At 70.0% G+C, this 57102-nt stretch carries 53 protein-coding genes and 2 pseudogenes (1 of these 55 only partly in view); 25 read left to right on the forward strand and 30 right to left on the reverse strand.

Features of this window, described 5'->3' with window-relative positions; all coding sequences use genetic code 11:
- Positions 1–64 precede the first annotated feature (64 nt).
- Positions 65–505 (reverse strand): hypothetical protein, encoded by a 441-nt coding sequence (locus E6G06_03965; protein TML92914.1) that lies wholly within the window; start codon positions 503–505, stop codon positions 65–67.
- Between the two features lie 12 nt (positions 506–517).
- Entirely contained in the window at positions 518–1435 is a 918-nt protein-coding gene (locus E6G06_03970) for a hypothetical protein (GenBank protein TML92915.1), read from the reverse strand.
- On the opposite strand from E6G06_03970, the gene E6G06_03975 reads away from it, so the two are divergent.
- The 7 genes from E6G06_03975 to egtD all read left to right on the forward strand — a co-directional run bounded on the left by E6G06_03975 (position 1224) and on the right by egtD (position 10282).
- On the forward strand, positions 1224–2186 hold the full coding sequence (locus E6G06_03975) for an ABC transporter permease (protein ID TML92916.1): 963 nt from the start codon (positions 1224–1226) through the stop codon (positions 2184–2186). The two genes, E6G06_03970 and E6G06_03975, sit on opposite strands and share 212 nt — an antisense overlap.
- A complete protein-coding gene (locus E6G06_03980) occupies positions 2183–3169 on the forward strand; it encodes an ATP-binding cassette domain-containing protein (GenBank protein ID TML92917.1) in 987 nt (328 codons plus the stop codon). The genes E6G06_03975 and E6G06_03980 overlap by 4 nt, the downstream gene beginning before the upstream one ends.
- Positions 3170–3187: 18 nt before the next feature.
- Positions 3188–5662, forward strand: coding sequence for an ABC transporter permease (locus tag E6G06_03985; GenBank protein ID TML92918.1), 2475 nt, complete (start codon positions 3188–3190; stop codon positions 5660–5662).
- A 339-nt stretch (positions 5663–6001) separates the two neighbouring features.
- Positions 6002–7228 (forward strand): ergothioneine biosynthesis glutamate--cysteine ligase EgtA, encoded by a 1227-nt coding sequence (egtA, locus tag E6G06_03990; protein ID TML93039.1) that lies wholly within the window; start codon positions 6002–6004, stop codon positions 7226–7228.
- A gap of 1 nt (position 7229) precedes the next feature.
- A complete protein-coding gene (locus E6G06_03995; GenBank protein TML92919.1) occupies positions 7230–8546 on the forward strand; it encodes an ergothioneine biosynthesis protein EgtB in 1317 nt (438 codons plus the stop codon).
- A 3-nt stretch (positions 8547–8549) separates the two neighbouring features.
- Complete coding sequence (gene egtC / locus E6G06_04000) at positions 8550–9299, forward strand: ergothioneine biosynthesis protein EgtC (protein ID TML92920.1); 750 nt, start codon at positions 8550–8552, stop codon at positions 9297–9299.
- Positions 9296–10282: an L-histidine N(alpha)-methyltransferase gene (gene egtD / locus E6G06_04005; GenBank protein TML92921.1), complete on the forward strand. Its 987-nt coding sequence runs from the start codon at positions 9296–9298 to the stop codon at positions 10280–10282. The genes egtC and egtD overlap by 4 nt, the downstream gene beginning before the upstream one ends.
- Before the next feature lie 37 nt (positions 10283–10319).
- On the opposite strand, the gene E6G06_04010 is transcribed toward egtD, so the two are convergent.
- The 4 genes and pseudogenes from E6G06_04010 to gnd all read right to left on the reverse strand — a co-directional run bounded on the left by E6G06_04010 (position 10320) and on the right by gnd (position 14384).
- Positions 10320–10733: a nuclear transport factor 2 family protein gene (locus E6G06_04010; protein TML92922.1), complete on the reverse strand. Its 414-nt coding sequence runs from the start codon at positions 10731–10733 to the stop codon at positions 10320–10322.
- Positions 10734–10764: 31 nt separating this feature from the next.
- The gene (locus E6G06_04015) at positions 10765–12408 is read right to left on the reverse strand and encodes a glucose-6-phosphate isomerase (GenBank protein ID TML92923.1); all 1644 of its coding nucleotides are present in this window, start codon (positions 12406–12408) and stop codon (positions 10765–10767) included.
- 43 nt (positions 12409–12451) lie between these two features.
- Positions 12452–13327, reverse strand: a pseudogene (locus E6G06_04020) (aldose 1-epimerase).
- Between the two features lie 10 nt (positions 13328–13337).
- Entirely contained in the window at positions 13338–14384 is a 1047-nt protein-coding gene (gene gnd / locus E6G06_04025) for a decarboxylating 6-phosphogluconate dehydrogenase (GenBank protein TML92924.1), read from the reverse strand.
- 59 nt (positions 14385–14443) lie between these two features.
- Here gnd and E6G06_04030 point away from each other — a divergent pair, with 59 nt between their 5' ends.
- Positions 14444–15637, forward strand: coding sequence for an MFS transporter (locus E6G06_04030; protein TML92925.1), 1194 nt, complete (start codon positions 14444–14446; stop codon positions 15635–15637).
- Positions 15638–15686: 49 nt separating this feature from the next.
- Here E6G06_04030 and E6G06_04035 read toward each other — a convergent pair whose 3' ends face one another.
- Complete coding sequence (locus E6G06_04035) at positions 15687–16265, reverse strand: histidine phosphatase family protein (GenBank protein ID TML92926.1); 579 nt, start codon at positions 16263–16265, stop codon at positions 15687–15689.
- A 74-nt stretch (positions 16266–16339) separates the two neighbouring features.
- Between E6G06_04035 and E6G06_04040 the strand changes: the two genes are divergently transcribed.
- Both E6G06_04040 and E6G06_04045 read left to right on the forward strand, forming a co-directional pair.
- A complete protein-coding gene (locus tag E6G06_04040; GenBank protein TML92927.1) occupies positions 16340–17320 on the forward strand; it encodes a Rieske 2Fe-2S domain-containing protein in 981 nt (326 codons plus the stop codon).
- A gap of 12 nt (positions 17321–17332) precedes the next feature.
- The gene (locus tag E6G06_04045; protein ID TML92928.1) at positions 17333–17581 is read left to right on the forward strand and encodes a hypothetical protein; all 249 of its coding nucleotides are present in this window, start codon (positions 17333–17335) and stop codon (positions 17579–17581) included.
- Between the two features lie 67 nt (positions 17582–17648).
- Here E6G06_04045 and E6G06_04050 read toward each other — a convergent pair whose 3' ends face one another.
- The 4 genes from E6G06_04050 to E6G06_04065 all read right to left on the reverse strand — a co-directional run bounded on the left by E6G06_04050 (position 17649) and on the right by E6G06_04065 (position 21405).
- Positions 17649–19013 carry a glutamine synthetase gene (locus E6G06_04050; GenBank protein ID TML92929.1) on the reverse strand — a complete coding sequence of 455 codons (1365 nt, stop codon included), beginning with the start codon at positions 19011–19013 and terminating at the stop codon, positions 17649–17651.
- Positions 19014–19025: 12 nt separating this feature from the next.
- Positions 19026–19820, reverse strand: coding sequence for a glucose 1-dehydrogenase (locus E6G06_04055; GenBank protein TML92930.1), 795 nt, complete (start codon positions 19818–19820; stop codon positions 19026–19028).
- Between the two features lie 67 nt (positions 19821–19887).
- Positions 19888–20412, reverse strand: a complete 525-nt coding sequence (locus E6G06_04060) for an adenylate/guanylate cyclase domain-containing protein (protein TML92931.1) — start codon at positions 20410–20412, stop codon at positions 19888–19890.
- A gap of 321 nt (positions 20413–20733) precedes the next feature.
- Positions 20734–21405, reverse strand: coding sequence for a DUF4097 domain-containing protein (locus E6G06_04065; protein ID TML92932.1), 672 nt, complete (start codon positions 21403–21405; stop codon positions 20734–20736).
- A 133-nt stretch (positions 21406–21538) separates the two neighbouring features.
- Between E6G06_04065 and E6G06_04070 the strand changes: the two genes are divergently transcribed.
- Entirely contained in the window at positions 21539–23872 is a 2334-nt protein-coding gene (locus tag E6G06_04070) for an FtsX-like permease family protein (GenBank protein TML92933.1), read from the forward strand.
- Here the strand turns inward: E6G06_04070 and E6G06_04075 are convergent.
- Positions 23859–24293, reverse strand: a complete 435-nt coding sequence (locus E6G06_04075) for a MarR family transcriptional regulator (GenBank protein ID TML92934.1) — start codon at positions 24291–24293, stop codon at positions 23859–23861. The two genes, E6G06_04070 and E6G06_04075, sit on opposite strands and share 14 nt — an antisense overlap.
- Positions 24294–24371: 78 nt before the next feature.
- Here E6G06_04075 and E6G06_04080 point away from each other — a divergent pair, with 78 nt between their 5' ends.
- Positions 24372–25103, forward strand: coding sequence for a class I SAM-dependent methyltransferase (locus tag E6G06_04080; protein TML92935.1), 732 nt, complete (start codon positions 24372–24374; stop codon positions 25101–25103).
- A 23-nt stretch (positions 25104–25126) separates the two neighbouring features.
- Positions 25127–26686, forward strand: a complete 1560-nt coding sequence (locus E6G06_04085) for a hypothetical protein (protein TML92936.1) — start codon at positions 25127–25129, stop codon at positions 26684–26686.
- A gap of 15 nt (positions 26687–26701) precedes the next feature.
- On the opposite strand, the gene E6G06_04090 is transcribed toward E6G06_04085, so the two are convergent.
- From E6G06_04090 to valS, 6 genes are all read right to left on the reverse strand, one after another.
- Entirely contained in the window at positions 26702–27475 is a 774-nt protein-coding gene (locus tag E6G06_04090) for an ABC transporter ATP-binding protein (GenBank protein TML92937.1), read from the reverse strand.
- Between the two features lie 11 nt (positions 27476–27486).
- Entirely contained in the window at positions 27487–30027 is a 2541-nt protein-coding gene (locus tag E6G06_04095; GenBank protein ID TML92938.1) for an ABC transporter permease, read from the reverse strand.
- Positions 30028–30032: 5 nt separating this feature from the next.
- Complete coding sequence (locus tag E6G06_04100; protein ID TML93040.1) at positions 30033–30809, reverse strand: ABC transporter ATP-binding protein; 777 nt, start codon at positions 30807–30809, stop codon at positions 30033–30035.
- A 92-nt stretch (positions 30810–30901) separates the two neighbouring features.
- The gene (locus E6G06_04105; protein TML93041.1) at positions 30902–31513 is read right to left on the reverse strand and encodes a response regulator transcription factor; all 612 of its coding nucleotides are present in this window, start codon (positions 31511–31513) and stop codon (positions 30902–30904) included.
- 50 nt (positions 31514–31563) lie between these two features.
- Entirely contained in the window at positions 31564–32760 is a 1197-nt protein-coding gene (locus E6G06_04110) for a sensor histidine kinase (GenBank protein ID TML92939.1), read from the reverse strand.
- A 57-nt stretch (positions 32761–32817) separates the two neighbouring features.
- Entirely contained in the window at positions 32818–35343 is a 2526-nt protein-coding gene (gene valS, locus E6G06_04115) for a valine--tRNA ligase (GenBank protein ID TML92940.1), read from the reverse strand.
- On the opposite strand from valS, the gene E6G06_04120 reads away from it, so the two are divergent.
- The 3 genes from E6G06_04120 to E6G06_04130 all read left to right on the forward strand — a co-directional run bounded on the left by E6G06_04120 (position 35280) and on the right by E6G06_04130 (position 38469).
- On the forward strand, positions 35280–36701 hold the full coding sequence (locus E6G06_04120; GenBank protein TML92941.1) for a cysteine--tRNA ligase: 1422 nt from the start codon (positions 35280–35282) through the stop codon (positions 36699–36701). The two genes, valS and E6G06_04120, sit on opposite strands and share 64 nt — an antisense overlap.
- A gap of 100 nt (positions 36702–36801) precedes the next feature.
- Positions 36802–37050: a cold-shock protein gene (locus E6G06_04125; GenBank protein TML92942.1), complete on the forward strand. Its 249-nt coding sequence runs from the start codon at positions 36802–36804 to the stop codon at positions 37048–37050.
- A gap of 18 nt (positions 37051–37068) precedes the next feature.
- Positions 37069–38469 carry an MFS transporter gene (locus E6G06_04130; protein ID TML92943.1) on the forward strand — a complete coding sequence of 467 codons (1401 nt, stop codon included), beginning with the start codon at positions 37069–37071 and terminating at the stop codon, positions 38467–38469.
- A 27-nt stretch (positions 38470–38496) separates the two neighbouring features.
- Here E6G06_04130 and E6G06_04135 read toward each other — a convergent pair whose 3' ends face one another.
- Entirely contained in the window at positions 38497–39507 is a 1011-nt protein-coding gene (locus tag E6G06_04135; GenBank protein TML92944.1) for a zinc-binding dehydrogenase, read from the reverse strand.
- 112 nt (positions 39508–39619) lie between these two features.
- On the opposite strand from E6G06_04135, the gene E6G06_04140 reads away from it, so the two are divergent.
- The 4 genes from E6G06_04140 to E6G06_04155 all read left to right on the forward strand — a co-directional run bounded on the left by E6G06_04140 (position 39620) and on the right by E6G06_04155 (position 43980).
- Positions 39620–40834 carry an acyl-CoA dehydrogenase gene (locus E6G06_04140; protein TML92945.1) on the forward strand — a complete coding sequence of 405 codons (1215 nt, stop codon included), beginning with the start codon at positions 39620–39622 and terminating at the stop codon, positions 40832–40834.
- A gap of 300 nt (positions 40835–41134) precedes the next feature.
- The gene (locus E6G06_04145; GenBank protein ID TML92946.1) at positions 41135–41482 is read left to right on the forward strand and encodes a cupin domain-containing protein; all 348 of its coding nucleotides are present in this window, start codon (positions 41135–41137) and stop codon (positions 41480–41482) included.
- 31 nt (positions 41483–41513) lie between these two features.
- The gene (locus E6G06_04150; protein ID TML92947.1) at positions 41514–42308 is read left to right on the forward strand and encodes a hypothetical protein; all 795 of its coding nucleotides are present in this window, start codon (positions 41514–41516) and stop codon (positions 42306–42308) included.
- Positions 42309–42573: 265 nt separating this feature from the next.
- Positions 42574–43980, forward strand: a complete 1407-nt coding sequence (locus tag E6G06_04155) for a hypothetical protein (protein TML92948.1) — start codon at positions 42574–42576, stop codon at positions 43978–43980.
- An 88-nt stretch (positions 43981–44068) separates the two neighbouring features.
- Here the strand turns inward: E6G06_04155 and E6G06_04160 are convergent, their stop codons facing one another.
- Positions 44069–44707 (reverse strand): GyrI-like domain-containing protein, encoded by a 639-nt coding sequence (locus tag E6G06_04160; protein TML92949.1) that lies wholly within the window; start codon positions 44705–44707, stop codon positions 44069–44071.
- Between E6G06_04160 and E6G06_04165 the strand changes: the two genes are divergently transcribed.
- Positions 44623–45240 (forward strand): HAD family phosphatase, encoded by a 618-nt coding sequence (locus E6G06_04165; GenBank protein TML92950.1) that lies wholly within the window; start codon positions 44623–44625, stop codon positions 45238–45240. The genes E6G06_04160 and E6G06_04165 overlap by 85 nt on opposite strands.
- 75 nt (positions 45241–45315) lie before the next feature.
- On the opposite strand, the gene E6G06_04170 is transcribed toward E6G06_04165, so the two are convergent.
- The 5 genes and pseudogenes from E6G06_04170 to E6G06_04190 all read right to left on the reverse strand — a co-directional run bounded on the left by E6G06_04170 (position 45316) and on the right by E6G06_04190 (position 48858).
- Positions 45316–45780, reverse strand: coding sequence for a cupin domain-containing protein (locus tag E6G06_04170; GenBank protein ID TML92951.1), 465 nt, complete (start codon positions 45778–45780; stop codon positions 45316–45318).
- Between the two features lie 40 nt (positions 45781–45820).
- Positions 45821–46102, reverse strand: coding sequence for a hypothetical protein (locus tag E6G06_04175; GenBank protein ID TML92952.1), 282 nt, complete (start codon positions 46100–46102; stop codon positions 45821–45823).
- 86 nt (positions 46103–46188) lie between these two features.
- Positions 46189–46833 (reverse strand): TIGR03085 family protein, encoded by a 645-nt coding sequence (locus E6G06_04180; protein ID TML92953.1) that lies wholly within the window; start codon positions 46831–46833, stop codon positions 46189–46191.
- A 31-nt stretch (positions 46834–46864) separates the two neighbouring features.
- Positions 46865–47134: pseudogene (locus E6G06_04185) on the reverse strand (class I SAM-dependent methyltransferase).
- Positions 47135–47166: 32 nt separating this feature from the next.
- Complete coding sequence (locus E6G06_04190; GenBank protein TML93042.1) at positions 47167–48858, reverse strand: ATP-binding cassette domain-containing protein; 1692 nt, start codon at positions 48856–48858, stop codon at positions 47167–47169.
- Positions 48859–49022: 164 nt separating this feature from the next.
- Between E6G06_04190 and E6G06_04195 the strand changes: the two genes are divergently transcribed.
- Positions 49023–49658, forward strand: coding sequence for a TetR/AcrR family transcriptional regulator (locus E6G06_04195; GenBank protein TML92954.1), 636 nt, complete (start codon positions 49023–49025; stop codon positions 49656–49658).
- 93 nt (positions 49659–49751) lie between these two features.
- Positions 49752–50411 carry a class I SAM-dependent methyltransferase gene (locus tag E6G06_04200; GenBank protein TML92955.1) on the forward strand — a complete coding sequence of 220 codons (660 nt, stop codon included), beginning with the start codon at positions 49752–49754 and terminating at the stop codon, positions 50409–50411.
- A gap of 5 nt (positions 50412–50416) precedes the next feature.
- Here E6G06_04200 and E6G06_04205 read toward each other — a convergent pair whose 3' ends face one another.
- The 4 genes from E6G06_04205 to E6G06_04220 form a co-directional block, all read right to left on the reverse strand.
- Positions 50417–51685, reverse strand: a complete 1269-nt coding sequence (locus tag E6G06_04205; protein TML92956.1) for a nucleotide sugar dehydrogenase — start codon at positions 51683–51685, stop codon at positions 50417–50419.
- Positions 51686–51760: 75 nt separating this feature from the next.
- Positions 51761–52612, reverse strand: a complete 852-nt coding sequence (locus tag E6G06_04210) for an alpha/beta hydrolase (protein TML92957.1) — start codon at positions 52610–52612, stop codon at positions 51761–51763.
- A gap of 7 nt (positions 52613–52619) precedes the next feature.
- A complete protein-coding gene (locus E6G06_04215; GenBank protein ID TML93043.1) occupies positions 52620–53042 on the reverse strand; it encodes a Zn-ribbon domain-containing OB-fold protein in 423 nt (140 codons plus the stop codon).
- A gap of 29 nt (positions 53043–53071) precedes the next feature.
- Positions 53072–54277 (reverse strand): thiolase, encoded by a 1206-nt coding sequence (locus tag E6G06_04220; GenBank protein TML92958.1) that lies wholly within the window; start codon positions 54275–54277, stop codon positions 53072–53074.
- Between the two features lie 100 nt (positions 54278–54377).
- Between E6G06_04220 and E6G06_04225 the strand changes: the two genes are divergently transcribed.
- Positions 54378–55868: an acyl--CoA ligase gene (locus E6G06_04225; GenBank protein TML92959.1), complete on the forward strand. Its 1491-nt coding sequence runs from the start codon at positions 54378–54380 to the stop codon at positions 55866–55868.
- Positions 55869–55932: 64 nt separating this feature from the next.
- The gene (locus E6G06_04230; protein TML93044.1) at positions 55933–56403 is read left to right on the forward strand and encodes a flavin reductase; all 471 of its coding nucleotides are present in this window, start codon (positions 55933–55935) and stop codon (positions 56401–56403) included.
- A gap of 19 nt (positions 56404–56422) precedes the next feature.
- Here E6G06_04230 and E6G06_04235 read toward each other — a convergent pair whose 3' ends face one another.
- A protein-coding gene (locus tag E6G06_04235; protein TML92960.1) for a cardiolipin synthase B crosses the window boundary here: on the reverse strand, positions 56423–57102 show its 3' portion. It continues 484 nt past the right edge of the window; the window shows 680 of its 1164 coding nt (coding positions 485–1164); the start codon falls outside the window, past its right edge; the stop codon is at positions 56423–56425.

Below are 57102 nucleotides of genomic sequence, written 5' to 3' on the forward strand. Positions count from 1 at the left end.
TGGGACCCGCGCCCAGACCCACGGCGAGACCGATCAGCGAGAGCTTCTTGACGACGCGCATTCGCTACCTCGCAGAGACGTAGTCGGCAACGGACGTCGCCCAGATGGCGGCGAACGTGAGGAACAGGGCACTGCCGATCCAGGGGAGGAGGTCGCCTCCGGATCTGAGCAGCTTCAGCACCGCGAACTTCGCGGTCAGGATCACGAAGACGAGGGTGCCGAAGATCGAGTGGAGCAGCACCCGGGTGGGCGACGTGGGCCCGGCCGGACCGGCCAGGCACGAGAACGCGACGACGGCACCGAGCGTCACCGCCAGGCGTCCGCTGATGCGGTGAACCCGCGCCGCGGCGGCGGGTGACATCGGAGGGAAGGTCGAGACGTTCCACAACCGGGCAGCGAAGAACACCTGCATGCCCGCCAGCGCGAACACCACCGTTGTGAGGATCACCTTCCACAGCAGCAGGTTGTTGCCGGTGATGTCGTTGAGGAACTCGATGACGTCCACGTACACGCCTCCCTAGCCCGAGAGAACGACCTTGGCCTTCATGCTCGGGTGAATCGTGCAGGTGTACTCGAACGCGTCATTCACCTCGAGCGTGAACGTCTTGCCCGGGTTGAGCACCCCGGAGTCGATGCCACCACCCTTCTGCGTGACCGTGTGCGGTGCGCTGTCCTTGTTCACGAACGACACCTTGGTGCCGCGCGCCACCACGAGCGTCGTGGGCTTGAACGCGATCTGCGCCATGGTGACCGTGTCGCCTCCCACCTTGGCGGCGCCTCCGTCGTTGTCGCGCGAGTGGCGGTAGATGATCACCGCCGGCGCCGCGATCGCGAAGGCGGCCCAGATCGCGGTCACGACGATGCCGAGGCCGGGGCGCCGGGGTGCGGGTCGCGGAGGTGCGGGTCGCGGTGTCGCAGGCGGTGCCGCCTGGCCCCCCGCGACAGTCGTGCTCATGGTGCTGACACCCCCGAGTGAACGGCGCACCGCCGTCCGTGAGTCTGCCCCCCGGGGTCGCCTGCGTCCAGAGGCAGTCCGTCCGCCGCGCCGGCCCCTACGTTGCGTGGCCGACGTGCCGGTCGGCCAGGGGCGAGAGCTCCCCGCGATCCCACGTGGGTGAAGGTGTAGAAACTCATCCGACGTGTGGCGTGTGAGCGTTCGTGACCTCCAGTGGCGACGGCGCCGTTTCACGATCGCGGTCGCTGCCACCGCGCTCGTGTTCGCGATGACGCTGCTGCTGTCGGGCGCCAGCTCCAGCCTGAGCAACGCGAACCACCGCATCGTGCGGCTGTTCGGCACCGACGCATGGGTCGTGGCCGCCGGCAGCACGGGCCCGTTCACCACGGCGTCGGTGATTCCCGCCGGCCTCGCGAACGAGGTCGCGGTCGAGCCCGGCGTCGCCCGCGCCGAGCCGGTCGTGCTGTTCCGCTCGACCATCCACGAGAAATCCGTGCGCGACGTCAACGTAGTCGGCTATCGCCCGGGCGGGATCATGGCACCACGCGTCGTTCGTGGCCGGGCGCTACGCGGGCGAGGAGAGACCCTCGCGGATTCAGCGCTGGGCCTGCGCGTCGGCGAACGCGTGGTCGCCAACGGCCACCGGCTCCGTGTGGTGGGCCTGGTATCGCGCGTGAGGTTCAACTTCGGCGTCCCCACGCTGCTCATGCCGGTAGAGGACGCACAGGCGCTCGCGTTCGCGGGGCAGCCGCTCGCGACGGCCTTCATCACCGAGGGTGTGCCCCGGACGGTGCCCGACGGCCTTCATCTGGTCACGGACCAGCAGGCCATATCGGATCTCGCACGGGTCGCGAAGAGCGGGAACCAGTCGATCGCCTTCATCAACGCTCTCCTCTGGATCGTCGCCGCGGGCATCATCGGGTCGATGGTGTACCTGTCCGCGCTCGAGCGGGTGCGCGACTTCGCGGTGTTGAAGGCCACCGGCGCGTCGAGTCGTGCCCTGCTCGTCGGCCTCGCGCTCCAGGCCGTCGTGCTGTCGTTCGCGGGCGCCATCGCGGCCGCGGTGCTGGCCCAGCCCCTCGCCGCGTCGTTCCCGTTCCCCGTCGAGATCCCCTCGGGCGCGTACCTACGCCTGCTCGTCATCGCCGTCGTCGTGGGCACGCTCGCCAGCGTGGCCGGGCTACGCCGAGCCGTCGGCGTCGACCCGGCGCTGGCGTTCAGCGGCGCATGAGCACTGCGGGCGGCCTTCGCATCCGTGACCTCAGGATCGAGTACTCGAGCGGCGGCTACGTGGTCCGCCCCATCGACGCGCTCGACCTCGACGTGGAGTCGGGCCAGCTCGTGCTGCTCCTCGGCGCGAGCGGCTGCGGCAAGACCACGCTGCTCTCGGCGTTGGCCGCCATCCTGAAGCCGGCGGGCGGGTCGATCCGGTTCGATGACGTCGAGGTCTCCCAGCTCAGCGGTGACGCGCTCACGCAGTACCGGCGTCATCGCGTCGGCATCGTGTTCCAGGCGTTCAACCTGGTTCCGAGCCTCACCGCGCTCGAGAACGTCGCAGCACCCATGTGGGCGGGCGGCACGAGTGGTCGCGAGGCGCGGCGCCGTTCTGCCGAGCTGCTCGAGCGGGTCGGCCTCAGCGATCGCGTGAAGCACCGGCCGGGTGACCTCTCGGGCGGCCAGCAGCAGCGCGTGGCCATCGCCCGCGCCCTGGCGTACGAGCCGCCGTTGCTCCTCGCCGACGAGCCGACCGCCCATCTCGACTACGTGCAGGTCGACGGGGTGCTGCGCCTCCTCCGCGAGGTGGCCAGCCCGGGTCGAGTCGTCGTCGTGGCGACCCACGACGAGCGGATGATCCCGCTCGCCGACCGGGTGGTGGAGCTCAGTCCCCGAGTCGACCGCGAGTCGCGTCCGCCCGAGCGTCGCGAGCTCGATCCCGGCGATGTGCTCTTCGCCCAGGGTGAGCCGGGCGATCTCGTCTACACGGTGGACGACGGTGAGATCGAGCTCGTCCGCCAGCTCTCGGATGGCGGCGAGGAGTTCGTCGCGGGGGTCAAGGCCGGCGGCTACTTCGGCGAGCTGGCGCCTCTCTTCGGCCTCCGCCGTTCGGCGACGGCGCGAGCGCGGGTCCACACCGTCGTCACCGGGTACACGCCCCACGACTTCCGCCAGCTGGTCGGTGTCGACCGCTTGGCCGCGCTCATCAGCGGCAGTTGACCGTGCTGTGCAGCTGAAGTGCTGAGCCCGGTCTGGATCCGCGCGCGCCACGAGCTGCGAGCCCGATGGCGCTCGTGGTTGGGGCTCGCGCTCGTCGTCGGCATCGGCGGCGGCGTGGTACTGGCGGCGTTGGCGGGGGCGCGTCGCACCGAGGACGCGTACCCGCGCCTGGCGGCCGCGTCGAATGCGGCCGACGTGCTCGTCGTGGGTCAGAGCCAGTTCCTGTTCGTCGGAAACGTGGACCTGAACGCGGTCGATCACCTACCCGAGGTTGCGAGCACCTCGCGCATCGCGGTGTACCTGCTGTTCGCGGGGCGCACCGAGAGCGGGCGACTGCTCGGCCCGACCGACATGTTTCCGATCGCGCACGGCGACGCGGGCCTCGGCAACACCATTGAGCGGTGGAAGATGCTCGCGGGCCGGCCCGCGAACCCCGAACGGGTCGACGAGGCGACTGCGAGCTTCCTGCTCGCCGAGCGCCTGCACCTGAGGGTGGGCGCGACCCTGCGCCTCCGGTTCACGCGTGGCAGGAGCTTCGACCGGGTGGCCGCCGAGCTGCTGGGGGGCTTCACGCGGCGATTGCAGGTCGCGGAAGGCGCCGCACCGGTCATCGAACAGGTGGCCGACGGCCCGCTCGTGACCGTGAAGATCGTGGGCATCGAGGCCTCGCCCGCCGAGTTCCCGCCCCTCGGGCCCGACCTGGCGCCGCCGCTGCACCTCACCCCCGCGTTCTTCCGTCTCTACCAGGGCCGGCTGGTGGACAGCCCGCTCTCGTACGTGCGGCTGAAGCGGGGTGCGGCCGACCTCCCGGCGTTCCAGGACGGCGTCGACCGCCTGGCGAAGGGACAGACGTCGTTCGTCTTCACCCGACCCAACCAGACCGCCGCGGTGCAACGCGCGGTCAAGGTCGAGGGGCTCGCGTCGCGGTTGCTCGCGGCGCTGACGGCCCTTGCGCTGCTGGTGATCGTGGGCCAGGCGCTCACGCGCCAGACGGTCGGCGAAGCGGGCGATCACTCGGTGCTGCGGGCCATGGGCATGACGTCCGGTCAGCTGACGCTCGTGGCGTTGGTGCGTGGGTTGGTGGTGGCCGGGCTGGGCAGCGCGCTTGCGTTGGGGATCGCATTCGCGCTCTCGCCGCTGAGCCCCGTCGGGCTGGCACGCACCGCGGAGATCACACCGGGTGTCGCGTTCGACGGCCTCGTGCTCGGCGTCGGCGGACTCGTCCTGATCGTGATCGTCGGCGCGCTGACGCTCGTCGCGGCATGGCGCGCGTCGCGGCTCACCAACACTGCTTCTACGCGAACCGCGCCGGCCGACGAACGCCCCTCGCGGGTCGCCGAGTCGCTGACCCGCACGGAGGTCCCGCCCACCGCGGTGGTCGGGGTGCGTTTCGCGCTCGAGCCTGGTCGGGGCGCGACCGCGGTGCCGGTGCGCACGACCATGCTGGGTGTCGCGGTCGTGGTCGCATTGCTCACCGCAACGTGGAGCTTCGCCGCCAGCCTCCACCGCTTGCTCGACACACCGGTGCTGTACGGATGGAACTGGGACATCAAGAGCGGCGCGCCGGGCCTGCCCGGCGCCGTCGACCTCACGCTTCGGGGCGCGCTGTCGAACGATCACGCGGTGGGCGCACTCGCAGTCGGCACCGTCAGCCAGCTGGAGCTCGACCGGCACCGCGTCGACGTCCTGGCGTTGGAGCAGGTGCGGGGCGAGGTGGTGCCCACGGTGGTGAGCGGCCGTCCCCCCGGCCGGCCCGGCGAGGTGCTGCTCGGGGCGCGGACCCTCCACAAGCTGCACAAGCGCGTCGGCGACAGCGTCACGGCCCGGCTCGGCCGTCGCACCGCGCGCCTGCGCGTCGTCGGCCGTGGGGTGTTCCCCGACTTCGGCGACGCGGGTCAGCTGGGCGACGGCGCCCTGACGACCTTCGCCGGCCTCGCCGACCTGTTGCCGAGCGCGCAACACAACGTGTACCTCGCGCGCTTCCGGCCCGGGGTCGACGCCCCCGCGACCTACAGGCGCGTGCGTGCCGCGCTTGCCCCTGTGCCGACGCAAGCCGCGCGCCGCCCGAGCGACCTGACCAGCATCGCTCGCGTCGACAGCCTGCCGGGCGTGCTCGCCGGAGTGCTCGCGCTCCTCGCCGCCGTCACGCTCGCCCACACGCTCGTCAGCTCCGTGCGGCGCCGGCGCCGCGACCTCGCGGTGCTCAAGACGTTGGGGTTCGTGCGCCGGCAGGTGTCGTTCGCGGTGGTCTGGCAGGCCACGACGTTGAGCTCGATCGCGCTGTTGATCGGGGTGCCGCTCGGCACCGCAGGAGGCCGCTGGGCGTGGACGCTGTTCACCACCCAGCTCGGCGTCAGTGCCGACGCGGTCACACCCCCCCTTCCGATCCTGCTCACGATCCCCGCCACCCTCGTCGCGGCCAACGCGATCGCGGCCCTGCCCGCGTGGGCGGCGGGCCGCAGCCCCTCGGCGCTGATCCTGCGGACGGAGTGACGCTGATCCGCTCGAAGCCCGACTACCGCGCTTAGTCGGGGAACTTCTTGTTCAGCCAGGAGAGGATCTGCTTGGCCGCCGCCTCGCCCTGGGCCGAGAGCCCGGAGGCGCTGCCGGGGTTGTCGGCCCCTCGTGGCCTCCGGGGCCGGCCGGGCGGCGCGATGTGCCCAACCCGCGAGACGGCCGTAGTGTCGTCGCGTCCCCCACACGAAAACACCAGGAGGAACGATGAAGGACAGGTCCATCGGCCTGCAACTCTGGACGGCGCCGGTGCGCAATCTCGATTGGGTCACCGCGCACTTCGGCCACCGGTAAGGGGTGCCTTCCCGCCAACCGAGCCTGCGCACGGACGACGTCCACCGGCACGTCCGTGAGCATGCCGTCGCGACCGCGGGACGCGGTCGCCTCGGCGTCGAGCTGGAGTGGCTCACCTGGCCGCTCGACGACCCTGCCCGGCCCATCTGCTTCGACCAGCTGCGGACCGAGGTCGCGGGCCCACTGCCGAGAGGTGGGCGACTGACCTTCGAGCCCGGGGGGCAGGTCGAGCTGAGCTCGTTGCCCCAGGCGGGGATCGGCGCCGCACATGCCGCCGTGGCCGCCGACCTCGCCGTCCTGCGCGGCCGAATCGGCGACGCCGGCGTCGACCTGGTCGGCCTCGGCCTCGACCCGTTCCGACCCTGCCGGCGGGTGGTGGGCGGGCCGCGCTACGACGCGATGGAGGCATACTTCGACGGCGCCGGGAGCGCGGGTCGGCGCATGATGTGCGGCACCGCGTCCATCCAGCTCAACCTGGACATGACGGGCGAGGGGACGCCGGGTGCGCGCTGGGAGCTCGCGCACGCCATCGGTCCCGTCCTCGCCGCTGCCTGCGCCAACTCACCGATCGTGGGCGGACGGCCGTCGCGTTGGCGCTCGGCGCGACTCGCCGTCTGGGCCGCGATCGACCGGACTCGTACCGCACCCGCGTGTACCTCGGGCCTCGCCATCGGTGACGATGCCGCCGAGAGCACTGCGTCTCCGTCGGACCAGTGGGCGCAGTACGCGCTCGGCGCACGGGTGATGCTCGTCCGAGCCGGGCCCGAGCGCTTCGTGCCCGTGTTCGAGCACCTCACGTTCGAGGAGTGGATGTCGAGGGGTCACGAGCTCGGCTACCCGACCGCCGACGACCTCGCCTACCACCTGACGACGCTGTTCCCGCCTGTCCGCCTGCGCGGCTGGATGGAGCTGCGCATGGTCGACGCCCTGCCCGAGCCGTGGTGGCGCGTGCCGGGGGCCGTCGCGACCGCGCTGCTCGACGACCCCGAGGCCGCAGCCGTAGCCCGCGAGGCAACCGCGCCCACGGCCCACCTCTGGCACCAGGCCGCCCGCCTCGGGCTCTCACACCCGGCGCTGGCTGCATCGGCGCGCCGATGTTTCGTCGCCGCGATCGCGGCTCTCCCGCGGCTCGGCGCCGATCCCGAGACGCAGGCCGCATGTGCCGCGTTCTTCGACCGGTTCGTGGCCCGCGGCCGCTGTCCGGCCGATGAGGTGCTCGACCGGTGGGCCGCCGATCGCCAGGTGGCCTGAGATGCACGACACGCAGTTGAAGGACGCGCAATTGAAAGACGCGGTGGCGGCGGAGCTGGACGCGACGCGGCGCCGCACGCTCGCGCTGCTCGAGCCGCTGGGCGACGACGACCTGCGGCGGCAGCACTCGGCGCTCATGTCACCGCTGGTGTGGGACCTGGCGCACGTCGGCAACTACGAGGACATCTGGTTGCTGCGGGGGCTCGGGCACGAGGGTGTCGGTGCGCGGTACGACCACATGTACGACGCCTTCCGGCATCCCCGGCCCGACCGGCCCCGGTTGCCGCTCTTGGGCCCGGATGACGCCCGGGCCTACATCGCTTCTGTGCGCGGCCGCGCCCTCGATGTCCTCGACCGGGTGGATCTCGATCCCGGAGTGCCGTTGCTGAGCCGTGGCTTCGTGTACGGGATGGTCGTCCAGCACGAGCACCAACACGTCGAGACGATGCTCGCGACGCTGCAGCTCAAGGCCGGGCCCGTCGACGTGGGGCCGGTCGAAGCGCCGCCGGCTGGGGCAGTGGTCGCGCCCGCGGAGGTGCTCGTCGGCGGCGGGCCCTTCGTGATGGGCACCGACACCGAGCCGTGGGCTTACGACAACGAGCGGCCCGCACACGAGGTGCACGTCGACCCCTTCCTCATCGACACCGCACCGGTCACGAACCACGCGTTTCTCGAGTTCATCGACGCCGGCGGCTATCACGACGCCCGCTGGTGGAGCGACGACGGCTGGAGATGGTGCCGAGAAGCGCGCCTCGAGCATCCCGAGTTCTGGCGACGCGAGAGTGCGTCGTCGTGGTCGGTTCTCCGGTTCGGCCGGCGGGCGGCGGTCGACCTCGACGAGCCCGTCCAGCACGTCTGTTGGTACGAGGCGGACGCGTACGCGCGATGGCGCGGCCGTCGCCTACCCTCCGAAGCCGAGTGGGAGAAGGCCGCGTCGTGGGACCCCGAGCGCGATCGCAAGCGGCGATACCCGTGGGGAGACGACGCGCCCGAACCGTCGCGTGCCAACCTCGGCCGGCGTCAGTTCGGCCCTGCCCCCGTGGGCGCGTACCCGGGTGGCGCCAGCGCCTACGGCTGCGTGCAGCTCGTCGGCGACGTGTGGGAGTGGACCGCGTCGGACTTCACCGCCTATCCCGGATTCGAGTCGTTCCCGTACCGCGAGTACTCCGAGGTGTTCCTCGGCCCCGACTACAAAGTGCTCAGGGGCGGCTCGTGGGCGACCGACCCGATCGCCACGCGCAACACCTTCCGCAACTGGGACTACCCGATCCGCCGCCAGATCTTCGCCGGGTTTCGCACCGCGCGCGACGCGGTCTGAGCCGTGTGCCGTTTCGTCGCGTACCTCGGTCCGCCGGTCACCCTCGAAGCGCTGCTGCTCGCGCCCGAGCACTCGTTGCTTCGCCAGTCGTGGGCCCCGCGCCATCAGCGTCACGGCACCGTGAATGCCGACGGGTTCGGGGTCGGCTGGTACGACTGTGGCCGCCGGCCCGAGCCGGCGCGCTATCGCACCGCCCGGCCGATGTGGACCGATCGCTCGTTCACCAGTCTGGCGGGCGTGGTCGCCTCGGGCGCGGTGCTGGCCGCCGTCCGCAGCGCCACACCACCCGCACCCGTCGAGGAGAGCGGCGCCCCGCCGTTCACGTCTCGACGGTGGCTCTTCGCCCACAACGGCGCCGTCGATGGGTTCCGCGAGGAGCCCGGGATCGAGTTGCGCAGACGGGTGAGCGAGCGCGCTCGAGCCGGCATCGAGGGCGCATCCGACGCCGAGGTGCTGTTCGCACTCGTCCTCGATCGCCTCGACGCGGGCGACGCGATGGGTGAGGCCCTGGCCGGCGTGATCGCGACGGTCGAGGCGGTCACGACGGCACGGCTCAACCTCGTCCTCACCGATGGCGGGAGCGTGGCCGCGACCGCGTCCGGCGATTCTCTGTTCGTACGGCGCGGTGACGGGATCGTCGTCGCGTCGGAGCCGTTCGACGACGACAGCTGCTGGCAGGCGGTTCCCGACCGGTCGCTGGTCGACGCGCGCGCCGACAACATCGTCATCACCTCTCTGGGAGAAATGCCATGAGCACGCCCGTGCCGGCCACCCTCACCGTCGAGTTCCACCTCGATGCAGCCGATATGGCCGCCGCGCTGCGCGATGACGCGCGCAGGGGCATGGCCGCGCAACCCAAGGAGCTCCCGCCCAAGTGGTTCTACGACGATCGGGGGTCTGAGCTCTTCGACGAGATCACCCGGCTGCCGGAGTACTACCCGACGCGACGCGAGCGCGAGATCCTCGAGCAGCGGGCGGACGAGATCGCCGCCCTCTCCGGGGCCGACACCCTCGTCGAGCTCGGATCCGGGACGTCGGCCAAGACCGGCCTGCTGCTCGACGCCTTCGCGCGCGCCGGGTCGTTGAAGTCGTTCGTGCCGTTCGACGTGAGTGAGGCGACGCTGCTTGCCGCCAGCGCCACCATCGCCAAGGCCTATCCGGGAGTCGCGGTGCACGGTGTGGTGGGCGACTTCGAGCGTCACCTCGGGATGGTGCCGAATGCGGGCCGCCGGCTCGTCGCGTTCCTCGGGGGCACCATCGGCAACCTCGCTCCTGGGCCGCGCGCCGCGTTTCTCGCGCAGGTGGCGGCGAGTCTCGGCCCCGGCGACGGCCTTCTCCTCGGCGTCGACCTGGTGAAGGACGTCGGGCGGCTCGAAGCTGCCTACGACGACCCCGGTGGGATCACGGCCGAGTTCAACCGCAACGTCCTGCACGTGCTCAATCGCGAGCTGGACGCCGACTTCGCCCCGGCGTGCTACGCCCACGTCGCCCGCTGGGACCCCGACAACGAGTGGGTGGAGATGCGTTTGCGCGCCCAGGTCGACCAGACGGTGACGCTTCCCGCCCTCGACATGACGGTCGGGTTCGACGCGGGCGAGCAGATGCGCACGGAGATCAGCAGCAAGTTCCGCCGGGCCGGCGTCGAGGCCGAGCTCGCCGCCGCGGGCTTCGAGCCCGCCCGCTTCTGGACCGACGCGGCCGGCGACTTCGGCCTCTCCTTGTCACTCGTGGGTTGACGGTCTCACCCCGGACGGGACGGTCGGGGGCACATCGTCACTCGGTCGCCGGCGGACGGTAGGTGTCACGCACCATCTGGTCGATGTCCGCGCCGTCCTGTTCGATCACCTCCATGTAGAGGCGGGCCCATGCGATTCGCTCGCCCTCGATCCCCATGACGGCGACCCCCTGCATGGCGAACGGTGAACCATCGGTGTGAGCCCCCCGCCAGCGCCATTCCCCGACCTCGACACCATCATCCGTGGTGGCAGACAGCAGGAGGTCCGCCTCGAAGTCGGGCACGCCGGCGAAGACGCTTGCCCAGTTCTCCCGCACCTGGTCGCTGCCCTGGAACGCCCGGTCGGGATGCGCGGGCTGCTCACTTCGGTAGTCGGGCGCAAAACAAGCGACGAACGCATCGAGGTCGTGTGCGTTCATCGCACCGAGCAACCGGTTCATCATCTCGCCCATCAACCACTCTCCTCCTCGTGGGTAACCCTCTTCAGTCGGCGCGGTAGCGGCGGATGAGCGCGTTGGTGGAGCTGTCGTGGTCGAGGTCGACGTCGGGGGCGGCTTGCGGCCCGAGCTCGGGGACGATCCGGTTGGCAAGCGCCTTGCCCAGCTCCACGCCCCACTGGTCGAACGAGTTGATGTTCCAGATCGCCCCCTGGGTGAAGACCTTGTGCTCGTACACCGCGATCAGCTGCCCGAGAACGTGAGGTGTGAGCGCGTCCGACAGGATCGTGTTCGTCGGGTGGTTGCCCGCGAACGTGCGGTGCGGCACCTGATGGGCAGGGACACCCTCGGCCGCGACCTCGTCGGGCGTCCGGCCGAAGGCCAGCGCCTCGGTCTGCGCGAAGCAGTTGGCCATCAGCAGGTCGTGGTGCGCGCCGAGGTCGCCGCCGTCAACGTGGTGGCTCGGGCGGGAGAAGCCGATGAAGTCGCACGGGACGAGCCGGGTGCCCTGGTGGATGAGCTGGTAGAACGCGTGCTGCCCGTTGGTGCCGGGCTGCCCCCACACGATGGGCCCCGTCTGCATGTCGACGGGGTTGCCCTCGAGGTCGACCGACTTGCCGTTGCTCTCCATGTCGAGCTGTTGCAGGTAGGCCGGCAGCTTCGCCAGGTGCTGGCTGTAGGGGAGCACCGCGTGCGTCTCCGCGTCGAAGAAGTCGATGTACCAGAGCCCGATGAGGCCGAGCAGCACCGGAAGGTTGCGGTCGAACGGAGCTTCTCGGAAGTGCACGTCGATCGTATGGGCGCCCGCGAGCAGGTCGCGGAAGTGCTCCGGCCCAATGGCGATCATCAACGAGATGCCGATGGCCGAGTCGTACGAGTAGCGCCCGCCCACCCAGTCCCAGAACTCGAACATGTTGGCGGGATCGATACCGAACTTCCGTACCTCCTCGGTGTTCGTGGAGACCGCGGCGAAGTGGCTCTTGACCGCGGCGTCGTCACCCAGGGAGTCGAGCATCCAACGGCGCGCGGTGTGGGCGTTGGTCAACGTCTCGATGGTCGTGAACGTCTTGGACGCCACGATGAACAACGTCTCCGCGGGGTCGAGGTCGTGAGTGGCCTCCCAGATGTCGGTGCCGTCGACGTTCGACACGAAGCGCACCGTGAGTGAGCGGTCGCTGAAGTCCTTCAGCGCCTCGTAGCACATGGCCGGGCCGAGGTCGGAGCCGCCGATGCCGATGTTGACGACGTTGGTGATCCGCTTGCCGGTGAAGCCCGTCCACGCGCCCGAGCGCACGCGCTCGCTGAAGTCCTGCATCTTGCGCAGCACCGCGTGCACACCGGGCACCACATCGTCGCCATCGAGGCGGATCGTCTCGTGCTCAGGGGCGCGCAGGGCGACGTGCAGCACGGCACGGTCCTCGGTCACGTTGATGCGCTGACCCGTGAACATGGCCTCGATGCGATCGCGCAGACCCGCCCGTTCGGCGAGCGCGAGCAGCAGCCGCATGGTCTCGGGGGTGATGCGGTTCTTCGAGTAGTCGAGGTAGAGGGCGCCGGCCTCGAGCGTCATCGTCTCGCCCCGCCGAGGGTCGCCTGCGAACAGCTGGCGCAGGTGGACGTCCTTCACCTCGGCGTGGTGCCGCTCGAGCGCCTTCCACTCCGCCGTCGCCGTGATGCGGTTCGCGGTCACGCCTCGCAGTCTCGGGCGCCGGGGCGCCGTCCACAAGCCGCGCCCGCGCTAACGACACGACGATGGAGAAGCGGGCGGTGAAGCGCTCGCCGGGCGGCACGAGCGGGGCCGACCCGGTGCCGAGCGCGTTGGTGGGCGCAGTCATGGGCTCGAGGCACACGAACCCGCCATCCGGCGGCGCGAAGACCTGGGCGAAGGGGTAGCCGGCATCGTAGGTGACGGCGACGCGGAGGCCGCCCCCTTCGATCGCGAGGACGCGATCGTCGCCCAGGGCGTAGAGGTCGTCGAAGATACGGTCGCCGACGGGTTCCTCCTCGGCCGCCTGCGCCTTGGCGACGCCGGTCGGCAGGCTGAGCCGGTCGAGCTCGAGGTGCTCACAGGCGGGCAACAGCAGCCGCCACTCGCGTCGCGGCGGGCCGGGCAGCCGCAGGTAGGGGTGCCAGCCGAAGCAGACGGGCACCGCCCGGTCACCGGTCGGCACGACGGTGGTCGAGACGCGCAGCGCACCGTCGTCGACCGCGACGTCGACGATCAGGTCGTGGGGAAACGGGAACGCGGCGAGCAGGTCGGGCCGGGCGCCGTACGCGAAGCGGGCGCGCAGCGCGTTCGCGGACGACGTCAGCACCTCCCAGCCCCGCTGTGCCGTCATCGTGCCGTGGATGGGAAGCCCGTTGGGGTCGGTGCCGAGCTCCAGGCCCTCGAGATCGACCTCGACACCGTCGATCTCGTACCGCCACCCGCTCAACCGGTTGGCCCACGGCGCGAGCAGTGGCAGCCCGGTCTGATGGCCCTGCTCGTAGCGCGCCACCCCGCCCGAGAGGTCGAGCAGCTCCTCGCCGCGGAAGCGCAACGACGTGCCGAGCATCCCGACCTCGGGCGCGAAGGTCGCCTCCAGCCCACCCGCCCCGATGGTCAGCACCTGGTGTGGCTCACGTCGGCTTGATGTCGGGCGCCGCGCTCCCGGCAGGAGCCTTCTCCTCGTGGCCGCCGAACTCCTTGCGCATCGCCGAGAGCACTTTGTCGGCGAAGTCGCCGGTGCCCTGTGAGCTGAAGCGCTCGAACAGCGCGGTGGTGAGCACGCCGGCGGGGACGCCGAGGTCGACCGCGGCCTGCACGGTCCAGCGCCCCTCGCCCGAGTCCGACACCCGGCCGCTGAAGGCCGACACGTCGGGGTCCTGCCGTAGCGCGGCTGCGGTCAGGTCGAGCAGCCACGACCCGACGACGCTGCCGCGGCGCCAGACCTCGGCCACCTCGGCGGTATCGATCTCGTACCGGTAGTACTCGGGGTGCGTCAGCGGCGCCGTCTCCGCGTCGTGCGTCTGCTCCGCCTTGCCGAGGTCGGCTCGGCGCAGGATGCCCAGGCCCTCGGCGTAGGCCGCCATGAGCCCGTACTCGATGCCGTTGTGCACCATCTTCACGAAGTGGCCCGCGCCGTTGGGCCCGCAGTGGAGGTAGCCCTGCTCCGCCGGCGTGAGCTCGCCGGTGCGCCCCGGCGTGCGCGGGGCCGCGCCGGCGCCCGGCGCGATCGTCGCGAAGAGCGGTTCGAGGTGCTTCACGATCTCGTCCTCGCCGCCGATCATCAGACAAAACCCGCGCTCGAGCCCGAAGACGCCACCGCTCGTGCCGACGTCGACGAAATGGATGCCTCGTTCCTTGAGCGCCGCGGCGCGGTGGATGTCGTCGCGGTAGTAGGAGTTGCCGCCGTCGATGACGATGTCGCCCGGCTCCATCCGTTCGGCCAACTCGTGGACGGTGGCGGCCACGAAGGCGGCAGGCACCATGATCCACGCGGCGCGCGGTGGAGCGAGCTTGGCCACGAAGTCCTCGAGCGAAGAGGCGCCGACCGCCCCTTTGTCGCCCAGCTTCCCCACCGCCGACGCGTCGATGTCGTAGACGACGCACTCGTGACCCTGGTTCATGAGGCGCAGCACCAGGTTGGCGCCCATGCGCCCGAGGCCGATCATGCCCAGTTGCATCGCGATGCTCCTCCGTTCGTCGCAGCCAGTCTTACGCCAAGTACGGTCCGACGATCGACGTGAACGGTGCGCCCACCATCGCCGGAGCCGTGCGCAGGCGTCCCGCCCCCGCCCTGGTCGTCCTCGCGTTGCTGGGCTTCATCGGTCTCGGCCTGCCCGAAGGCGCGCGGGGCGTGGTCTGGCCGTCGATGCGCGCCACGTTCGGCCGGCCGGTCTCGCAGCTGGGCGTGCTCCTCGCCTCCTACACCGCGGGCTACCTCGTGGCGAGCGTGGCGACGGGCCGGTTGACGCGCGCGCTGGGCACCGGGCGACTGCTCGCGGCGGGCGCCACCGTCTCCGCCGCCGGGTTCGCGGCATGCGCCCTCAGCCCCGCGTGGGCGGGAGTGGTCGCGGGCAGTGGCCTGGTCGGCACCGCGGCCGGCGTCATCGACGCGGGCCTGAACGCCTATGTGGCCGAGCACCTCGGTGTGCGGGCGCTCAACGGCCTGCACGCGTGCTTCGGCGTGGGTGCCACCCTCGGGCCGTTGCTGGTGACCGGCCTGTTGCACGCCGACGCGTCGTGGCGCGTCGTCTACGTGCTGCTCTTCGCGTTCGAGGCGGGCCTCGCGATCGCGTTCTTCTCGACGCGCGCGGTCTGGACCACGAGCCCCGCGACGGAGCCGGCTGCGCCGGATCGTCCGACCGTGCTCGTCGTGCTCGCGATGCTCGTGTTCTTCGTCTACGTGGGAATCGAGGCGAGCGCGGGCCAGTGGTCCTACAGCCTGTTCACCGAGCAGCGCGGCATGTCGACTGGTGCCGCGGGCATCTGGGTGGGCGCCTACTGGGCCTGCCTCACCGCCGGTCGGCTGCTCGCCGGGCTCGTCGCCCACCGGGTGGGGTCGCGTGGGCTACTCAACTCGAGCATGACCGGCACCGCGGTGGGGACGGCGCTCATCTGGTGGTCGCCCGCGCCGGTCGTCGGCGCGCTCGGGCTCGCGGTCACCGGGCTCAGCCTGGCCGCCATCTTTCCGACGCTGATCGCGATCACGCCCACGCGCCTCGGCGTCGAGCGGGCCCGGTCGGCCATCGGCTACCAGGTGGCGGCGGCCGCGCTCGGCGGCGCGGTCGTGCCCGGCCTCGCCGGGGTGCTCGCCGCGCATTGGAGCCTCGAGGTCGTCGGCCCGCTGCTCGTCGTGGCCACCGGTGTGATGATCTTCCTCCACGCGACCGCGCAGCGGGTGTCGGCCCGGCTGTCGGCACCTCCGGTTCTCTGAGCGATCCGCCGTCGCCATGGCCCCGTCGATCGTTCAGAGAACGGTCGCGCTAGCCGACGTCGACGTTCCAGCGGCGGATCACCGATGCCTCGCGCTCGTAGCCGAGCATCGACACCGCGGCGGGTGCCATCACGAACAGCCCCCCACCCTCGGGCCCCAACCCCAACCATCGGGCGGTCAGGACGCGCAGCACGTGGGCGTGGGCGAACAGGGCCACGCTGCCGCCCGCAGCGCGCGCCCGCGCAACCAGCCGATCGACGCGTGCCGCGACGTCGTCGGCCGTCTCTCCGCCCGGCACGCCGTCGGACCAGAGCGACCACCGCGGTCGCGTCACGCGGATGTCGTCGGTGCGCCGACCCTCGTAGTCGCCGTAATCCCACTCGAGCAGGTCGTCGGTGAGCTCGGCGTGCTCGCCAAACCCGGCCAGCCGGCACGTCTCCAGCGCACGCGAGAGCGGACTGGCGAGGACGAGCGCGAACCGGCGGTCGCGCAGGACGCGCCCGATTCGCTGGGCCTGCTCGCGGCCGCGTTCGGTCAACGGGATGTCGGTACGCCCGGTGTGCCGCCCGGACCGCGTCCACTCGGTCTCGCCGTGGCGCACGAGCACGACCTCGTCTCCCTCGTTCACGTTCGCTCGTCCACGGCCACGGCGTTCATTCTCACCACTCCGCCCGGCGCGCGCGCCGGTGGGATGATCGCGACGTGCAGACGTTGCCCGCCTCCTGGTACCACGACCCCGAGATCTACGAGCGAGAGCGGGTTGCGCTGTTCGGGCGTGAATGGCTGATGGTCGGGCGCGCGCGCCAGCTGCAGTCGCCGGGCGACTACCTGGCCGCCGACCTCCGCGGATGGAACGTTTTGGTGATCGCGGGCCACGACGGCGAGGTCCGCGCGTTCCACAACGTGTGCCGTCATCGGGCGGGCCCGCTCGTCGACCGCGGCACCGGCCGCTGCCACACCCTCGTCTGCCGCTACCACGGCTGGTCGTACGAGCTCGACGGTCACCTCAAGCGGGCGAGGGACTTCGGCGACGCCGAGCTTCCTGTTGACGAGCTCGGCCTGCTGCCGGTGTCCGTCGCGGTGTGGCGGGGTCTGGTGTTCGTCAACCTCGACGCCGACGCGACGCCGCTGCTCGACGCGCTCGGGTCGTTCGCGGCCGAGTGCGAGCCCTTCGCCATGGAGCAGCTCCAGTTCAGCCATCAGGTCGCGCACGAGGTGGCGGCCAACATGGAGGGCTACCACATCCCTCTCGTGCACCCGCGGTTGAACAAGGAGGTCGATGCCCGTCGCTACCGCGTCGTCGTCGGCGACCGCGCTTGCGTCCACACCGCGCCGGCGCGCGACGGCTCGGTCACCAGCGGCAAATGGCTGTGGCGCTTCCCCAACCTCGCCCTCAACATCTCACCCGACGGCATGAACGTCGAGCGCTTCGTGCCCCTCGGGCCGCGACGCACGCGCATCGTCTACGACTACTTCTTCCGCGACCTCTCGCCCGCCGCCCAGGCGGCGAACGAGGAGGTGGTGCGTCTGTCCCTCGAGGTGCTCGACGAGGACCGGGCGATCTGCGAGGCGGTGCAACGCAACCTGGAGTCCGGTGTGTACGACCGCGGCTGGCTCAGCCCCCGCCACGAGAACGGCGTTGCCTACCTGCAGTCTCTGGTGCGCGAAGCTGTAGGCGGTTAGGGAGGGGAACCCATGGGTGAGCCGAGCGAGCAGGAGCTCGCCGCGCTGGACATCATCCTGCGTGGGGGCGACGAGGTGCGGGGCATCGTGGGCACCTTTGCGGGGGAGGACGCGGCCTTCGTGGTCCAGGTCACCGAGGAGCCGGAGACGGGCAACGTCCGCGTCTGGCCACTGGCGGTCCTGCTGCGAGACGAGCACCTGCCCTTCGTGGGCGGCCCCCGCGACGAGCCCGAGGAGCCCGACGCGCCACCCGCCGAGTGACGCGTTCTTGTCGTAGGGAGCCGTCCAGAGGACGGCTGCGTACGACAAGAACGGGCAGGGACGCGACTCAGATCCGCTCGAAGTTGCGCTGCAGCTCCCAGTCGGTGACCGTGCGGTTGAACGCGGCCCACTCCTGACGGGCGGTGTTGAGCAGGTGGGCGTGGACCTCCTCGCCGAACGCCTCGACCGCCATCGTGCTCGCCTCGAGTGCCTCGATCGCCTCGACGAGGGTCGACGGCACCCGCGCGACGTCGGTGGCCGTGTAGGCGTTGGCCGAGAAGGGCGGCGACGGCTCGATGTGATGCTCGACGCCGTAAAGGCCGCCTGCGATCGTCGCCGCGAACGCGAGGTAGGGGTTTGCGTCGGCACCCGGGATGCGGGACTCCACGCGCAGCGCAGGCCCGTGCCCCACCATCCGCAGGCCGCACGTGCGGTTGTCGTGGCCCCACACGATCGCGGTCGGGGCCCACGAGTCGGGCTGGTAGCGCTTGTAGGAGTTGACGTACGGCGCCCACAGCCAGGACAGCTCGCGCGCAGTCGCGAGCATCCCTCCGAGGAACCAGCGGTAGATCTGTGACGGCTGGTCGGGTTCGTCGTCGTCCGAGGTGAGCGAGGTGGTGCCGTCCGCGTCCCACAGGCTGGCGTGGACGTGACACGACGAGCCCACGTCGGCCATCGACCACTTGGCCATGAACGTGATGGCCCGGCCATTGAGGGCGGCGATCTCCTTGGCCCCGTTCTTGTAGATGGCATGTCGGTCGGCCATCTCCAGCGCGTCCGCGTACTCGAGGTTGATCTCGTGCTGGCCGACGCCCGCCTCGCCCTTGGAGAACTCCACCGGGATCCCCGCCCCATCCATGCCGTTGCGGATCTGGCGGATGAGGTACTCGTCCTTCGTCGTCTGGAGGATGTGGTAGTCCTCGTTGTACGGCGAATGAGGCTCGAGGCCCTGGTAGCGCTTGGCCGCCGCGTCCTCGAACGAGTCCTTGAACAGGAAGAACTCCAGCTCCGACCCGCACTTCACGGTGAAGCCCATGGCGGCGGCCCGCTCGACCTGCCGGCGCAGGATGCGCCGCGGCGACACCTCGACCGGCTCACCCGTGGCCTCGTCCTCGAGGTCACAGAGCACGAGCGCGGTCTTGTCCAACCACGGGATGCGGCGCAGAGTGGTGAGGTCGGGGACGGCTGCGAAGTCGCCGTAGCCCTGGTCCCAGTTGGCGAATCGGTAGCCGGGAAGTGGCGTCATGTCGACGTCGACGGCCATGAGGTAGTTGCACGCGTGGATCGCGCCGTCGCCGCGCAACAGGTGGCCGACGAACCAGCGGCCCGTCACGCGCTTGCCGACGAGCCGGCCCTGCAGGTCGGGGAACACCACCAGCACGGTGTCGATGGCGTCCCGTTCGACCTGCTGCTCGAGCTCGCGCCCGTCCATCGCTCTCCCGTTCTACTCGGGGGTCACGTAGGCGACGCTGATGCCACCGTCGACCACGAGGGATGCGCCCGTCATCAGCGACGAGTCGTCGGATGCGAGGAAGAGTGCGGCGCGTGCGATCTCGTCGGCCCGGCCGAAGCGCCCGATGGGCACGTGGACCAGACGCCGGGCGCGCTTGGCGGGGTCGGCGAGCAGCTCGGCCATGAGCGGCGTCTGGATGGGTCCGGGGCACAGCGCGTTGATGCGCACGCCGGTGCGCGCGTACTCGACCGCCATTTCCCGCGTCATCGACAGGACGCCACCCTTGCTCGCGGTGTACGCGATCTGGGCGACGGCCGAGCCCATCAGCGCCACCGACGACGCCACGTTGATCACCGATCCGCCACCCGACGCGACGAGCGCAGGGATGCCGTGCCGGCAGCACAGCCACACGCCCTTCAGGTTGACGGCCATGACGCGGTCCCACACGTCCTCCGGCGTGTCGGCGGTGCCGGCGTCCTCCGGCGGAAGAATGCCCGCGTTGTTGTAGAGGACGTGGAGCCCCCCGAACACCTCGACTGCGAACGCGACCATGGCTTGCACCTGCGCCGCCTGCGACACGTCGACGGCCACGAACTCGGCCTCGCCGCCCGCGGCGCGGATGGCGTCGACCGTGGCCCGTCCCGCGTCCTCCACCGCGTCGGCCACGACGACCTGGGCGCCCTCGGCCGCGAACAGCTCTGCGCCCACCCGCCCGAGGCCACCGCCCGCTCCCGTGATCAGTGCGACCTTCCCCGCGAGCCGCGCGGTCGTGTGTGAGCTGCTCATGCGGCGCGCAGCCTACCGACTGCGGGTTTCCGGTCGGGCCTCCGGGACCACGACCCCCACCGCGCGCTCAGGTGGGCAGCCGCTCCCGCGCGGTGTGGGCGCGGTAGAGGCGCACGGGCTCGGGCACGCCCTTCATCACCATCGGGCCCAGCTCGTCGAACTGCACCTCGAACGCCGCGCCCGCGACCTGCGCGTGCAGCGCCTCGGAGACGAGCACCTCGCCGGGCCCGGCGACATCGACGATGCGCGCCGTCACGTTGATGTCGTGGCCGACGAGGTCGTCACCGCGGGAGGCGGGCCGGCCCCAGTGAAGCCCGATCCGGACCCACAGGGGCACGAGGCCGTCCTGCGACTCGCGCTCGAACGCGTCCTGCAGGTCGAGGCACGTCGTCAGCGACGCCGCGGCGGTCGGGAACCAGAGCAGCAGCCCGTCGCCGAGCTCCTTGACGATGCGGGCGCCGAGGGGAAGGGCGTCGCGCACGAGCCGTTCCTGCAGCGAGAGGAGCGCAACCGCCTCGTCGTCGCCCCGCAGCGCGCAGAACTCGGTGAACCCCACGATGTCGGTGAAGGCCACCGCCCCCGCCTCGCTCATCAGTGCACCGTGCCTCGTCCCTCGGCCGCTGCACCGATCGGCCACATGGGAGCTGCGCTCCTCGCTGCGCTGCGGTGCTCGCTCATCAGTGCACCGTGCCTCGTCCCTCGGCCGCTGCACCGATCGGCCACATGGGAGCTGCGCTCCTCGCTGCGCACCGTGCCTCGTCCCTCGGCCGCTGCACCGATCGGCCACATGGGAGCTGCGCTCCTCGCTGCGCTGCGGTGCTCGCTCATCAGTGCACCGTGCCTCGTCCCTCGGCCGCTGCACCGATCGGCCACATGGGAGCTGCGCTCCTCGCTGCGCTGCGGTGCTCGCTCATCAGTCGGGCTCGACCTGGATGCTGCCCGACGTGGTGGCGATCGAGACGCTGCCGTCGTCGCCCTCCTCGCAGTCGCACCGGATCCTGCCGCTCACGGTGCGCAGGCGAAAGCGGGGCCGAATCCCGTCGGGAAGAGTCACGTTCACTGAGCCCGAGATCGACCGCACATCGAGGTCGCCGACCCCGGTCGCACCGAGTGCGATGCTCCCGCTGACGGAATGCACCTTCCCGCCCGCGGCGCGCCCGACGCGGATCGAGCTCGATTTCGTGCTGATGTCGACTTCTCCCGCGTCGTCGACCGACACGCTCCCGCTGGCGGTCTGGAGCCGGCAGTACCCGACGCAGGTGTCGACCTCGATGCTCCCCGACGAGCTGCGCAGCTCGAGCGCGTCGACATTCTGGACCCGGATGCTCGAGCTCGACGTCGTAACGCGGGCGTCGCCCAGCCGGCCACGCAGCTCCACCCCACCCGAGCTGGTGCCGACGCGGACGTCGGTGCCGGCCGGGCACCGCACCGCGAGGCTCGACGACGAGGCCCGCACGACGACGCCGCCGTCATCGCCGTCCTCCACCGCGGCCTTGCCCTCCACCACGATGTCGGGCCGGTCCTCACCGGTGATCACGACGCGGCCGGAGGAGGTGGTGACGGTCAGGCTCGGTTGATCACGCATGGTGGCGCCTCATCATCCCGTACGGGCGCGGGCCCGTCGCTGTGTTCCGAGTCACACCGGGGTGCTGCCACCCCTCGTGGGCGGGGGCGGGCGCCCTTTCGTCCCCGCGTGTCGGCGCCTGACAATCTTCCCCATGGCCGTCTGGCTGCGTACTTGGTCGGAGCTGCGCACCCGCTGGCGAGCCGCACTGTCACTCGCGCTGTTGGTCGGCGTCAGCGGTGGCGTCGTCATGGCGGCGTCGGCCGGGGCCCGCCGCACCCACACCGCATACACGCGTTTCGTGACCGCGCAACGGGCCTGGGACGTGGCCATCACCAACGATCCGTCGGCCGTCATGGAGCCCGAGCAGCTGACCGCGATCGAGGGGTTGCCGGGGGTCCGCGACTCGGTGCGGGGCATCGTCGACTACGCGCACGTCGGCGTCGGCATTGCGTTCTTTGCGCCCGCCGACGGCCGGGTGGGCACCACGATCGACCGGTACAAGCTCCTCGACGGGCGGCGGCCGGACCCGGCGCGTGCCGACGAGGTGGTCGTGAGCTTCGTGGCCGCGGAGCGCTACGGCATCCATGTGGACGACAAGCTCGAGCTCGGCCGACAGGCGCGCGGCGGCCGGGTCGTGGGGATCGCGGCCGCGCCCGGCGAGTTCCCTCCGCAGACGGTCGGGCTGAACCCGGCCATCTTCACGACGCCTGTGCTCTACCGCTCGCTCATGGCACACGGCGACGCGGAAGGGAAGCCGCCGACGCAGTCGCTGCTGCTCCGGCTCGATGCCGGTGCCGATGCCGACGGCTTCCAGCGCGCCGTCGGTCGCATCAGCCCCGATGCGTTCGTGCTGGTCCAACGCGACCTCACCGCGTCGACCCAACGGTCGTTTCGCCTCCAATCGCTCGCCCTGTGGCTGCTCGGCGGCTCCACCGCGCTCGTCGCCCTCCTGGTCCTCTCCCAGGCTGTCGCCCGCCAGGTGTTCGTCGACTCGCACGACGACGAGACGCTCGCCGCGTTGGGTATGACGGGTGGCCAGCGGTTGGCGCTCGGAATGGCGCGGGCCGTGCTGGTCGGGTCGGTCGGCGCGCTCGTCGCGGTGGCCCTCGCCATCGCGCTGTCACCGCTCATGCCCGTGGGTCTGGCCCGTACCGCCGAGCCCGACCCGGGCCTGCGCCTCGACGGCTTCGTCCTCGGCCTCGGCCTGGTGGCCACCGTGCTCGTCGTGCCGTTGCTGGCGCTCGTCCCAACCTGGCGGGCGCGACGGCGGGCCGATGAGGGGAGCCGACGGGTGTCGAGCCTGGCCGCTGCGCTCTCGAGCGCCGGCTTCCCGATCACCACGGTCACCGGCGCCCGGCTCGCACTCGAGCCGGGACGGGGGCGCAGCGCGGTCCCGGTGAAGACCACGCTCGCCACCGCTGCGGTGGCCGTCGCGTCGGTCGCGGCGGCGTTGACGTTCGGCGCCAGCCTGCAACACCTGGTTGCCACCCCGCGGCTCTTCGGCCAGACGTGGGACACGAGCTACACCACGTTCGGCGAATCCAACCTGCTGCCGGAAGGGACGGCGGTGCTCGAGCACGACCCGGCGGTGGCGGCGTACTCGATCGGGGCGTTCGGGCAGCTCGGCGTCGACGACCGCGTGGTCGGCGTCGTGGCCTTCGACCTTCCGCGCGGATCGGTCGTCCCGCCGATCCTCGCGGGCCGAGCTCCGACTCGCGCGAGGGAGATCGCGCTCGGGACGCACACGTTGGAGAGCCTCCACAAGCGCATCGGCGACCGCGTCGACGTGAACCTCGGGACCGGGGAGAAGGGTGTGTCGATGCGCGTTGTCGGCCGCAGCGTCACCCCGCTGTTCTACGGCGAGGCCCGCTTGGGCGAGGGCGCGCTCCTCACTTTCGACAACGCCAAGCTCCTCGATCCCAAGGGCGAGTTCGTCACCTCGTCCGATGCAGTGGTGCGCTGGGCCGCCGGTGCCGACCGGGCAGCCAAGCAGCGTGTGTTCAAGCGCTTGTCGAAGGTGGCCGGCCGTCCGCTCGTGCTGCTCCCGAGCGAGAAGCCGACCGACATCGTGAACTTCGGGCGCGTGCAGAGCATGCCGCTCGTCCTGGGCGCGGTCCTCGCGCTCATGGGCGCGGCCACGCTGACGCACACGCTCGTGACCGCGATCGCGCGGCGTCGGCGCGACCTGGCCGTGCTCAAGACCATCGGCTTCGTGCGCCGCCAGGTCACGAGCACGGTCGCCTGGCAGGCGACCACGATGGTTGCCATCGCGCTGCTCGTCGGCATGCCGATCGGTGTCGCCCTCGGCCGATGGTCGTGGACGCTGCTGGCGGGCCAGCTCGGCGTGGTGAGCGAGCCGGTGACACCGCTGCCGCCCGTGCTGCTCGTCGTCCCGGCGACACTCCTGGTCGCCAACATGGTCGCGGTCGTGCCGGGCTGGCTGGCCGGCCGCATCCGCCCCGCAATCGCGCTCAGAGCGGAGTGACGACCCGGCGCAGGAGCTCGCGGAACACGCGCTGCTCCGCCCGGGTGAGCCGCGCCACCGCCGGCGACTCGTCGAGGAGCGCGGCGTCGAGCCGGCGCCGGACGGCTCGGCCCTTGCTCGTGAAGACCAGCGTCTTCACCCGCCGGTCGCCCACTGCGACCCGCCGTTCGACCAGCCGCTTGGCCTCGAGGCGGTCGACGATGCCCGTGACGTTCGACGCGTCACACCGCAACCGGCACGCCAGTGCACCCATCGGCACCGGCTCGTCGGGGTCGAGGCCACGCAGCGCCATCGCCTGTGGTGGCGACAGGCCGAGCTCCGCGACGCGGGCGTGGAAGTGCTCGTGCATCTGCGCCACGAGCTCCCACACCAGCTCGACGATCTCTGCCGCGCCAACCGTCGTGCCAACGGTCTCGCGCATGGGAGCAGCATAGTTGAGCACCTCAAGCATCTGCTGAAATCGCTGGCACCGGGTCGTCGCCCCGTGCTCCACTGCGCGATGAGCGACTACACGACATCGACCTACGGGGATCGCATCGCGGACGTCTACGACGACATCCACCCGTCGACCGCCGATGCGGAGACGGCGGTTGCGACACTTGCCGAGCTGGCCGCGGGTGGACCCGTGCTCGAGCTCGCGATCGGGACCGGGCGCCTGGCGCTGCCGCTCGCCAGTCGGGGCGTACCGGTGCGGGGCATCGACGCGTCGGAAGCGATGGTGGCGCGCCTGCGTGCCAAGCCCGGGGGCGATGCCATCGACGTGACCATCGGCGACTTCGCCGACGTCGCGGTCGACGGGCGGTTCGCGTTGGTGTTCGTGGCCTTCAACACGTTGTTCGCCCTCCCGACCCAGGACGATCAGGTCCGCTGCTTCGCCAACGTCGCCTCGCACCTCGCCGATGACGGTGTGTTCGTGATCGAGGCCTTCGTGCCCGACCTCGCGGGCTACAGGGGCGGCCAGCGCGTCTCGGCCATGCACGTCGGCACCGACTCGGTGCGCCTCGACGCGGCCCGGCTCGACGCCGTGGAGCAGCGCGTCACGGCCACGCACGTGGTGCTGGCCGGCAACGGGACGCGCCTGTACCCGGTTCAGCTCCGCTACGCGTGGCCGGCCGAGCTCGACCTGATGGCCCGCCTCGCCGGGCTCCGCCTGCGGCACCGCTGGGGGGACTGGGAGCGGCGCCGGTTCGATGCGTCCAGCACGCGCCACGTCTCGGTGTACGGCATGTGACACCCGCCACTACCCTGCGGGGTGTGAAGGAGCTCGTCTACCACCGCCATATCCTGCCCGCGCTCACCCGTCACGCCGACCGCGTGGGCTTCCACGACGGCGACCACCACGGCACGTGGGCCGAGCACGGCGACCGCATCCTGCGCCTCGCCAACGCGCTGGGCACCCAGCTCGGCGTCAAGCGCGACGACCGCTTTGCGGTCCTCGGGGCCAACAGCTACCGCTACATGGAGCTGTGGCACGCAGGTTTCCTGGGCGCGGGTGTCATCAACCCCCTCAACCTGCGGTTGGCTCCCAAGGAGCTGGCGTTCATCCTCAACGACTCGGGCACCGAGGTCGTGTTCACCGACTGGCTGTTCTCGGGGCTGCTGGAGCAGGCGCGGCCCGACCTCGAGCACGTGCGCCAGGTCGTGCTCATGGGAGACGGCGACGTGCCTCACGACGTGAAGTACGAGGACCTCCTCGGTGCGGGCGAGCCGGTGGTGCCCGACGAACCTGAAGAGGACGATCCGGTCGTGCTCATGTACACGGGCGGCACCACGGGGCTTCCGAAGGGCGCGCTGCTGACCCAGCGGGCCGAGATGCTGAACCTGTACCACGTCGCCGTCGCCATCGGCCTCGGCGAAGGTCGCGTCTACCTTCACCAGACGCCGATGTTCCACGCCGCGTCGGTCGCCGCCATCCTCGGCATTCCTGCGTACGGCGGCATCTCGGTGTTCATCCCGCTGTTCAAGCCGGGCGACGTCCTCGATCTCATCGAGGAGTACGGGATCAACCAGACCGTCATGGTGCCGACGATGATCGCCATGCTGCTCGCCCACCCCGACTTCAAGCCCGAGCGCATCCAGACCCTGAAGACCCTCACGTACGGCGCGTCACCCATGCCGCTGCCGTTGCTCCATCGCCTGCGCGAGATGTTCCCCGAGATGGACATCACGCAGGGGTACGGCATGACCGAGTGCTCGTCGGTGCTCACCTTCCTCACCGAGCACGACCACCGCGAGGGCGGCGAGCTGCTGCGATCCGCGGGCCGGCCGATGATCGGCGTCGACCTGACGATCCAGGACCCCGACGGCAACATCCTCCCGCCCGGACAGGACGGCGAGGTGTGTGCCCGCGCCGGGAACTACATGCGGGAGTACTGGAAGCGTCCGAAGGAGACGGAGGAGGTGTTCCACGGCGGCTGGTACCACTCCGGCGACATGGGTCACCTCGACGATCGCGGCTACCTGTTCCTCGTCGACCGGGTGAAGGACATGATCGTGACGGGCGGCGAGAACGTGTACTCCGCCGAGGTCGAGAACGCGATCGCCAGCCACCCGGCGGTCGAGCAGGTCGCGGTGATCGGCATCCCCCACGCGACATGGGGCGAGCAGGTGCACGCGGTCGTGGTGCTGAAGAAAGGCGCCTCGGCCTCCGAGAGCGACATCATCGAGCACGCCCGCGCGTCGATCGCGGGCTTCAAGATCCCGAAGTCGGTTGAGTTCCGCACCGAGCCGATCCCGCTCTCCGGCGCGCTCAAACCCCTCAAACGGGAGCTGCGTGCCAAGTACTGGGAGGGCAAGGAGCGGGCCGTCAACTGACCCGGCCGGCGGTCGTCAGCCGGAGGTGTCGAGCTTCTTCATCTGATCGAGGACGCGCTCGACGGTGGGGTCGGTGAGCTCGCCGACGACGCGGCCGTCGGCGAGGAAGATGGCGCGATCGGCATAGCCCGCGGCACTGGCGTCGTGGGTGACCATGACGATCGTCTGGCCGAGCTCGTCGACCGAGCGCCGGAGGAACGCGAGCACCTCGGCCGACGAGCGCGAGTCGAGGTTGCCGGTGGGCTCGTCCGCGAACACGATCTCCGGACGGCTGGCGAGGGCGCGGGCGGCCGCCACGCGCTGCTGCTGGCCACCCGACAGCTCGTCGGGCCGGTGCTTCAGCCGGTCGCGCAGGCCGATGGCGTCGACGACGCGGTCGACCCAGGCCTGGTCGGGCGGACGCCCGGCGATGGCCATCGGGAGCGTGATGTTCTCGATCGCGTTGAGCGTCGGCACGAGGTTGTAGGCCTGGAAGACGAAGCCCACGTGGTCGCGGCGCAGCTCGGTGAGGTGGCGATCGTCCAGACTGCTCAGGTCGGTGTCGCCCACGAACACCTGGCCGCTGGTGATGCTGTCCAGCCCGGCCATGCAGTGCATGAGCGTGGACTTGCCCGAGCCCGAGGGGCCCATGATCGCGCTGAACTCCGCGCGCGGGAACGCAACGGTGACGCCGTCGAGTGCCCGTACCGCGGTGTCGCCCGCGCCGTAGACCTTGACGAGGTCGACGGCGCGGGCGGCGGAATGGTTGAGCGAGGCATCGGGAGGCGCGGTGGTGTGGCCGTCTCGCATGATCACCGGTTCTAGTCGTGTGAGATGGCATGGAGCACGTCGAGCCGGGCCGCCCGGCGGGCGGGCAGCACGGCGGCCACCACACCCGCCAGGGCGGCGAGCGCGACGAACACCAGCAGCTGCCCGCCCGGCACGGTCAGGGTGGACACCCCTCGGCTGTGCAGCGCGGCAACCAGCGCCCACCCGAAGAAGACACCGACGACGAGCCCCAACAGCGCGCCGAACACGCTGATGATCACCGCCTCGCATCGGATCATGCTCCGCACCTGCCGGCGGCCCATGCCGACGGCTCGGAGCAGGCCGAGCTCACGGGTGCGCTCGAAGATCGAGAGCGCAAGCGTGTTCACGATGCCCAGAAGGGCGATCAGGATCGCCATGGCGAGCAGCGCGGTGACGATGCCGAGGAGCTGGTTGATCTGGCTGGCGGCCTGGGCCTTCAACTCGGCCGCGTCGCGCACGTCGAGGTTGGGATACCGGTTGAGCACCCGTTCGACCGCTGCACGCGATCGCGCAGGAGACACACCCGGGGCCGCCTTGATCACGACCAGGTTGTCGTTGATGGTGGTGTAGTTGCGCTCGAAGTCCGACAGCGTGAGCAGGTAGGCGCCCGCGAGGTCGTTCTTGGCGTAGATGCCGGCGACCGAGATGCGTTGGACGCCCGTCCTCGCGAACTGGAGCGCGACGGTCGAGCCCACCTTCCACGCGTGGTCCCGCGCCTGCTTCTCCGAAACCAGGAGGCCGCTCTCCGAGCCGGTCGGCGCCCGGCCGGAGATGACGTCGAGATGGAGCAGCGACGTCAGCTTGTCGGGCTCGACCCCCGCCAGCTGCTTGGTGGCACCGTCGAGCTTGAACTGCCCCGGTCGCACCGCGGTGACGGTCGCGAGCTCCGGTCGCTTGGCCAGGTCGCTCGCCACGGTTGGGCTGAAGCCTTCGCCGAAGCCACCTGCGGTCACCGTGTAGTCGGCGCCGAACTCCTTGTCGATGGTCTTGGTGGTCGAGGTCTTCACCGACGCCGACAGCACGGACACGAACGTGACCAACGCGAGGCCGATCATGAGCGCGGCCGCGGTCGAGGCTGTGCGACGGGGGTTGCGCATGGCGTTCTCCCGGGCGAGCTTGGCCGGGAGCTTGAACAGTCGCACGAGCGGGGCGCCGACGACGCGCGCGACGGGCCGGGCCAGAACCGGGCCCAGGAAGGCGACGCCCATGAACACGAGGAAGACGCCGAGGCCGACGTACTTCACCGCGCTGGCTCCGCCGCCGATGAGACCCAGCGCCAGCGCGCCGCCACCCACGACGGTCGTCGTGCAACCGAGCAGAATCCGGCGCCGGCTGCTCGTCGTGGCGGCCGGGGTGCCGCCCTCCCGCATGGCTTCGATGGGTGCAACACGTGTCGCACGCCGGGCGGGAGCCGCGGCCGAGACCACGGTGACGACGATCCCCACCAGCAGCGACACCACGAACGTGCGTGGCGACAGCACGAGGCTGCCCGCGGGCAGTCCGAAGCCGATGGCGTCCATCAAGGCGCGTATGCCGTACGAGATCCCGATGCCGAAGGCCAGACCTGCCACCGACGCCACCACCGCGGTGATGAACGCCTCACCCAGGACCGATGCCATCACCTGGCGTCGGGCGGCGCCGAGCGCCCGCAGGAGCGCGAGCTCGCGGGTGCGCTGCGCCACGATGATCGAGAAGGTGTTGGCGATCATGAAGGTGCCGACGAACAGCGCGATGCCGGCGAACACCAGCAGGAAGATGCTGAAGAACTGGATGCCCTGCTGCACGTCGGAGGCGTCCTCCTTGGCCAGCTGCGGGCCGGTCAGCGCTTCGTACCCTCCGCCGAGCGCGGCGTTGACCCGACTCCGGAGCTCGGTCTTCGAGACTCCGTTGTCGCCCTTGACGTTGATGAACGAGAACTGTCCCGGCCGGTCGAGCGCCTCCTGGGCAGTCGACGTGTCGAACGCGGTGACCGTGGCGCCCAGGAGCGTGTCCGCGGTCCCGACCTTGAAGACGCCCACGAGCGTGAACTCGCGTGCCGGCCCGTTGAGGAGGACCTTCACCCGCTCGCCGACCCGGAAGCCGTGCTTCTTGGCCGTGGCCGCGTCGATCGCGACCTCGTTGCCGTTGGTGGGGCGGTGTCCTTCCTTCAGGGTGTACGGGGAGAGGCCGGCGATGTCGGTGAACGTCTCTCCGAGCGTGGGCGGCCCCCGCGGGGTGATGGCCTTGCCCTTGTGGTCGATGAGGATCGCGGTGCCCTCGACCTCGCCGGCCGCGGCCTTGACGCCGTCGATGTGGCGCACCTCGGAAAGGAGCGAGGCCGGGACCGGTTGACGCTCGTCGTTGTTCTGCTGCTCGCTGAAGCTCTTCTTCGCCCGGACGCGCACGTCGACTCCGGACTCGATGCCCTTGAACAAGGTGTCGAACGTGGCGTTGAGCGTGTCGCTCAGGATGAGCGTCCCGGCCACGAACCCGACGCCGAGGACGATGGCCAGCCCGGTGAGGGCCAGGCGGAGCTTGTGGGCCAGGAGGCTGCGGATCGTCGCTTTGCGCACCGGACCTAACCTCCCAAGTGCTTCATGCGGTCGAGCACGCTATCGGCCGACGGCTCCGACATCTCGTCGACCGCCTGGCCGTCGGCGAGGAACACCACGCGGTCGGCGTAGCTCGCGGCGGCCGGGTCGTGGGTGACCATGACGATGGTCTGGCCCATCTCGCGCACCGATCGGCGCAGGAAGCCGAGCACCTCGGCCCCCGACCTCGAGTCGAGGTTCCCGGTGGGCTCGTCGGCGAAGATGATGGCGGGCCGGCTCGCGAGCGCCCGGGCCGCGGCCACGCGCTGCTGCTGGCCGCCCGAGAGCTCGCTGGGCCGGTGCGCGAGGCGGTCGCGCAGGCCGATCGTGTCGATCACGTGGTCGAGCCAGACCTGGTCGGGCTTGCGGCCGGCGATGGCCATGGGCAGCGTGATGTTCTCGAGCGCGTCGAGCGTCGGCACCAGGTTGAACGACTGGAAGACGAAGCCCACCTTGTCGCGCCGGAGCAGCGTGAGGCGGTTGTCGTTCAGTCGGGTGATGTCGACGTCGCCGATGAACGCCTCACCCGAGGTGACGCCGTCGAGTCCCGCCAGGCAGTGCATCAGCGTCGACTTGCCGGAGCCGGACGGGCCCATGATCGCGCTGAAGCGGCCGGTCGGGAACTCGACCGAGACGTGGTCGAGGGCGCGCACAGCGGTCTCGCCCGACCCGTAGACCTTGACGAGATCGACCGCGCGCGCGGCAACGGTCGCGGACGTCGCCGGGCGTGGGTCGGCGGGGCGTGTGTCGGTGATCGATCGCATGTGACGAACGTACGCGGAGGACTGCGCCTCGTCGTCAGCCGCGGCGACGATTCGCGCGTCGTCCGCGAGGATGACGTGGTTCGTGACCGGCGTCACCCGCCGGGCTGAACCAGGCCCGTCTCGTACGCGAGGACCACCGCCTGGACGCGGTCGCGCAGGCCCAGCTTCATCAACACGCGACCGACGTGGGTCTTCACCGTCGTCTCGCTCACGAAGAGCGTCTCGGCCAGCTCCGCGTTCGACAGCCCGCGTGCCATGAGGGTGAGGACCTCGACCTCTCGGTCGGTGAGGTTGCCGAGCGACGGCGGTGGCTTGGTGTCCGGCGTCGGAAGATGCCGTGCGAACCGGTCGATCAGCCGGCGGGTGACCGACGGGGCGATGAGCGCGTCGCCCGCGGCGATCGTGCGGATGGCGGTGACGAGATCCTCGGGGGGCACGTCCTTGAGCAGGAAGCCGCTGGCCCCGGCGCGCAGCGCCTCGACGACGTATTCGTCGAGGTCGAACGTGGTGAGGATGAGGATCTTGAGCGGGTCGTCCGTGCCGGGCCCGGCCAGCCGTCGGGTGGCCTCGACCCCGTCGAGGTTCGGCATGCGGATGTCCATCAGTACGACGTCGGGACGAAGGCGCAGCGCCGCGTCGATCGCCTCGACGCCGTCGCCGGCCTCACCGACGACCTCGATGTCGTCCTCGCCCTCGAGGATCATGCGGAACCCCGCACGCAGCAGGGGCTGGTCGTCGACGAGCAGGACGCGGGTCACGCGCGGACCGGCTCGAGCGGGATGCGGGCGGAGACCGCGTACCCGCCCCCCTGGCGCGGGCCCGCCTGGAGCTCCCCTCCGAAGAGGGCGACGCGCTCGCGCATGCCCACCAGACCGTGGCCGCCCCCGTTGGTCGCCGGCGCGTCGGCGGCGGAGCCGCGGCCGTCGTCGACCACCTCGAGGCGCAGGTCGTGGTCGCCGTAGCGCAGGATGACCTGGGCGCGGGCGGGGCCCGCGTGCTTGAGGCTGTTCGTGAGCGCCTCCTGCACGATCCGGTAGGCGGACATGTCGGCGCCGGACATCAGTGGGCGGGGCTCGCCTTCCACCACGAGCTCGACGGGCAGCCCCGCGTCGCGGACGTGTGCGACCAGTGAGTCGAGGTCGCTGATGCTCGGCTGGGGCGCGCGGTGCTCGGTCGCGTCGTCCTCGGTGCGGAGCACGCCCAGGAGGCGGCGCATCTCGTCGAGGGCCTCGCGCCCGGTGTCCTCAACCGACGTCAATGCCTCACGCGCCCGTTCGGGATCGCGCTCGATCGTGCGGCGGGCCGCGCCGGCCTGCACCACCATCACACTCACGTTGTGCGCCACCACGTCGTGCAGCTCGCGGGCGATGCGCGCCCGCTCGTCGGCCACCGCGCGCTGCGCCTGCTCGGCCTGCTCGCGCTCGAGGCGGGCCGCCCTGTCCTCCAGGCCGGCGAGATAGGCGCGCCGGTTGCGCAGGTTGTCGCCCAGGATCCACGCCGTCGCGAAGATGACGACGTTGCTGACGACGTTCCCGGCGTTGACGCCCCACCGCGCGGTGAGGAAGACGACCAGGGTGCCGATGGCCGCGTAGACCGCGCCGATGATCGAGCGGCGCCGGTCGCAGTGGGCGGCCACGCTGTAGAGGCAGATCAGCACGCCGACCGACGTCGCGCTCTCCGGGAAGCCGATGGCCTCGTAGGCGACTGCCGCCACGCCGACGACCACGAGCGCCGGGAGCGGTTTGCGGCGCCGCCAGGCGACGGGGACGGCGCTCAGCACCCCGAGGATGATGGCGAGCGCGTTCGCATCGCGATAGTTGACGCCGTGGGCCGACGTGTCGCCGCCGGTGATGGAGAGGATGACGACGAGGAGGAGCAGGCCGGCGAGCAGGCTGTCCGCGAGGAGGGGATGCTCCTTCAGCCAGCGAACGGGCGTCGGCCGGCGGGTCATGGGATGACGGTAGCGAGTGGAGTCGTCGCCGGCATCCTCCCCGGCGACGACCGCGCGTCATCCTTCCGGATGATCTCGGAGCGTGACCTCGACCGCATCGTCGACGGGAGCATCATCACCGGCCGCATCGAAAGCGAGCTGCTCGATGTGCCCGGCGTCTTTGAGGTCGGCTGCCGCGTGGCGGGCCGCGCCGTGGCCACGGACCACGACGCGGGCGACGGGCGCGCGCATCGAGCGCCTGGCCTCGGTCTTGGCCCGACGCACCTCGCCGAGCACCGCGGACGCCGCGCCGAGGACCGCAGCGTCACCGTCGCCGGCGCCGGGGCCGAGCTCCGCCGCCTGCGGCCAGGTGGCACGGTGGACGGAGCCCTCCTTCCACCACGACCAGACCTCCTCGGTGACGAACGGCACGATCGGAGCGAACAGCCGCAGCAGCGCCGAGAGCGCTATCGACAGTGCCGCGTGCGCGGACGCCGCCGGCGCGTCGCCCTGGCCGCCATAGGCCCGCGCCTTCACCAGCTCGACGTAGTCGTCGCAGAACGACCAGAAGAACGCCTCGGTGCGCTCGAGCGCGCGCGCGTAGTCGTAGGCCTCGAAGGCGCGCGTGGCGTCGTCGACGAGCGCGCCGAGCCCGGCGACCATCGAACGGTCGAGCGCCTCGGTGACGGCGCCGGGGTCGCCCGCGCGGGCGGCTCCCAGCCCGAGGACGAAGCGCGACACATTGAGGAGCTTGATGGCGAGGCGACGGCCCACCTTCATCTGACCCCGGTCGAAGGCCACGTCCTGGCCGGGCCGGCCACCGCATGCCCAGTAGCGCACCGCGTCGGCCCCGTACTCGCCGATCAGGGGCATGGGCTCATCGGGTGAATTTGCGTTCGACTTCGACAGCTTCTTGCGGTCGGGGTCGAACACGAACCCGGCGATGGCGGCGTTGGCCCACGGAAGCGCGTCGTGCATGATCTGCGAGCGCACGATCGTGTAGAAGAGCCAGGTGCGGATGATGTCGTGGGCCTGCGGGCGCAGGTCCATCGGGAAGACCCGCGCGAAGAGGTCGGGGTCGTCCTCCCAGCCGCCGACGATCTGCGGAGTGAGCGACGAGGTGGCCCACGTGTCCATCACGTCGGGGTCGCCTGCGAACCCGCCCGCCTGGTTGCGCTGCGCCTCGGTGTAGCCGTCGGGCACGTCGGTCGAGGGGTCGACCGGGAAGCGGTCCTCTGAAGCGGTCAGCGGGCGCGACCGGTCGAGGTCGCCGTTCTCCAGCACCGGGTACCACACCGGGAACGGCACGCCGAAGAAGCGCTGACGCGTGATGTTCCAGTCGCCGGCGAGGCCGTTCACCCAGTTCTCGTAGCGCACGCGCATGAACTCGGGGTACCAGCGCAGCTCCTTGCCCCGCGCGAGCAGCTCCTCGGTGGGGGGGTAGCGGATGAACCACTGCCAGCTGGTGACGATCTCGAGCGGTCGCGTGCCGTTGCCCCAGAACTTCACCGGGTGGGTGATCGGGCGCGGCTCACCCACCAGCTCGCCGGACTCGCGCAGGCGCTCGACGATGGCCGCCTGGGCCTGCTTCACGGTCTTGCCTGCGATGGCCTGCCAGGCGTCGTTGTCGGGCACGTCGGGGGGTGGCGAGGCGACGATGCGCCCGTCGCGTCCGACGATCGAGCGCACCGGCAGGCCGAGCTCGCGCCACCACACCACGTCGGTGGTGTCGCCGAACGTGCAGATCATGGCGATGCCCGAGCCCTTCTCCGGATCGGCCAGCTCGTGGGCCAGCACCGGCACCTCCACACCGAACAGCGGAGTGTGCACCGCGGTGCCGAAGCGGTCGCGGTAGCGCGCGTCGTCGGGGTGGGCCACGAGCGCGACGCACGCGGCCAGCAGCTCGGGTCGTGTCGTCTCGATGGGGATGTCGTCGAACATGAGCCGGTGGTAGTGACCGGCCACCTCGCGGTCCTCCAGCTCGGCCTGGGCGACCGCGGTCCTCATGTCGACGTCCCAGAGCGTCGGCCCCTCCGCGAGGTAGGCGATGCCCGCATCCAGGAGTTGCAGGAAGCCGCGCTGCGAGGCCCGGCGGGCTCTCTCGCCGATCGTCGTGTACGTCATGTCCCAGTCGACCGACAGGCCGACGGACGACCACAGCTCGAAGTACTGCTGCTCGAGCTGCTCGGTGAGGCCCGCGCACAGCTCCACGAAGTTGGGGCGCGACACGGGAACCGGTCGTTTCGGAGGGGGCTGCTCGGGCAGGAACGTCGGGTCGTAGGGGAGCGAGGGGTCGCAGGTGATGCCGAACGTCAACTGCACGCGCCGTTCGACGTTGAGGCCGTTGTCGTCCCACCCCATCGGATAGAAGACCTCGCGCCCGCGCATGCGCTGGAAGCGGGCGATGGTGTCGGTGTGGGTGTACGAGCACACGTGGCCGGGGTGGAGGGCGCCCGACACGGTGGGAGGCGGCGTGTCGATCGAGTAGATCTCGGCGCGGGTCTTGGTGCGGTCGAAGCGATAGGTGCCGTCGGCCGCCCATCGTGCGCGCCACTTCTGCTCGAGGCCGTCGAGGCTCGGTTTTTCCGGGACGGTGGCGGACATGTGCGGGTTACCGTACCCGGGTGCTCAGACTCCACGACACCGCTTTGGGACGGGTGGTCCCGTTCGAGCCGCGCGAGGCAGGCAAGGTGTCGATGTACGTCTGCGGGCCGACCGTCTACGACGTGCCTCATCTCGGGCACGGCCGCAACGTGCTCGTGTACGACGTGCTGCGCCGCTATCTGGAGTGGTCGGGGCACGAGGTCAACCACGTCTCCAACGTCACCGACGTCGACGACAACATCATCAAGCGGGCGAACGTGGAACGCCGTTCGCCCGATGAGGTGGCCGAGGAGTACGAGGCCGCGTGGTGGGCGGCGCTCGACAGTCTCGGCGTGCTCCGGCCGACCGCCGACCCGCACGCCAGTGACTACATCGCGGGCATGGTCGAGCTGATCGAGCAGCTGTTCGAGCGCGGCGTCGCCTACGAGACCTCCGACGGGGTCTACTTCGAGGCCGCACAGGTCGCCGACTACGGCCTCCTGGCCGGGCAGCCGCTCGAGTCGCTGAAGACCGGTGGCGGGGAGCGGGCCGTCGTCGGCGAGGAGACCAAGCGCTCGCCTGCCGACTTCGTGCTGTGGAAGAAGGCCAAGCCGGGCGAGCCGAGCTGGCCGTCACCCTGGGGCGACGGCCGGCCGGGCTGGCACACCGAGTGCGTGGTCATGAGCCTCGACCTGCTGGGCGACGACTTCGACCTCCACACCGGTGGGCTCGACCTGAAGTTCCCCCATCACGAGAACGAACGGGCCCAGGCGGTCGCCGTCGGCCGCCGGTTCGCGCGGCACTGGATGCACCACGCGTTCGTCGAGATCGCGGGCGAGAAGATGTCGAAGTCGCTGAAGAACTTCACTTCGCTCACCGACCTGCTCGCCCAGACCGACGCCCGCGCCTACCGGCTCCTTGTGCTGCAGTCGCACTACCGCTCGCCCGTCGAGGTCACGCGTGAGACCGTCGAGCACGCCGAGCGGACCCTCGCCGGGCTCGACAACTTCGCCCGCGCCGCGGCGAAGGTCCCGGCCGCGCCGGCGGATGCGGCGGTGATGCAGCAGTTCAGCGAGCGCATGGACGACGACCTCAATACCCCGGGCGCGATGGAGGTGCTCTTCACGACCGTGACCCGTTTCAACTCGTCGCGCGATCCTGCGCTCGCCGCCGCGGTCCACGAGATGGCGCGTGTCGTGGGGCTCGAGTTGCACGCGGGCGCCCTCGAGGCCGACGCCGAGAGCGCTGAGCTGGTGCGTCAGCGTGACGACGCGCGTGCCAACCGCGACTGGGCGCGGGCCGACGCGCTGCGAGCCGAGCTCCGGGCTCGCGGTTGGGTGGTGGAGGACGGTCCCGACGGCACCGAGATCCACCGGTGACGCCGCCGAACTGCGCTGCTACCGTTTCTGTTCGAGGGAAACTGGCTTCTGCACGGCAGCACCGCTCCGAAGATGCAAGCACGGCAACGGTAGGCACGGCATGCAGTCCCCTCGCCTCCCAGTCAGTCAAACAAGGGGGATCGCCAAAGTGGCGACCGGTACCGTGAAGTGGTTCAACGCAGACAAGGGCTTCGGGTTCATCTCGCAGTCGGATGGCGCCGATGTGTTCGTGCACTTCAGCGCCATTCAGAAACCCGGTTATCGCACCCTCGACGAGGGTGAGCAGGTGGAGTTCGATGTGAACCAGGGGCCGAAGGGCCTGCAGGCGGCGAACGTTCGTCCGCTCTAGCCGTTCCTCGAAGATCCGTTGTCGCGGGGCCGCCCTCGGGCGGCCCTGCGGCGCGTCTGCGGCCCGACAGGCAATGGGCCGGCTGTGCCGCAGAGTGGCTCGGCGCCACGTAGCGTGCGACCTGCCGGCGCGGATTTGACGCCCGACGCGAGCGCGCCGTTGCCTGTCCCGGTGCGGCGCCGGGCCCGGACCTCCAGCAGGGCGCCCCTCCCGCCCGGGTTCACCACCATCTGGACCACCGTCGCGCTGGATCTCGTGGGGTTCGGCATCGTGCTCCCCCTGCTGCCGCTCTACGCGAGCGACCGCCGGTTCGGTGCCAGCCCCGCGGTGGTGGGCGTGCTGCTCGCCTCCTTCTCCCTGGCCCAGTTCGTGTTCGCACCGGTCTGGGGGCGGCTGTCCGACCGGGTGGGCCGCAAGCCGGTCCTGGTGCTGTCGCTCGCCGGCACCGCGGTGGGCAGCCTGCTGACCGGGCTGGCGGGCTCGCTGCTTGTGCTGCTCGTGGGCCGGGTGCTCGACGGCATCTCGGGCGCGAGCGTGTCGGTGGCCCAGGCCGCGGTGGCCGACCTCGCCCCCGCCGAGCAGCGGCCCCGGCTCTTCGGGCTCCTCGGCGCCGCGTTCGGGCTGGGGTTCGTGGCCGGTCCCGCCATCGGCTCGCTCGCCGCGCTCGGCGATCGGCGGCTCCCGTTCCTCATCGCCGCGGCCATCGCCGGCGTCAACGCGGTGGTCGCGGTGCGACGGTTGCCGGAGACCAACGCCCGGCATCTGCGTCGGACCGTGGCCGAGGAGGCCGGTTGGATGCGCGAGACCGGGCTGGAGGACGAGGCCGCCGCGCTCACGCCCCGTCTGTCCTCCCGCACGGCCGCTCCGCCCGCCCACTCCGCCTCTGACATGACCCGGCTGCTCCTGGTCGCCTTCGTCTCGCTGGCCGCGTTCAGCGCGTTCGAGGCGACGTTCACCCTCTTCGGGCGTGAGCGCCTCCACCTCCAGCTCACGTCGGCGGGAGCGGTGTTCGTCGGCATCGGCGTGGTGCTGGCGTTGGTGCAGGCATCACTCGTGCAACCGGTCGTGGAGCGGCTCGGGGAGCGCGGCACCCTCCGCGCAGGTCTCCTCGCCAACGCGGCCGGCCTCCTCCTGCTCGCGGCCGTGCACTCGTGGCTCCTGCTGGTGCCGGCGCTGCTCGCGCTCGTCGTCGGCCAGGGGCTGGTGATGCCGTCGCTCACCGCTTCGTTCGCAGGACGCGCCGGCCGGGAGCGCCGGGGCCGCGTCCTCGGCGTGCAGCAGTCGGCCAACGGGCTGGCCCGCGTGGTGGGGCCGGTGTGGGGAGGCCTCGCGTTCGAACGGCTCGGTGCACCGTCGCCGTTCCTCGTCGGTGCCGCGGTGATGGCGCTGTGTGTGGCCATGATCGGCAGGAACGCGTGAAGGCCAAAAGGGTCGGCCGCCGGCCCGCTAGCCCCCGGGCGCGAGGAGGACCTTCACCGGGCCATCGGGTTGCACCAGCTCGGTGAACGCCGCGTCTGCCGCGTCCAGCGGTCGGACGTCGGACGCGAGCGACGCCGCGTCCAGCGCGCCGGCCGCGACCGCGTCGACGGCCTCGCCGAACTCCTCGGTCGTGTATGCGAAGCACGGGTGGAAGTCGACTTCCTTGACCACCCATGGAATGCCCAGCAGCGAGATCGGGTCCATCGGGCCGGCGACGCCGACGAGCACGACCTCGCCCCCGGACCGCACCTCGTTGAGCGCGACCTGTGGCGTGGCGGCGGTGCCCGCGCACTCGAACACCACATCGAGGGGGCCGAACGCGGTCGAGAGGCGGTTGGCGTCGCCGAGCACGACCTCGGCGCCGAGGCGCGCCGCCACCTCGGCCCGCCGGTCGCTGCGTTCCGCCACCACGACGTGGTCGACCCCTTCGCGCCGCAGGGCGGCGAGGGTCATGAGGCCGATGGGACCCGCGCCGATGATCCCGACGGTGCTGCCCGCGCCCGCACGCGACCGTCGCACGGCATGGAGGCCCACCGCGTAGGGCTCGACCAGCGCTCCCTGTTCGACGGTCATCGTGTCGGGCATCGAGAAGCACGCAGACGCGTCGGTGGCCACGTACTCGGCGAAGGCGCCGTCGTTGAACCCGAGGCCGAGCGCGGTGCGCGCCTGGTCGAGGCACAGCTGGTCGGTGCCCCGGCGGCACGGGTCGCACGTGCCGCAGCGCGCCATCGGCAGCACCGCAACCCGGTCGCCGACCCGCCGGCCGGCGACGCCGTCGCCCGTGGCGGCGATCGTGCCCGCGAACTCGTGCCCGATCACCGCACCCGCCGGCAACAGTCGCGACGCCTTCAGATGGAGGTCGCTCCCACAGATGCCGCAGCGCTCGACTGCGACGACCACCATGCCAGGGCCCGGCTCGGGGTCGGGCCGATCCACGACGGCGAAGCTGCCGTCCGCCCCGTAGGCCAGCGCCCGCATGGCGGCGGAGCGTACGGGCGGGCGGGTTTCTTTCCCAACTCCTCGGGCTATGTTACCGTTCGGTAACTTCGTCGGTTCAGGTTCCTGAACGCTTCGTGGAGGTGGCGTAGCGATGCCCGAGTTCTCTCTCGATCTCAACGAGGACCAGCTCCAGATCGAGAAGTGGGTGCACGATTTCGCGGAGACGGTGGTGCGCCCCGCGGCCCACGAGTGGGACGAGCGGGAGGAGACGCCGTGGCCGATCATCCAGGAGGCCGCCAACATCGGGCTCTACTCGCTCGACTTCGTGGCCAACATGTTCGGCGACCCCACGGGCCAGCTGCTTCCGATCGTCAGTGAGGAGCTCGCCTGGGGCGACGCCGGCATCGCGCTGTCGATCTTCGGCACCACCCTCGGCGTCGCGGGCATCTTCGCCAACGGCACGCCCGAGCAGGTGGCCGAGTGGATGCCGCAGTGCTTCGGCACGCCCGAGAAGATCCAGCTGGCAGCGTTCGGCGTGAGCGAGCCCGACGCGGGCTCCGACGTGAGCTCGCTGCGGAGCCGTGCGGTCTACGACGAGGCGAAGGACGAGTGGGTGCTCAACGGCACCAAGACTTGGATCACCAACGGCGGCATCGCCGACGTGCACGTGCTCGTGCTGTCGGTGGAGCCCGACCTGGGCTCGCGCGGCCACGCCAGCTTCGTCGTTCCCCCCGGCACGAAGGGCATCCGTCAGGGCCAGAAGTTCAAGAAGATGGGCATCCGCGCGTCGCACACCGCCGAGGTCATCCTCGAGGACTGCCGGGTGCCCGGGAGCTGCCTGCTCGGTGGCAAGGACAGGCTCGACGCGCGCCTCGCCCGCGCTCGTGAGGGCAAGAGCTCGCGCGTGCAGGCCGCGATGGCGACGTTCGAGGCGTCACGGCCTGCCGTCGGCGCCCAGGCGGTGGGCATCGCGCGTGCGGCCTTCGAGTACTCGCTCGAGTATGCCAAGGAGCGCAAGCAGTTCGGCCGGGCGATCATCGAGAACCAGGGCATCGCCTTCAAGCTCGCCGACATGAAGACGCACATCGACGCGGCCCGCCTGCTGGTGCGCCGCGCCTCGTGGATGGCGAGCGCGGGCAAGACCTTCGAGAACGGTGAGGGCTCGATGTCGAAGCTGTTCGCGGGTGAGACCGCGGTCTGGGTCACCGAGCAGGCGATCCAGATCCTCGGCGGCTACGGCTACGTGCGCGAGTACCCGGTCGAGCGTTGGCACCGCGACAGCAAGATCTACACGATCTTCGAAGGCACCAGCGAGATCCAGCGGCTGATCGTCTCGCGGGCCATCTCCGGCGTGCACGTTCAGTAGATCGGCGCGTCTTCGGGCGCAGGCCGTTCATACCGGTGGATCGCCACGCGCCCCTCGAGGAGTGCGAGAGAGCGGCAGATCTGGCGCGCCGTGGCGCGAGTTCTCAGGTCCGCGCGGCGAGAATCGTCCACGCGCCGGGGACGCCTTTGAGTTCGTGTTCGCCGCGTGCTTCGTAGGTGATCGTGGAGCCGACGGTGAGGTCGCGGACGGTGGAGGAGGCAAGGATCTCACTCGCCTGCGCGGTAACTGATATGCGCTGGGCGATCACGACCGCGAGGCCGGTGCAGAGAGGTGAGCACGATGAGCAATGAACAGGCAGCACCAGACACGCAGGGTGTTACGGCGGCGCTACTCGCAACTGTTGACCTTGGCCCTGAGATCGAGGGCATGACAGGGCGCGAACTTCGAATGCGGATGTTCACCTTCGAGCCTGGAGCCGTCTTCGGCCCGGTTCACGACCATATCGATAGACCAGGCGTGGTCTACATCCTGCAAGGAACGATCACTGATCATCGAAATAGCGTCGCTACGGAGTACGGGCCGGGCGTGGGCTGGCCCGAGGATCGGTACACCAGACACTGGCTTGAGAACAGAGGAACGGTTCCGGCGGTGGAGATCTCGGTCGATGTCGTCCGGTCTTCCGAATAGCAGGCGCGCTCGGTAACAGGAGCCAGTATGAGTGTCGACGCTCGCACGCGGAACTGACGCTCCGCGCTGCCGGATCGGGCAAGCTGTGCGAGTGACGAAGACAAGTCGACGGCTCGACGGGTCAGACGACGGGGCACTGCTTTCGCTCTTCGGCGCGATCGCCTCGCGTGATCAGCTCACGATCGCGCGACGGCTAAAGCAAGCGCCCGGTCTCGCCACCCGTCCGATTCGTATCGGCGCGACCCGCCAAGATCCCGACAGGTACTTCCTGCCCGAGATTCGTCACTACGTCTATGCGGGTGACACGGCGCTACATGTAACTGCTGCCGCGCATCAACGAGAAGTCGCCGAGTCGCTCGTCGCGCAAGGTGCAGACGTTCGCGCTCGCAACCGAAGGGGAGCAGAACCGCTCCACTACGCCGCAGACGGGAGTCCCGGTACGGACTTCTGGGATCCGATTGCGCAGCGCGACGTGATCACTTACCTCATCGAAGCAGGTGCGCGCCCTGACGCCAAGGACAAGAGCGGTGTAGCGCCGCTGCACCGAGCCGTTCGGACTCGAAGCTCGGACGCGGTCAGCGCCCTCATCGAGAACGGCGCCGATCCGCGGCTGACGAACAAGAGCGGGTCGACCCCGCTGCACCTTGCCGTCCAGAACACGGGCCGCAGCGAGTCTGGCTCGGAGGCGGCCAAGGACGAACAGCGCCGGATCATCGCCTTGCTACTAAGACACGGCGCGAGTCCGACCGACGTCGATGCGAACGGCAAGACCGTCGCGGCTACAGCATCCAGCGATTGGATCCGTCAACTGCTCGACAACTGCTGACGGCATGGCGCAGCGACACCGTCCCCGCGAGGCCGGCGGTGCACACACCCTCTCCCCGGTGGTCGAGATGACCAAGGGGGCCGACGTCGGCCGCACGGCGCCCGTGGCGGGAAGCGTCTGACCCTTCGTGCTCGTCGTTTGCAGCTGGAGCACCACCGCTCGGGTGACGTCGCGGAGGGTGAGGTCTCCCGCCCTGCTCGCGGTACAGCGCGGCGGGCAAACGAGACTCCGATGACGGTAGAAAGCAGCGACAGGGGAGGCAGGAGTGGCCGAGATCGAGACCGAGTACCTGGTGATCGGCGCAGGCGCGTCGGGGATGGCGTTCACCGACGCGCTGGTCGCGGATGCCGACGTCGATGTCGTGATAGTGGACCGGCGCCACAACCCGGGGGGTCACTGGAACGACGCCTATCCCTTCGTTCGGCTCCACCAGCCGTCGGCGACGTATGGCGTCAACTCGCGACCGTTGGGTACCGAGACGATCGACGCCGCCGGACCGAACGCCGGGTTCTACGAGCGCGCGACCGGCGTGGAGATCTGCGACTACTTCCGGCGCGTGCTCGACGAGCAGCTCGTGGGCTCAGGTCAGGTCCGCTTCTTCGGGCAGTGCGACTACGTCGGGCATCACGCGGGCGAACACTCCTTCAGGTCCCGGCTCACCGGCGGGACGACAACGGTGCGGGTGCGCCGGAAGATCGTCGACGCCACCTACGTCGAGACGTCGGTGCCGGCGACGCACACGCCCGAGTTCACTGTCGGTGAGGGCGTGAAGCTGATCCCGGTCGGCGAGCTCGTCCACGTCACCGAACCGCCCTCGGGGTTCACCGTGCTCGGCGCCGGAAAGACGGGCATGGACGCGTGCAGCTTCCTGCTCGATAACAATGTCGACCCCGACAAGATCCGCTGGGTCCGTCCACGGGACGCCTGGCTGATGAACCGGTCGTCCTTTCAGCCGCTCGATCTGGTCGCCTCGACCGTCGAGAGCCTCTCACTGGTGCTGCAGTCCCTCGCCGACGCCGAGAATGTCGACGATCTCTTCCGCCGGCTCGAGGCGTGCGGCCAACTCCTTCGCCTCGATCCGGCCGTCGAGCCGACGATGTTCCGCGGCGCAATCGTCAGCCCGGCTGAGCACCAGAGCCTCAAGCAAATCGAGCGGGTCGTTCGGCGGGGACGGGTACGTCGCATCGAGACCGGCCGGATCGTGCTCGACGAGGGCGAGGTCCCGACTGATCGCGGCACTGTCCACGTCGATTGCACCGCGTACGGGCTGCGGGCGACGCCGCCACGTCCCATCTTCGACGACGGGCGAATCACGCCCCAGTCACTCATGGGCGGCTTCACGACCTTCAACGCTGCGTTGATCGGCTTCGTCGAGGCGGCCCGGGACACCGACACCGACACCGACAAGAACCGGCTCTGCCCGCCGACCGCCTACCCCAGCAAATCGATCGACTGGATCAGCGTGTTCGAGCGCGGCTTCCGTGTCATCACCCAGATGCTCGAGGAGCCCGACCTGGCTGCCTGGTTGGCGACCTGCCGGCTCAACACGACGCGGGGTATGAACGAACACTTAGGCGACCCGCGCGTGCAGGCGGCACTCGGTAGCTGGCTCGAACACATGGAGCCCGCCCTCGCAAACGCGGAGCGGTTGCAGACGGCCGCGGTCAGGTGAGCTGCTCGACTCCCGCGCCTCGAGCACGACAACCCCGAGGCTCTCTCGGACCGGGGCGGCTCACCGAGCGCCACCAGTTCTGGCGCGGCTACTCGGTGGCGAGCGCCCAAAACACGGCGACGGCAAAGTCGCCCGTGTTGGGATCGGGATCGCCGTAGATCTCCCAGCGAACGCGCGTGATCTCGTAGCCGTGCTGAGCACACCATGCGCACACCGACTCGTGCGTCTCGCCGAGCTGTCCGATCGGGCCGGTATGCGTCGCGGTGGCGACGAGACCTCCTGGGAGAATCGATGGAACCACCGAGCCGTGAGGCTCGAACGGCCCGTTGACCTGCACGCCAACCTCAACGGTTGGCAGGTCGTCCTCGTAGAGCATGACGTTGTGACCGTCCTTGCTCAGATCGCCTGGCGCGTCGCGCAGGAAGCGCCAGACCTGGTCGAGCATCGTGCGCCAAAGCGCAGGAAACTCCTGCCAGGTCGTCGCGGCTCGAATTACGGCGGTTGGCGAAGCCTCGACTGTCAGCACTCGGACATCGGCCAAATCGACGTTCCTCCTCGTCCTCCAAGAGTCGATCCTAGGATCCGCCGGGACGGCCGAGCGGCTTGAGTTCGGGCGGGTTCGCCGGCGGGTACGATCGCTCGATGCCTGAGCCCGCGATCGAGGTCGTGCTGTTCGATCTGGGCGGTGTGCTGTTCGATTTCGGTGGCGTCCAACCGATGAAGTCACTGTCCGGAATCGAACACGACGACGAGATTTGGCGCCGTTGGCTGGGCTGCCGCTGGGTCCGCACGTTCGAACGCGGGAGTTGCTCTGCCGAACAGTTTGCCGAGGGCGTCGTTGGGGACTGGGCGCTCCCGATCACTCCTGATGCGTTCTTGCATTCCTTTCGTTCGTGGCTAGGCGGACCACTCGCCGGAGCGGACGTGCTCGTCCGCGAGGCCCGGAACAAGGTGAAGGTCGGATGCCTGAGCAATACGAACGCGCTGCACTGGACCGACCACGAGAACCGCTGGGAACTGCTCAGCGCCTTCGACTTTCGGTTCCTGTCGTTCCAGATGGGTTACGTGAAGCCTGACCGCGAAATCTTCGACCGGACGGCGCAGCTTCTCGATCGTCCACGCGATCGCGTCTTGTTCCTCGACGACAATGCAATCAATGTCGAAGGCGCCCGTGCCGCAGGGTTTCACGCCATGCAGGCCGTCGGAGTGGATGAGGCGCGGCGGTGCCTCATGGCGGTGGACCTTCTTCCTGAGGGATAGCCGACAGAGGCCAGCTACTACGTCGCGCCAGATTGCCCAGTGATCCGCGAGCGCCGAGCGGCCAGTTCGGAGCGGTCAGACGTAGCCCTCGGGCACGGGACCGAGGACCTCCACCCCGTACCGCTCGGCAATCGCTCCGAGCTTCTCGTCGCTAACGTCGCCCTCACGAATGGCCGCCGCGAGCTCGTCGAAGTAGCCCACCATGGCTTGTGGAACATACAAGTTGAGCTTCCTGCTCGGTGATGAACCCACGCGAAACCCGTGCACCGCACCGACCGGTATGTGCACGAACGATCCCGCTGGAGCGCGAACTTCTCGGTCGCCGATGAAGATGATGTACTCGCCTTCCAACACGTAGAAGGCTTCCGCCGCATCGCGATGGATGTGCATCGGGTGGCCGAAGTTACGTGGCTCCGTCGCTTCGAGAAGCGTAAAAGCGCCGCTCGTGTCCTCGGCAGTCGCTTTAACTGACATCAGGAAGTTACCGAGGTCGATAGCACGCCCCTCGCCTGGCTGAAGCACGTACGGTTCGTCAGACACGGATACTCCCAGGCCTGCAAGCGACGACGCACATGATCGGTCAGGCTTGGGCGAGGACCTCGTACACCTCGGCGTAGAGGATCTTCACGGGTGCGCCAGGGGGCGGACCCTGCTTGGCCTGGGCCAGGGCCGCCTTCGCCGTCTCCTCGTTCTCGAAGAGGACGAGGCTGTGCCCGTTGGTCCCGTCCTCCGACCGCGCCCAAGTGCCGCTGACGAACCCCGGGGTCGCCTTCACGTCGGGCACGACCTGGTTGTGCAGGATCGCCGTCGCCTCGTCGGCCTTCCCGGGCTCGATGCCGACTGTGATCACAACCGCATGCATTGGGCTCTCCTCCTGACTCGACTGGTCCTACCTCCGCAGCTTTGCAGACGCGGCCCACGCCGAGCCTCGCGCGCGGCAGGGTGGTCTCACATGCCCAGGTGCGTGCGCTGCACGGCCGCGACAGCCTCCGGTGATCCGCTCACCTCGACCTGCGCCGCGGTCCGGCGCCCGAAGACATACAAGAGGAGCTCGCCCGGAGGACCGCTGAGTCGAGCTCTGGGCTCGCCCGGCCGAACGGTCATCCGCTCGCCGGTCGCAGGCCACTCCATGTCGAGCCCGGCGTCGCGTAGACGCCGAGTCAGATACCGGCTGCTTCGACGCACGTTTCGCCACAAGGCGGCCTCCAGCACGGGCGCCAGGGCACGGGGTCCCAGCTCGTTCGCTCTGCGCAAGTCCTCGTGGTGAACGAAGAACTCGTTCAGGTTTGGGACGGACCGGACCCATCCGATGCGGAAGAACCCGAGGGGAGGACCAGAGCGGATCCGCGTGACCAGCGACGCGAAGTCCTTGCTCTCCGCGAGTCTGGCCCTGCGCCTCTCGGCGAACCGCTGGAAGGCGCCAGGAAGAACGATGCAAGGGCCGGCGATGAGGTCGCGTTCTCGCAACACGATGTGAGCGGCGAGATCGTTCGCAGTCCAACCTTCGAGGAGCGTGGGAACGAAGGGCCCGAGCTCGGCGAGGAGAACGCACAACCCAAGCCGCTCCTGCGCATCGAACGGGGGTTCCGCCATCGCCGGACTCTACCGACGCCCGCGCCACGGCGAACCGCTCGATGACGTTGCTCTCAACCCCCCACGTCATGGGGCTGATGAATCCTTCCGGCCGTGGGGGCGAGTATGAGGCGCTGATCTTCAAGGTCTGTGCCACCAGTGTCGGATCGTTGGGAACCCAGTTCCCCATGACGATCCGGCCGCCAGAGCGGGTCACGCGCACCATTTCTTTGGCCACGTCAAACGGTCTTGGCGCGAACATCGCGCCAAAGATGCTCACGACGATGTCAAAGGTGTCGTCGTCGAGGTCCTGCAGATTCGTAGGACGAGAGTCTCGTCCACGGCGCGGGGCGTTCAGCGCATCGATCTGCGTGTGCTGCGCACGAGCACACCCCAGGTGGCGACCAGGAACACGACCGCGAACGCTACGAGGACTGCCCAGTAGGTGCCGGTGGACAGTGTGCCCGCGTCGCCGTACGACGCGAGCAGCGGACGCCCGAGTGGCGAGCCGCCCTGAGCGAGGATGCGGCGCGCCCCGAGGTCGTGACCGATGGCCTCGAAGGCCCAGCGCGATGGGATCGCCACGCTCAGGGCCGCGCCGGCTCGTGCCATGAGGTGCACCGGGAGGATGGCACCGGAGAACAACACGGCAGGAAAGCACAACATCGGCAGGGCGAGCGTCGCCTGCGCGACGTTTCCGACCGCGGCGGAGGTGAGCAGGCCCAGGCCGAGGGCCGCGACCGCGCACAGCAGCAGTCCGAACCCGATCGAGGCGTACGTCGACAGTGAGCGACTGGGTAGGCGGTCCAGCAGGCGAAGCACAGCCAGCATCGCCACAACCACGAAGAGGAGGAACGGCACGAGGATCGTCACCTTCGACGCGACGTACGCACCGAGCCGCAGGCCGACGAGGCGCTCGCGACGCAGGATCGTTCGCTCGGTGCAAATCTGGAGCAAGCCGTAGGTGAGCCCGAAGAAGAAGGCGGCGAAGACGACCCAGAAGCCGATCATCACCATCGAGCTCGGGCTCGGGTCCTGGAAGTCGAACGCGCCGGGCCGGAAGAGGATGGCGAACATGCCGACGACCAGCGCGGGTGACCCCACCAGGATCGCGAGCGTCAAGCGGTTGCGCACGAACGTCTCGAGCGTCCGGCGCGTGAGGACACCCCACTGCGTGAGCCCGCTCGCCAATGGTCGCCTGATCACGTCTCGGGCAGGGGCGCCGTGCGCAGGTACGGCAGCGGCCGTGGCGGCTGCGAAGGTGGTGCCGTCCGGGTCGGCCAAGCGACGGTACAGCTCGGGGACCGAGCTGACTCCGAACTGCTCGAACGCATCGTCGACGGTCCCGACGAACCCCACTCGCCCACCTCGCGTCATGAACACGATGCGATCGCACAAGGCGAGGTCGTCGAGCGAGTGCGTGGTGAACACGACCGTCGCCGACCGATCGGCAAGCCGGCGCAGGTGGGCGATCAGCTCCGCGCTGGTGACCGGGTCGAGGCCGGACGTCGGTTCGTCCAGGAAGAAGACGTGCGGATCGGTGAGCAGCTCGACGGCGATGCTGGCGCGCTTGCGCTGCCCGCCGCTCAGCGAGCCGACCCGGACGTCTTCTTGCCCGGTCAAGCCCACGGCGTCGGTCGCGTCACGGACCGCGTCGTCGACCTCGGCCGCGGTCGCCGACGACGGGAGCCGGAGCCGCGCTGCGTAGCGGAGCGTGCGTTGGAGAGGAAGGTCGGCGTGGATGATGTCTTCCTGTGGCACGTAGCCGAGCACGCTGCGGAATGCCCCCAGGTTGGCGTGCAGGTCGACGCCGTCGAAGGACACCGACCCCGAGGATGCCGGGGCGATGCCGGCGATCGCCTCCAGCAGCGTTGTCTTGCCGGCGCCGCTGGATCCGACGATCGCGACGAGCTCACCGGCCGAGAGCGTGAAGGACACGTCTTCGAGGAGTGTCAGCTCGCCCCGGTGGCGGACCCGGATCCGCCGGGACACCTCGTTGACGTCGATGCGCACGCCCCGGTGGGGGACGCCGGCGGTCGAGGTCATCGTGGCTTCGGTCGTCCCGTCGAACGGTGCGATTCCGACCTTCTCGTGGCCTACGGTCACGGTCACGGTTCCTCCTCGGGTGGTCACACACCCGCCTTGACAGTGAAAAAGCACGACCGTTCGTGTTTTCAAGATAGTACGACCGATCGTGCTATCGTGTCAACGTGCCCGACCAGCGGAAGCCGCGCGCCGACGGAGAACGCACCCGCGAAGCGATCGTGCGCGAAGCCGTGTCCCTCGCGACCCTCGACGGACTCGAGGGCCTCTCGATCGGCAACCTCGCGGGTGCGCTCGACATGAGCAAGAGCGGCATCTACGCCCACTTCGGCTCGAAACAAGATCTCCTGCTCGCCACTGTGGAGGAAGCGGGACGGATCTTCCAAGCCGAGGTCATCGAACCGGCACTCGCCGCCGCGCCGGGGGTCGCTCAGCTCGTCGCAGTGTGCGACGCCTTCTTCGACCACCTCATGCGGCGCACGTTCCCAGGCGGCTGCTTCTTCGCCGGGGCAGTTCTCGAGATGGGCACCCGCCCGGGACCCGTCAAAGAACAGATCGCCGCGTTTCAAGGCGGGTTCACGGCACTGATCCGCCAGTTCGTCGTCACCGCACTCGAACAACACGAGCTCTCCGCCGACGAGGACCCGGACGCACTCACCTTCGAACTGAACGGCATCATTCTCGCCGCCAACACGAATTTCGTCCTACGCGGAGACCCCGCCGCGCTCGACATGGCCAGAAACATCGTCCGCCGGCGACTCGGAATCTCAACGACAACACCGTCGCCCTCCCCATCTCGGTGAAGAGGAATCGTCAAGACCTTCAAGACCTGTAAGACCTGTGGATTGCCGTGCGACGATGCGGGTGGCCAGATCAGTCGCAGGAAGGGGACGACGTTGTCGGAACGATCAGGAACCCTCGCTGACGATCTGTTCAGTGGCCGGCACCCAACCAGTCACGAACGGCTGACGGGACTGCCCTGGGATGCGTCGTACCACGACGGCCCCGCGCCTTGGGATATTGGCCGGCCGCAGCCGGCAATCGTGCGTTTGGCATCCGAACGTGGATTCGCCGGAGCGGTGCTCGATGCGGGCTGCGGGACCGGCGAGAACGCGCTTCACGTCGCCTCGCTGGGATTGTCGGTTCTGGGCGTTGACGTCGCTGAGACGGCACTGGCAATCGCCCGAGAGAAGGTCGACGACCGCGGGATCGAGGTTGAGTTCGCTGCGGCTGACGCGTTCCAGCTGGAGCGTTTGGGGCGCAGGTTCGAGACGGTGTTGGACTGCGGACTGTTCCACACCTTCGACCGCGACGAGCGACGAGGATACGTGGCGAGTCTGGCGTCGGTGACCGAGCACGATGGAACCCTGTATGTGTTGTGCTTCAGTGACGGTGGCCCCGATACCGGCCCGCACCCCATCAGTCAGGAAGAGCTGAGAGCGGCGTTCACCCCCGGCGATGGATGGAATGTCGTCGCCATCGAACCAGACCGGATTCAGACGAGATACCACGACGACGGCGCACCGGCGTGGCTCGCGACGATCAAACGGATCTGAGCTAGCTACAGGCGCTCGACGTTGTCGCCCTTGAGCCGGTTCCTCGTGTCCAGCACGTAACGGGCACGCGCCAAGGCTTCGTAGTCGAACGCGTCGTGATCCGTGAGGACGACGACCGCGTCGGCAGCTTGCACCTCATCGTCGGAGACGTCGACCAGCGAGATCCGTCGGTCGACCTGCTCGGAAAGGACGTAGGGGTCGGCCGCCCTCACCTCCGCACCGAGCGCCAGCAGCCGGTCGGCGACGACCATGGCCGGCGATTCCCGGGCGTCGCCGGTGTTCTTCTTGTAGCTGAGCCCGAGCAGCAGCACGCGGCTCCCGTTCACGGCCTTGTGTGCGCGGTTCAACGCCACTGTCAGGCGACTCACCACGTAGTCGGGCATGTGGTCGTTGACGTCGTTGGCCAGCTCGACGAAGCGGAACGACTGCCCGAGCGCGCGCTTCACACGCCACGAGAGGTAGCTCGGGTCGATCGGGAGGCAGTGGCCACCGACACCCGGGCCCGGTGTGAACCTGAGGTAGCCGAACGGCTTGGTGGAGGCGGCGTCGATCGCCTCCCACACGTCGATGCCGAGATCACTGGCGAACATCGCCAGCTCGTTGACCAACGCGATGTTCACGTGCCTGAAGGTGTTCTCGAGCAGCTTGGTCAGCTCCGCTTCCTTGGGGCTGCTCACGGGCACCGTCTGCTCGACGATGCTGTCGTAGAAGCCCTTGACGGCCTCGAGTGAGGCGGCGTCGATTCCGGAGACGACCTTCGGCGTGTTGACCACGTTCCAGGTCGGGTTGCCGGGGTCGATGCGCTCCGGGCTGTAGCCCATGTGGAAGTCGCGCCCGGCGGACAGGCCCGAGCCCTCCTCGAGGATCGGGAGCACCAGCTCCTCGGTGGTGCCCGGGTAGGTGGTCGATTCGAGGATGACGGTGGCACCCGGCCGCAGGAACCGGGCCAGGACGCGGGCAGATTCCTCGATGTGCGAGAGGTCGGGGACGCCCTCGCGGAGTGGGGTCGGGACGGTGATGACGGCGACGTCGAAGCCGGCGCAGCCCCGAGGCTCCGATGTGGGCTCGTAGCGGCCGGTGGCGAGGGCGGCGCCGAGGACGTCGGCAGGCACGTCCTCCACGAAGGACTCGCCGCCGCTGAGGCGCTTGACCCGATCGTGGGCGATGTCGAACCCGACGACGTGATGGCCGACCTCGACGGCTCGCATCGCGAGCGGCAGGCCGACGTAGCCCTGACCCACGATGACGACTCGTGTCGGGGACGTGTCGGTCATGTCGCTATCCTCGCGCTTCGTCGTGGAGGCGGCCCTCGCGGCGAGTTGCCGTACCTCTGCAAAGGTGCGGGCTGCTCAATGCGCGGGCACGGTGTGTTCGATGAACTCGGTCACCGAGCCGTTGAACGCGTCGTTGCGGTCGCCGGCCACCATGTGCCCGGCTCCCGCGACGTCGACGACCTCCGCGTGGGGGATCAGCTCTCGCAGCTCTCGCACGCCGTCCTCGCTGACGATGTCGCTCATCCGTCCGCGAACGAGCAGGGTCGGGACGCTGACCCGCCGTGCCGCCGCGGCGAGGCGGTCGTGGTCGACGAGCCCTTCCTGTCCGTCGATGCCGTCCCGGCCGCGGACGAAGCGAGGGTCCCAGTGCCAGTGCCATTTGCCGTCGCGTTGACGCAGGTTCTTGCGCAGTCCCGAGAGGTCGCGCGGTCGGGGCCGGCTCGGGATGTACGCGGCGATGGCGTCCGCGGCATCCTCCAAGCGCTTGAATCCGCCCATGCCCTCGAGCATGAAGTTCCGGATGCGCATGGCACCGTCCATCTCCACCATCGGTGTGACGTCCACGAGCACGAGCGCGGTCGCCACCGGATCGTCCGACTCGCCGACTGCGACGAGCGACGCGAGGCCACCAAGGGACGCGCCGACGAGCGCCGGGCGCTGTGGCAGCGCGGCGGAGACGGCGAGCACGTCACTCGCGAAGGCGCCCATGCCGTAGTCGCCGTCGGGTGCCCACTGGCTGTCGCCGTGGCCGCGCAGGTCGACCGACAGCGCGTATCGACCGCGGGCCGCGAAGGCGTTGCCGGCGGTGCCCCACGCGTGGCGGGTCTGGCCGCCGCCGTGCAGCAGCACGACCGGAGGGTTCGCCGGGTCGCCGTACGCGGTCGCCGCGAGCTCGAGGTCGTGGCCCGCGATGCGAAGATCGGTCACCCGCGCATCATGACCGGCTCTCGTCGGGCACGAAGCGGGGAATCGTCACCGTCTCGTTGACGTCGTCCCAGGCCACGACGACCGGCAGGCCGATCTCGACGGCTTCGGGGTCGACCTCCAACACGTTGCTCACGAGCCGGCAGCCGGGGGCGCCTTCGAGGTCGATGACGGCGACGACGTTCGGCACCGCGTCCTCGAGCTGGGGGATCAGCGCGCGACGGGTGATGACGAACGTGAAGACCGTGCCCCGACCGGACAGCTCCACCCACTCGACGTCCTGGTGACGACACGTGTGGCAGAAGGGCACGGGCGGCATGCGGAACGTGCCGCAGTTGGTGCATCGGGGGGCGACGAGCCGGTGCTCGCCGGCAGCCCGCCAGAACGGTTCGGTCCACGGGTCGGGCGCGAGCTCGGCCATGAAGTCGGGCATCTCGGGAAAGATCCGCGTGCGTTCGATGGTCACCTCCTCAGGATGAGCGCGCTGACAGGAATGGACGCAGGACCACCGGTGACGAGCGCGAGCTCCGCCCCCTCGACCTGGTTGACCGCGGTCCCTCGGATCTGCTCGACGGCCTCGCGCACGTGCGTCATCCCGATGACGTACGCCTCCGAGAGGTTGCCTCCGTGCGTGTTGACCGGGATCGACCCGTTCGGCCACCGGATGCTTCCCTCGGCGACGAACGGGCCGGACTCACCGATGGCACAGAACCCGTAGTCCTCCAGCTGCATGAGCACCATCGGTGTGAAGTGGTCGTAGAGCAGCGCGACGTCGATGTCTCGGGGACCAACGCCCGCCATCTCGTAGACGCGCGTGGCGACAGGACGGTGGCCCGACGAGGCGAAGTACTCCTCGGGCATGCCGAACCAGCTGATGGCCTGACCCCACCGTCCTGCACCGCCGTTGGCGGACCCCACGACATACGCGGGCGGGTGGCGCAGGTCGCGCGCCCGCTCCGCCGAAGTCGTGATCACCGCCACCGCGCCGTCCGACTCGAGGCAGAAGTCGTAGAGACAGAGCGGATCCGCGATCATCCGCGCCTCGAAGTACTCGTCGAGCGTGAGCGGCGTCCGCATGATCGACGTGGACCGTCGTATGGCGTTGTCACGGGTGGAGATGGCGACCTCGGCGAAGTGCTCGCGCTTCGTTCCGTACTGGTGCATGTGCCGGCGGGCGAGCAGCCCGAACATCTGCCCGGGTCCGGCGAGCCCGGAGGGGCCGAGGAAGTCGTTCTCGGGTGTGCGCGGGACCGAGGAGTAGGGGCCACCACCCGCCGCAACCCGCGTCTCCTTCCGGGCGAAGATCGAGCCGAACCGCTGCCCTCCCTGCGCAAGTGTCATCAGGCTGACGACGACGTTCGCCATCCCGGCGTGGATCGCAGCGGCCGCCAGGCCGACGGAGCCGGCGGATCCACCGCCTCCACCCGTGAGCGTCGCGGTGAAGCGCACCTCGGGCACGCCCAGGATCTGCGCGATCAGCGAGGTGTCGAACCCGCCCGAGTAGAGGGCGAACCCGTCGAGGTCGTCGACCGTGAGGCCCGCGTCGTCGAGCGCGGTGATGGTCGCCTTGCACGCCATCTCGATCAGGGTCTGCGGCCACGACTCGCCTCGTTTGTAGTAAGGCGTCGAGCCCACGCCGACGACCGCGGCCTGGTCCTTGACCGTCATCGCGTCAGATCCCTCGGGGGGTTGCCGTCGTCATCCGACGGCGGACGGTAGCTCCGGTCGCCGTCGCGCGCCGGTTCGGCGGCATCATGGGGGGTTCGAGATGAACATCGCCATGCTGCTCGAGATGGCGGCCGAGTCGCTCGGCGACCGCGTCGCGGTCAGCTCACCCGACCGTGGCGCGCTCAGCTACGCCGAGTTGCTCGGGCGCTCCCGGGCGGCCGCGTGCCTCCTGGCCGAGCTGGGCGCCGAGCGCCTCGTCACCGTCGACCTCAACTCGGAAGCGGTGCCGGTCGGCCTCTTCGGAGCGGCGATGGCGGCGGTGCCCTACGTCCCGCTGAACTACCGCCTCGCCGACTCGCAGCTCGTCGCGGTGTTGATGCGCGTGGCACCGGCCGTGGCGGTCGTCGATCCGTCGCGGGCCTCGCGGGTGGGCGGCGGCGTTCCCGGCCTCGACCTCGTCACCCGCGACGACCTGCTCGGTGCTCGCGTCGGAGCCGCCCCGCCGGAGGCCACCGACCCCGACGCGATCGCGGTGTTGCTGTTCACGAGTGGCACGACGGGCGAGCCCAAGGCCGCGGTCCTGCGGCACCGCCACCTCACCGCCTATGTCCTGGAGAGCGTCGAGTTCCTCGGCGCCGATCCCGGCGAGGCCGCGCTCGTGAGCGTTCCGCCGTACCACGTCGCGAGCATCGCCGCGGTCCTGACCTCGGTCTGGTCCGGCAGGCGGATCGTGTACCTGTCCCAGTTCGACCCGGCCGCCTGGGTGCAGACGGCCCGCGCCGAGGAGGTGACCCACGCCATGGTCGTGCCCACCATGCTCGGCCGCATTCTCGACGTCCTCGAGCGCGACGAAGGGCTGCCCGCGCTCCGGCACCTCTCCTACGGCGGCGGCCGGATGCCTGCAGCGGTGGTGGAGCGGGCGATGACGCTGCTTCCCCATGTCGGCCTGGTGAACGCGTACGGGCTCACCGAGACGTCCTCCACCGTCGCCGTGCTCACCGCGGAGGACCACCGCGAGGCCTTCGCCAGCCGCGAGCCGGCGGCACGCGCCCGGTTGGGCTCGGTCGGCAAGCCGTTGCCGAGCCTCGAGCTCGAGATCCGCGACGCCGACGGACGGCCGGTCGCCACCGGCGTGCGCGGCGAGATCTGGGTCCGAGGCGAGCAGGTGTCCGGCGAGTACCTGGGCCGGGAGCGAGCGTTGAACGACGACGGCTGGTTCCCGACCAACGACGGCGGTCGCCTCGACGACGCCGGCTATCTGTACGTGGACGGTCGGCTCGACGACGTCATCGTGCGAGGCGGCGAGAACATCTCGCCCGGCGAGATCGAGGACGTGTTGCTGGAGCACCCCTCGGTGGCGGAGGCCGCCGTGGTCGGCGTGCCCGACGACGAGTGGGGCGAGGCCGTGGCGGCCGCAGTCGTCCTCGTCGACGACGGCCGAGCGACAGAGGCCGAGCTGCAGGACTGGGTGCACGTGCACCTTCGTTCCTCGCGCCGTCCCGCGCAGATCCAGATTCGCACGGAGCTCCCGTACAACGAGACCGGGAAGCTGCTTCGGCGCGAGCTGAGGGCGGAGCTCTCGACGTCTTAGTGTTGATCGCGTGGCGAACCGCGGGGCAGCGTTCAAGGACCTCATCGCGCAGCTCGACTACCCGATGATCGTCGTGACGACCGCGACGGCCGGTGAGCGCGCCGGTTGCCTCGTGGGCTTTCACACCCAGAGCAGCATCGACCCCGAGCGCTTCGCGGTCTGGCTGTCCAAGGCCAACTACAGCTTTCGCGTCGCCCTCTTCGCCGAGACGTTCGCCGTGCACGCGCTCGCGGCGACCGACACGGAGCTGGCCACCCTCTTCGGCGCGCAGACCGGCGACGAGATCGACAAGTTCGGCCGGTGCCGGTGGACCGAGGGGCCCGACGGTGTCCCACTCCTCGACGACTGCCCCAACCGCCTGGTCGCACGTCGGATCGGTGCGTTCGATGACGGAGGCGACCATGTGTGCGTCGTCCTCGAACCGCTCCGATCCGAAGTCGCGGGGCCCTTCGAGCCGCTGTCCTCCCGACAGGTGCGACACCTGCAGGCCGGACACGACGCCCACGACCGGCCCGTGCCGGGGCCGCGGCCGTGAAGGCGGTCGGTGAGCCGGCTCAGAAGAAGCGTCGGATCGGCGTGGCGAGCCGCTCGTACGCCCGCTGCGTCGCCGAGCGTTCCTCCCAGCGACCGGGCTCGATCTCCGCGCAGCGCTCGAGGTCGTCGTCGAAGTGCTCGTCCAGCGTCTTCACCAGGGACGGGTCGAGCACGACGACGTTGATCTCCTCGTCCAGGGCCATCGACCTGCTGTTGAGGTTGGCGGAGCCGATGTTGGCGAGACAGCCGTCGACCGTCATGACCTTGGCGTGCAGCATGCTCGGCTGGAAGTTCCAGATCCTGACGCCGATCTCGAGCAGGCGCTGGTAGGTCGCCTCGGCGGCGATCTGCACGAAGCGCTTGTCGGCGTGCGGCCCCGGCAGGAGGACCTCGACGCTCACGCCGCGCTGCACGGCGTCAGACAGGCGATCGGTGAGGTCGTCGTCGGGCACGAAGTAGGCGGTCGCGATGCGCACCCGTTCCGCCGCCAGCTGCACCAGCGTCCGGAAGAGCGTAGCGATGTCGCTCCATCCCGTCTCCGAAGCCCCGCGTACGCACTGAGCACGTGCGTGACCGGGCTGAGGTTGATGGGGGAAGCGGTCGACGTCGTCGAAGAGGACGGGGTCGGTCTCGACCCAGTTGTCGAGGAACGCGGCGCGTAGCCCGTCGACCACGGGGCCCTCGAAGCGGAAGTGGGTGT

It is taken from the genome of Actinomycetota bacterium, from assembly GCA_005888325.1.
Classification (GTDB): domain Bacteria; phylum Actinomycetota; class Acidimicrobiia; order Acidimicrobiales; family AC-14; genus AC-14.

What these genes read in the sequence shown, in the direction of transcription:
- E6G06_03975 (TML92916.1), top strand. Translation starts at nt 1,224, where the DNA reads ATGACGCTGCTGCTGTCGGGCGCCAGCTCCAGCCTGAGCAACGCGAAC.
- E6G06_03970 (TML92915.1), bottom strand. Translation starts at nt 1,435, where the DNA reads ATGGTCGAGCGGAACAGCACGACCGGCTCGGCGCGGGCGACGCCGGGC.
- E6G06_03980 (TML92917.1), top strand. Translation starts at nt 2,183, where the DNA reads ATGAGCACTGCGGGCGGCCTTCGCATCCGTGACCTCAGGATCGAGTAC.
- E6G06_03995 (TML92919.1), top strand. Translation starts at nt 7,230, where the DNA reads ATGCACGACACGCAGTTGAAGGACGCGCAATTGAAAGACGCGGTGGCG.
- egtD (TML92921.1), top strand. Translation starts at nt 9,296, where the DNA reads ATGAGCACGCCCGTGCCGGCCACCCTCACCGTCGAGTTCCACCTCGAT.
- E6G06_04010 (TML92922.1), bottom strand. Translation starts at nt 10,733, where the DNA reads ATGGGCGAGATGATGAACCGGTTGCTCGGTGCGATGAACGCACACGAC.
- gnd (TML92924.1), bottom strand. Translation starts at nt 14,384, where the DNA reads ATGCAACTGGGCATGATCGGCCTCGGGCGCATGGGCGCCAACCTGGTG.
- E6G06_04045 (TML92928.1), top strand. Translation starts at nt 17,333, where the DNA reads ATGGGTGAGCCGAGCGAGCAGGAGCTCGCCGCGCTGGACATCATCCTG.
- E6G06_04050 (TML92929.1), bottom strand. Translation starts at nt 19,013, where the DNA reads ATGGACGGGCGCGAGCTCGAGCAGCAGGTCGAACGGGACGCCATCGAC.
- E6G06_04055 (TML92930.1), bottom strand. Translation starts at nt 19,820, where the DNA reads ATGAGCAGCTCACACACGACCGCGCGGCTCGCGGGGAAGGTCGCACTG.
- E6G06_04060 (TML92931.1), bottom strand. Translation starts at nt 20,412, where the DNA reads ATGAGCGAGGCGGGGGCGGTGGCCTTCACCGACATCGTGGGGTTCACC.
- E6G06_04065 (TML92932.1), bottom strand. Translation starts at nt 21,405, where the DNA reads ATGCGTGATCAACCGAGCCTGACCGTCACCACCTCCTCCGGCCGCGTC.
- E6G06_04070 (TML92933.1), top strand. Translation starts at nt 21,539, where the DNA reads ATGGCCGTCTGGCTGCGTACTTGGTCGGAGCTGCGCACCCGCTGGCGA.
- E6G06_04075 (TML92934.1), bottom strand. Translation starts at nt 24,293, where the DNA reads ATGCGCGAGACCGTTGGCACGACGGTTGGCGCGGCAGAGATCGTCGAG.
- E6G06_04080 (TML92935.1), top strand. Translation starts at nt 24,372, where the DNA reads ATGAGCGACTACACGACATCGACCTACGGGGATCGCATCGCGGACGTC.
- E6G06_04090 (TML92937.1), bottom strand. Translation starts at nt 27,475, where the DNA reads ATGCGAGACGGCCACACCACCGCGCCTCCCGATGCCTCGCTCAACCAT.
- E6G06_04100 (TML93040.1), bottom strand. Translation starts at nt 30,809, where the DNA reads ATGCGATCGATCACCGACACACGCCCCGCCGACCCACGCCCGGCGACG.
- E6G06_04105 (TML93041.1), bottom strand. Translation starts at nt 31,513, where the DNA reads ATGATCCTCGAGGGCGAGGACGACATCGAGGTCGTCGGTGAGGCCGGC.
- E6G06_04110 (TML92939.1), bottom strand. Translation starts at nt 32,760, where the DNA reads ATGACCCGCCGGCCGACGCCCGTTCGCTGGCTGAAGGAGCATCCCCTC.
- valS (TML92940.1), bottom strand. Translation starts at nt 35,343, where the DNA reads ATGTCCGCCACCGTCCCGGAAAAACCGAGCCTCGACGGCCTCGAGCAG.
- E6G06_04125 (TML92942.1), top strand. Translation starts at nt 36,802, where the DNA reads ATGCAGTCCCCTCGCCTCCCAGTCAGTCAAACAAGGGGGATCGCCAAA.
- E6G06_04135 (TML92944.1), bottom strand. Translation starts at nt 39,507, where the DNA reads ATGCGGGCGCTGGCCTACGGGGCGGACGGCAGCTTCGCCGTCGTGGAT.
- E6G06_04140 (TML92945.1), top strand. Translation starts at nt 39,620, where the DNA reads ATGCCCGAGTTCTCTCTCGATCTCAACGAGGACCAGCTCCAGATCGAG.
- E6G06_04145 (TML92946.1), top strand. Translation starts at nt 41,135, where the DNA reads ATGAGCAATGAACAGGCAGCACCAGACACGCAGGGTGTTACGGCGGCG.
- E6G06_04165 (TML92950.1), top strand. Translation starts at nt 44,623, where the DNA reads ATGCCTGAGCCCGCGATCGAGGTCGTGCTGTTCGATCTGGGCGGTGTG.
- E6G06_04175 (TML92952.1), bottom strand. Translation starts at nt 46,102, where the DNA reads ATGCATGCGGTTGTGATCACAGTCGGCATCGAGCCCGGGAAGGCCGAC.
- E6G06_04180 (TML92953.1), bottom strand. Translation starts at nt 46,833, where the DNA reads ATGGCGGAACCCCCGTTCGATGCGCAGGAGCGGCTTGGGTTGTGCGTT.
- E6G06_04190 (TML93042.1), bottom strand. Translation starts at nt 48,858, where the DNA reads ATGACCTCGACCGCCGGCGTCCCCCACCGGGGCGTGCGCATCGACGTC.
- E6G06_04205 (TML92956.1), bottom strand. Translation starts at nt 51,685, where the DNA reads ATGACCGACACGTCCCCGACACGAGTCGTCATCGTGGGTCAGGGCTAC.
- E6G06_04215 (TML93043.1), bottom strand. Translation starts at nt 53,042, where the DNA reads ATGCCCGACTTCATGGCCGAGCTCGCGCCCGACCCGTGGACCGAACCG.
- E6G06_04220 (TML92958.1), bottom strand. Translation starts at nt 54,277, where the DNA reads ATGACGGTCAAGGACCAGGCCGCGGTCGTCGGCGTGGGCTCGACGCCT.
- E6G06_04225 (TML92959.1), top strand. Translation starts at nt 54,378, where the DNA reads ATGAACATCGCCATGCTGCTCGAGATGGCGGCCGAGTCGCTCGGCGAC.
- E6G06_04230 (TML93044.1), top strand. Translation starts at nt 55,933, where the DNA reads ATGATCGTCGTGACGACCGCGACGGCCGGTGAGCGCGCCGGTTGCCTC.